Annotated in this window: 56 protein-coding genes, 2 tRNA genes, 1 riboswitch and 1 other annotated feature (2 of these 60 cut by a window edge); of the genes, 12 read left to right on the top strand and 46 right to left on the bottom strand. The window is 42.7% G+C overall.

Features of this window, described 5'->3' with window-relative positions:
- From tilS to spoIIE, 4 genes are all read right to left on the bottom strand, one after another.
- Positions 1 to 362 carry the beginning of a tRNA lysidine(34) synthetase TilS gene (gene tilS, locus LF817_RS12325; protein ID WP_253936135.1) on the bottom strand. The gene continues 1,009 nt to the left of window position 1, outside the view, so the window shows 362 of its 1,371 coding nt (coding positions 1–362); it begins with the start codon at positions 360 to 362; its stop codon lies beyond the left edge, outside the window.
- A 79-nt stretch (positions 363 to 441) separates the two neighbouring features.
- Positions 442 to 1,356 (bottom strand): serine/threonine protein kinase, encoded by a 915-nt coding sequence (locus LF817_RS12320; protein WP_253936124.1) that lies wholly within the window; start codon positions 1,354 to 1,356, stop codon positions 442 to 444.
- Positions 1,337 to 2,074, bottom strand: coding sequence for a VWA domain-containing protein (locus LF817_RS12315; protein ID WP_253936123.1), 738 nt, complete (start codon positions 2,072 to 2,074; stop codon positions 1,337 to 1,339). Before LF817_RS12315 ends, LF817_RS12320 begins: the two co-directional genes overlap by 20 nt.
- Before the next feature lie 58 nt (positions 2,075 to 2,132).
- Complete coding sequence (gene spoIIE, locus LF817_RS12310; protein ID WP_253936122.1) at positions 2,133 to 4,580, bottom strand: stage II sporulation protein E; 2,448 nt, start codon at positions 4,578 to 4,580, stop codon at positions 2,133 to 2,135.
- A 274-nt stretch (positions 4,581 to 4,854) separates the two neighbouring features.
- On the opposite strand from spoIIE, the gene LF817_RS12305 reads away from it, so the two are divergent.
- A tRNA-Met gene (locus LF817_RS12305) sits at positions 4,855 to 4,928 on the top strand.
- Between the two features lie 192 nt (positions 4,929 to 5,120).
- A tRNA-Glu gene (locus tag LF817_RS12300) sits at positions 5,121 to 5,192 on the top strand.
- A 225-nt stretch (positions 5,193 to 5,417) separates the two neighbouring features.
- On the opposite strand, the gene LF817_RS12295 is transcribed toward LF817_RS12300, so the two are convergent.
- The 26 genes from LF817_RS12295 to metG form a co-directional block, all read right to left on the bottom strand.
- Entirely contained in the window at positions 5,418 to 5,741 is a 324-nt protein-coding gene (locus LF817_RS12295) for a YnfA family protein (protein ID WP_253936121.1), read from the bottom strand.
- Between the two features lie 98 nt (positions 5,742 to 5,839).
- Positions 5,840 to 6,232 carry a S1 domain-containing RNA-binding protein gene (locus tag LF817_RS12290; RefSeq protein WP_253936120.1) on the bottom strand — a complete coding sequence of 131 codons (393 nt, stop codon included), beginning with the start codon at positions 6,230 to 6,232 and terminating at the stop codon, positions 5,840 to 5,842.
- Between the two features lie 74 nt (positions 6,233 to 6,306).
- Positions 6,307 to 6,684, bottom strand: a complete 378-nt coding sequence (locus tag LF817_RS12285) for an FtsB family cell division protein (protein ID WP_253936119.1) — start codon at positions 6,682 to 6,684, stop codon at positions 6,307 to 6,309.
- 46 nt (positions 6,685 to 6,730) lie between these two features.
- A complete protein-coding gene (gene yabQ, locus LF817_RS12280) occupies positions 6,731 to 7,321 on the bottom strand; it encodes a spore cortex biosynthesis protein YabQ (protein ID WP_253936118.1) in 591 nt (196 codons plus the stop codon).
- On the bottom strand, positions 7,318 to 7,566 hold the full coding sequence (gene yabP, locus LF817_RS12275) for a sporulation protein YabP (RefSeq protein ID WP_371925050.1): 249 nt from the start codon (positions 7,564 to 7,566) through the stop codon (positions 7,318 to 7,320). Before yabP ends, yabQ begins: the two co-directional genes overlap by 4 nt.
- Before the next feature lie 155 nt (positions 7,567 to 7,721).
- On the bottom strand, positions 7,722 to 7,982 hold the full coding sequence (locus tag LF817_RS12270; protein WP_253936116.1) for an RNA-binding S4 domain-containing protein: 261 nt from the start codon (positions 7,980 to 7,982) through the stop codon (positions 7,722 to 7,724).
- A complete protein-coding gene (gene yabN / locus LF817_RS12265) occupies positions 7,979 to 9,439 on the bottom strand; it encodes a bifunctional methyltransferase/pyrophosphohydrolase YabN (RefSeq protein ID WP_253936115.1) in 1,461 nt (486 codons plus the stop codon). The genes LF817_RS12270 and yabN overlap by 4 nt, the downstream gene beginning before the upstream one ends.
- Positions 9,436 to 11,016, bottom strand: coding sequence for a putative polysaccharide biosynthesis protein (locus LF817_RS12260; RefSeq protein WP_253936114.1), 1,581 nt, complete (start codon positions 11,014 to 11,016; stop codon positions 9,436 to 9,438). The genes yabN and LF817_RS12260 overlap by 4 nt, the downstream gene beginning before the upstream one ends.
- A gap of 84 nt (positions 11,017 to 11,100) precedes the next feature.
- Positions 11,101 to 11,637 (bottom strand): stage V sporulation protein T, encoded by a 537-nt coding sequence (gene spoVT / locus LF817_RS12255; RefSeq protein WP_289217206.1) that lies wholly within the window; start codon positions 11,635 to 11,637, stop codon positions 11,101 to 11,103.
- 222 nt (positions 11,638 to 11,859) lie between these two features.
- Positions 11,860 to 15,396: a transcription-repair coupling factor gene (mfd, locus tag LF817_RS12250; RefSeq protein ID WP_253936112.1), complete on the bottom strand. Its 3,537-nt coding sequence runs from the start codon at positions 15,394 to 15,396 to the stop codon at positions 11,860 to 11,862.
- A 49-nt stretch (positions 15,397 to 15,445) separates the two neighbouring features.
- Entirely contained in the window at positions 15,446 to 15,676 is a 231-nt protein-coding gene (fin, locus tag LF817_RS12245; protein ID WP_253936111.1) for an anti-sigma-F factor Fin, read from the bottom strand.
- Between the two features lie 68 nt (positions 15,677 to 15,744).
- Positions 15,745 to 16,308, bottom strand: coding sequence for an aminoacyl-tRNA hydrolase (gene pth, locus LF817_RS12240; protein ID WP_253936110.1), 564 nt, complete (start codon positions 16,306 to 16,308; stop codon positions 15,745 to 15,747).
- 155 nt (positions 16,309 to 16,463) lie between these two features.
- Complete coding sequence (locus tag LF817_RS12235; protein ID WP_253936109.1) at positions 16,464 to 17,135, bottom strand: 50S ribosomal protein L25/general stress protein Ctc; 672 nt, start codon at positions 17,133 to 17,135, stop codon at positions 16,464 to 16,466.
- Positions 17,136 to 17,224: 89 nt separating this feature from the next.
- Positions 17,225 to 18,178 carry a ribose-phosphate diphosphokinase gene (locus tag LF817_RS12230; protein WP_253936108.1) on the bottom strand — a complete coding sequence of 318 codons (954 nt, stop codon included), beginning with the start codon at positions 18,176 to 18,178 and terminating at the stop codon, positions 17,225 to 17,227.
- Between the two features lie 16 nt (positions 18,179 to 18,194).
- Complete coding sequence (glmU, locus tag LF817_RS12225; RefSeq protein WP_253936107.1) at positions 18,195 to 19,574, bottom strand: bifunctional UDP-N-acetylglucosamine diphosphorylase/glucosamine-1-phosphate N-acetyltransferase GlmU; 1,380 nt, start codon at positions 19,572 to 19,574, stop codon at positions 18,195 to 18,197.
- Between the two features lie 157 nt (positions 19,575 to 19,731).
- Entirely contained in the window at positions 19,732 to 20,028 is a 297-nt protein-coding gene (gene spoVG, locus LF817_RS12220; protein WP_253936106.1) for a septation regulator SpoVG, read from the bottom strand.
- Between the two features lie 186 nt (positions 20,029 to 20,214).
- Positions 20,215 to 21,036: a pur operon repressor gene (gene purR / locus LF817_RS12215; RefSeq protein ID WP_253936105.1), complete on the bottom strand. Its 822-nt coding sequence runs from the start codon at positions 21,034 to 21,036 to the stop codon at positions 20,215 to 20,217.
- A gap of 60 nt (positions 21,037 to 21,096) precedes the next feature.
- On the bottom strand, positions 21,097 to 21,963 hold the full coding sequence (gene ispE / locus LF817_RS12210) for a 4-(cytidine 5'-diphospho)-2-C-methyl-D-erythritol kinase (RefSeq protein WP_253936104.1): 867 nt from the start codon (positions 21,961 to 21,963) through the stop codon (positions 21,097 to 21,099).
- Positions 21,964 to 22,116: 153 nt separating this feature from the next.
- Positions 22,117 to 22,293, bottom strand: coding sequence for a small, acid-soluble spore protein, alpha/beta type (locus LF817_RS12205; protein WP_253936103.1), 177 nt, complete (start codon positions 22,291 to 22,293; stop codon positions 22,117 to 22,119).
- 159 nt (positions 22,294 to 22,452) lie between these two features.
- Positions 22,453 to 22,713, bottom strand: a complete 261-nt coding sequence (veg, locus tag LF817_RS12200; RefSeq protein WP_253936102.1) for a biofilm formation stimulator Veg — start codon at positions 22,711 to 22,713, stop codon at positions 22,453 to 22,455.
- Between the two features lie 195 nt (positions 22,714 to 22,908).
- Entirely contained in the window at positions 22,909 to 23,787 is an 879-nt protein-coding gene (gene yabG / locus LF817_RS12195) for a sporulation peptidase YabG (RefSeq protein WP_253936101.1), read from the bottom strand.
- A gap of 669 nt (positions 23,788 to 24,456) precedes the next feature.
- The gene (gene rsmA / locus LF817_RS12190; RefSeq protein ID WP_253936100.1) at positions 24,457 to 25,335 is read right to left on the bottom strand and encodes a 16S rRNA (adenine(1518)-N(6)/adenine(1519)-N(6))-dimethyltransferase RsmA; all 879 of its coding nucleotides are present in this window, start codon (positions 25,333 to 25,335) and stop codon (positions 24,457 to 24,459) included.
- Positions 25,325 to 25,888, bottom strand: coding sequence for a ribonuclease M5 (gene rnmV, locus LF817_RS12185; protein ID WP_253936099.1), 564 nt, complete (start codon positions 25,886 to 25,888; stop codon positions 25,325 to 25,327). Before rnmV ends, rsmA begins: the two co-directional genes overlap by 11 nt.
- Positions 25,889 to 26,080: 192 nt before the next feature.
- The gene (locus tag LF817_RS12175; protein ID WP_305882236.1) at positions 26,081 to 27,361 is read right to left on the bottom strand and encodes a G5 and 3D domain-containing protein; all 1,281 of its coding nucleotides are present in this window, start codon (positions 27,359 to 27,361) and stop codon (positions 26,081 to 26,083) included.
- 777 nt (positions 27,362 to 28,138) lie between these two features.
- Complete coding sequence (locus LF817_RS12170; protein WP_253936098.1) at positions 28,139 to 28,909, bottom strand: TatD family hydrolase; 771 nt, start codon at positions 28,907 to 28,909, stop codon at positions 28,139 to 28,141.
- 65 nt (positions 28,910 to 28,974) lie between these two features.
- Positions 28,975 to 30,936: a methionine--tRNA ligase gene (gene metG / locus LF817_RS12165; protein WP_253936097.1), complete on the bottom strand. Its 1,962-nt coding sequence runs from the start codon at positions 30,934 to 30,936 to the stop codon at positions 28,975 to 28,977.
- A gap of 412 nt (positions 30,937 to 31,348) precedes the next feature.
- Between metG and LF817_RS12160 the strand changes: the two genes are divergently transcribed.
- Positions 31,349 to 31,627 (top strand): transition state genes transcriptional regulator AbrB, encoded by a 279-nt coding sequence (locus tag LF817_RS12160; protein ID WP_253936096.1) that lies wholly within the window; start codon positions 31,349 to 31,351, stop codon positions 31,625 to 31,627.
- A 114-nt stretch (positions 31,628 to 31,741) separates the two neighbouring features.
- Here the strand turns inward: LF817_RS12160 and rsmI are convergent, their stop codons facing one another.
- The 4 genes from rsmI to LF817_RS12140 all read right to left on the bottom strand — a co-directional run bounded on the left by rsmI (position 31,742) and on the right by LF817_RS12140 (position 34,905).
- A complete protein-coding gene (rsmI, locus tag LF817_RS12155) occupies positions 31,742 to 32,617 on the bottom strand; it encodes a 16S rRNA (cytidine(1402)-2'-O)-methyltransferase (RefSeq protein WP_253936095.1) in 876 nt (291 codons plus the stop codon).
- Positions 32,586 to 32,882, bottom strand: coding sequence for a GIY-YIG nuclease family protein (locus tag LF817_RS12150; RefSeq protein WP_253936094.1), 297 nt, complete (start codon positions 32,880 to 32,882; stop codon positions 32,586 to 32,588). The genes rsmI and LF817_RS12150 overlap by 32 nt, the downstream gene beginning before the upstream one ends.
- The gene (locus tag LF817_RS12145) at positions 32,872 to 33,615 is read right to left on the bottom strand and encodes a tRNA1(Val) (adenine(37)-N6)-methyltransferase (RefSeq protein WP_253936093.1); all 744 of its coding nucleotides are present in this window, start codon (positions 33,613 to 33,615) and stop codon (positions 32,872 to 32,874) included. The genes LF817_RS12150 and LF817_RS12145 overlap by 11 nt, the downstream gene beginning before the upstream one ends.
- A gap of 163 nt (positions 33,616 to 33,778) precedes the next feature.
- Positions 33,779 to 34,905 (bottom strand): IS3 family transposase gene (locus tag LF817_RS12140; RefSeq protein ID WP_253936092.1). Its coding sequence is split into 2 segments (ribosomal slippage): positions 33,779 to 34,656 and positions 34,656 to 34,905, totalling 1,128 coding nucleotides; the frame shifts between segments, so codons are not numbered across the junction.
- A gap of 381 nt (positions 34,906 to 35,286) precedes the next feature.
- On the opposite strand from LF817_RS12140, the gene LF817_RS12135 reads away from it, so the two are divergent.
- The 4 genes from LF817_RS12135 (at position 35,287) to LF817_RS12120 (ending at position 38,943) form a co-directional block, all read left to right on the top strand.
- Positions 35,287 to 36,405 (top strand): amidohydrolase, encoded by a 1,119-nt coding sequence (locus LF817_RS12135; RefSeq protein ID WP_253936091.1) that lies wholly within the window; start codon positions 35,287 to 35,289, stop codon positions 36,403 to 36,405.
- Positions 36,406 to 36,660: 255 nt separating this feature from the next.
- Entirely contained in the window at positions 36,661 to 37,461 is an 801-nt protein-coding gene (locus LF817_RS12130; protein WP_253936090.1) for a DUF4397 domain-containing protein, read from the top strand.
- A 3-nt stretch (positions 37,462 to 37,464) separates the two neighbouring features.
- Positions 37,465 to 38,124, top strand: coding sequence for a class F sortase (locus LF817_RS12125; RefSeq protein ID WP_253936089.1), 660 nt, complete (start codon positions 37,465 to 37,467; stop codon positions 38,122 to 38,124).
- Between the two features lie 267 nt (positions 38,125 to 38,391).
- Positions 38,392 to 38,943, top strand: a complete 552-nt coding sequence (locus tag LF817_RS12120; RefSeq protein ID WP_253936088.1) for a GNAT family N-acetyltransferase — start codon at positions 38,392 to 38,394, stop codon at positions 38,941 to 38,943.
- An 18-nt stretch (positions 38,944 to 38,961) separates the two neighbouring features.
- Here the strand turns inward: LF817_RS12120 and LF817_RS20420 are convergent, their stop codons facing one another.
- Entirely contained in the window at positions 38,962 to 39,627 is a 666-nt protein-coding gene (locus LF817_RS20420; protein ID WP_253936087.1) for an RsiV family protein, read from the bottom strand.
- A gap of 176 nt (positions 39,628 to 39,803) precedes the next feature.
- Between LF817_RS20420 and LF817_RS12110 the strand changes: the two genes are divergently transcribed.
- Together LF817_RS12110 and LF817_RS12105 are read left to right on the top strand one after the other, a co-directional pair.
- Positions 39,804 to 40,622: a GNAT family N-acetyltransferase gene (locus LF817_RS12110; protein WP_253936086.1), complete on the top strand. Its 819-nt coding sequence runs from the start codon at positions 39,804 to 39,806 to the stop codon at positions 40,620 to 40,622.
- 190 nt (positions 40,623 to 40,812) lie between these two features.
- Positions 40,813 to 41,172 (top strand): Lin0512 family protein, encoded by a 360-nt coding sequence (locus tag LF817_RS12105; protein WP_253936085.1) that lies wholly within the window; start codon positions 40,813 to 40,815, stop codon positions 41,170 to 41,172.
- A gap of 41 nt (positions 41,173 to 41,213) precedes the next feature.
- On the opposite strand, the gene LF817_RS12100 is transcribed toward LF817_RS12105, so the two are convergent.
- From LF817_RS12100 to LF817_RS12075, 6 genes are all read right to left on the bottom strand, one after another.
- Complete coding sequence (locus LF817_RS12100) at positions 41,214 to 41,858, bottom strand: TraR/DksA C4-type zinc finger protein (protein ID WP_253936084.1); 645 nt, start codon at positions 41,856 to 41,858, stop codon at positions 41,214 to 41,216.
- 135 nt (positions 41,859 to 41,993) lie between these two features.
- Positions 41,994 to 43,130, bottom strand: a complete 1,137-nt coding sequence (locus tag LF817_RS12095; protein WP_253936083.1) for a bifunctional cystathionine gamma-lyase/homocysteine desulfhydrase — start codon at positions 43,128 to 43,130, stop codon at positions 41,994 to 41,996.
- Positions 43,127 to 44,053, bottom strand: a complete 927-nt coding sequence (locus tag LF817_RS12090; RefSeq protein ID WP_253936082.1) for a PLP-dependent cysteine synthase family protein — start codon at positions 44,051 to 44,053, stop codon at positions 43,127 to 43,129. Before LF817_RS12090 ends, LF817_RS12095 begins: the two co-directional genes overlap by 4 nt.
- Before the next feature lie 22 nt (positions 44,054 to 44,075).
- Entirely contained in the window at positions 44,076 to 44,534 is a 459-nt protein-coding gene (locus LF817_RS12085) for an S-ribosylhomocysteine lyase (protein ID WP_253936081.1), read from the bottom strand.
- Between the two features lie 3 nt (positions 44,535 to 44,537).
- Positions 44,538 to 45,179 (bottom strand): class I SAM-dependent DNA methyltransferase, encoded by a 642-nt coding sequence (locus tag LF817_RS12080; RefSeq protein WP_253936080.1) that lies wholly within the window; start codon positions 45,177 to 45,179, stop codon positions 44,538 to 44,540.
- A gap of 334 nt (positions 45,180 to 45,513) precedes the next feature.
- Positions 45,514 to 46,701, bottom strand: a complete 1,188-nt coding sequence (locus LF817_RS12075) for a DEAD/DEAH box helicase (RefSeq protein ID WP_253936079.1) — start codon at positions 46,699 to 46,701, stop codon at positions 45,514 to 45,516.
- 1,063 nt (positions 46,702 to 47,764) lie between these two features.
- Here LF817_RS12075 and LF817_RS12070 point away from each other — a divergent pair.
- Positions 47,765 to 48,952 carry a M14 family metallopeptidase gene (locus LF817_RS12070; RefSeq protein ID WP_253936078.1) on the top strand — a complete coding sequence of 396 codons (1,188 nt, stop codon included), beginning with the start codon at positions 47,765 to 47,767 and terminating at the stop codon, positions 48,950 to 48,952.
- Positions 48,953 to 49,167: 215 nt separating this feature from the next.
- Here LF817_RS12070 and LF817_RS12065 read toward each other — a convergent pair whose 3' ends face one another.
- From LF817_RS12065 to LF817_RS12050, 4 genes are all read right to left on the bottom strand, one after another.
- A complete protein-coding gene (locus tag LF817_RS12065; protein ID WP_253936077.1) occupies positions 49,168 to 49,527 on the bottom strand; it encodes a hypothetical protein in 360 nt (119 codons plus the stop codon).
- A 111-nt stretch (positions 49,528 to 49,638) separates the two neighbouring features.
- On the bottom strand, positions 49,639 to 50,808 hold the full coding sequence (locus tag LF817_RS12060) for an acetyl-CoA C-acyltransferase (RefSeq protein ID WP_253936076.1): 1,170 nt from the start codon (positions 50,806 to 50,808) through the stop codon (positions 49,639 to 49,641).
- A gap of 88 nt (positions 50,809 to 50,896) precedes the next feature.
- Positions 50,897 to 50,998, bottom strand: a riboswitch (SAM riboswitch).
- Positions 50,999 to 51,093: 95 nt separating this feature from the next.
- The gene (gene argH, locus LF817_RS12055; RefSeq protein WP_253936075.1) at positions 51,094 to 52,464 is read right to left on the bottom strand and encodes an argininosuccinate lyase; all 1,371 of its coding nucleotides are present in this window, start codon (positions 52,462 to 52,464) and stop codon (positions 51,094 to 51,096) included.
- Positions 52,457 to 53,695, bottom strand: a complete 1,239-nt coding sequence (locus tag LF817_RS12050) for an argininosuccinate synthase (protein ID WP_253936074.1) — start codon at positions 53,693 to 53,695, stop codon at positions 52,457 to 52,459. The genes argH and LF817_RS12050 overlap by 8 nt, the downstream gene beginning before the upstream one ends.
- 62 nt (positions 53,696 to 53,757) lie before the next feature.
- Positions 53,758 to 53,975: a binding site (T-box leader), on the bottom strand.
- A gap of 948 nt (positions 53,976 to 54,923) precedes the next feature.
- Here LF817_RS12050 and LF817_RS12045 point away from each other — a divergent pair.
- A complete protein-coding gene (locus LF817_RS12045) occupies positions 54,924 to 55,151 on the top strand; it encodes a hypothetical protein (protein WP_253936073.1) in 228 nt (75 codons plus the stop codon).
- An 895-nt stretch (positions 55,152 to 56,046) separates the two neighbouring features.
- Here the strand turns inward: LF817_RS12045 and LF817_RS12040 are convergent.
- Positions 56,047 to 56,781: a class I SAM-dependent DNA methyltransferase gene (locus tag LF817_RS12040; protein WP_253936072.1), complete on the bottom strand. Its 735-nt coding sequence runs from the start codon at positions 56,779 to 56,781 to the stop codon at positions 56,047 to 56,049.
- 215 nt (positions 56,782 to 56,996) lie between these two features.
- Between LF817_RS12040 and LF817_RS12035 the strand changes: the two genes are divergently transcribed.
- A protein-coding gene (locus LF817_RS12035) for an MDR family MFS transporter (protein ID WP_253936071.1) crosses the window boundary here: on the top strand, positions 56,997 to 57,671 show its beginning. Its footprint extends 744 nt past the window's final position; only the first 675 of its 1,419 coding nucleotides appear in the window; the start codon lies at positions 56,997 to 56,999; its stop codon lies off the right edge, out of view.

Here is a 57,671-nt window from a genome sequence, read left to right as displayed (position 1 = left end):
AATGCCAGCTTGTCAGCGTTCACTTCTTCCATCACCCCGGCAAAAAATTGATACCTCAGCTCACGGGCAGCTTCCTGTGTCCCTAAACCGTTCGCCTTCTTATACGAGGACACATCTACTGACGTCCCCTTAAATTCAATATTCCATTGATTCGCCAAGGATTCCACGTACTCCAAGTCCTGTTTCGATTCGTCTCCCCGCAGACCATGGTCGACAGAGGCGACAATCAGCCTTAGGTTATCATGACGTTTCAAATGATGAAAATAATGAAGGAGAGCAAGGGAATCAGGCCCGCCAGATACCGCAAGAACAACTGTATCATGCGTCTGGATGAGATTATGTTTTTTTATGAATGCATTCACGGCTCTCAAAAGACTGCTCTCCCCCTTCACATCTCCACTCATCGTATCACTGTAGTCATGCCAATAGCAACGTATTCACTTACAGCCACAAGTTCCAGGCGGAAATCCCGTAGAAGGCAAGCACAATGGCGCTCACACCAATCATTTCTCCCCACTCTGAAGCATCGGTCTGCACACTTTTTCGTGAAGAACGTTTGGGAGGCTGAGCCCTTTTCATCAACACTTGCCCAAGAGCTTCCTTCATTTCTGTGGCAGAATGGTACTTTCCTCTCCAGCATTCTGCGATGATTTTTTTATATTCGGACGGCAAAGGAGCCGATTTGAGTTTGTCCTGCAACGTTTTTTTAGGATCTTTTTGCGCATCGAACCGATTCGGGTAAACCGTCTCCATCATGATCATCGTAACAGCAAAAAGATCGTACAAAGGGTCGGCGCGACGGGACCCATAGCCCCAGTATCCACGGTCATAAAATTCGGTATACTCTTTGATCGCGCGTCCGATCGCCGTGACTCCTCCTACATCAATCCATTGGACTTTGGAGTCGGCGACTAACAAATTATCCGTTTTCAAATCTCCAAATACGTATCCTGAGCGATGCAGATGCTCCAAATCACTTAATAGCTGCATCGCACATATCCCGACCCACTCTTTCTTTTTCCCTTTAAGAAATACAGATAAAGGCTGACCTTCAATGAATTCCATCACATAAAAAGGATACGTCTCGTTATTGACGATCCAATCGTCAACATCAACAAAAGAAGGCCCAAGCTTCACTCCCTGGACCTTACTGAATTTCTTAAGCATATTCACTTCAAGCATAAGCCTGGAGCTTTCGGTCCCTACTTTCAGTGCATATAACACCCCATTCTTTTGACACAGATAAACAACTCCGCACGCCCCTTCTCCCAATTTTCGAACGACGTGATAGACATGGTGGCCCCATTTTCCGCGGATTGCCATACCAGCAGCTAAATTAAAATCCGGTTTCTTCATAAGGATCCACAACCCCCTGCTCGTCTCTCACTATCGCTTTCTTAGAAAACGCGTAGAGAGCTTCTTTCAATGCTGGACCCGTCGGCGTGTAGCCCCCACTAGACAGCCTCTGGAAAATTCCATGCATTGCACTTAATTCTGATGTCCATGCCACTTTTTGTGTAATTGTATGTTTTGAATCCGGAAATGAATATACACTAAACTCATTAGACCCTGTGCGCGCATTTAAACTGAGTGATAAATCCGCCAGAGCCTCTTTAACTGTAGGAAGTTTATGGTGCATACTCGCACTTGAGTCAACGAGGACAAGCACTTCCAACTGACAAGTTTCTCCTAGATCATCAACGATCTCCACTACTTCTCCTCGTTGTTCAGGCGGGAGCTCTTCGATAGTTTTTCGTTCTCCCAGAATGTGCTGAAGTTCTTGGTTAATAACACCTTGAATCGTTTGATTCATAGCTTGCTTCGTCACCATTTGTACCGTTTCTGATAGATTCTTCTGGTAGACAATCTGGCTGACTCCCCCTCCAGCATCGGCGATAGCCTCTACTTCCTTAAGTCCTTGTGGTTCCCCCCTCTGTTGATCATCAAGTACTCCGATCACATTGACAGTGACCCCCTGATTTCTAGCTAATGCCGCTACAGCTACAGGATCCTCTCCGTAGTTTGAGCAGCCATCCGTCAATAATAAGATTTGTTTTAAACGACCTGCTTTCATCGAATTTCCCTCCTCATTTCTTACGAACATTTTCGCCGAAAATGAAAAGGAATATACCTTAAGCGAGGTTTTGTTTTTTTAGAAACGGGATGGCTGACCATTCGGGCATATAATGATCGATGCGAGCCACGAGTACGGTCATGTCATCATGGATGTCACCTGATTTTGTACGGATGACTTCATCCAATAATATATCCGCCATTAATTGGGGATCATCCACATCAATTTCGCGGATTTTTCTCTTAATCCACATTTCCACGTTTTCTACGTGTCTCGGCCCTTCTAGTATACCGTCACTGACCATAATGAGGAGATCGCCGGCTTTGAGCTGTTCACTCGTTGTATCAACATCTACATCCTCGATGATGCCCATTGGCAAATTACTCGATTCCACTGAATATATTTGATCCCCTCGCTTAATGAAGCTTGGGGTACTCCCTATTTTTATAAACTTAGACGTGGCAAAGTGAAGATCTACGATAGCCAAATCTAACGTTGAAAAAATTTCATCGTTGCTCCGTAACGCCAGAATCGAATTTATCGATTGAATAGCGACGGACTCCTGAATGCCCGATTGCAGAATCTGCTTCAATAAACGCAGAGTCTCTACACTTTCCTCATGAGCACGTGCGCCGTTGCCCATTCCGTCACTGATTGCCAGGGCGTATTTCCCGCGCCCCAGTTCCATCATCGTGTAACTGTCCCCTGAAATAAATCCTCCTCCTTTGGCAGCATGAGCCACCCCGGATTCAATCGTATAATGTTTGGCCGAACCAAATGTCATGAGACAGCGTCCATTTGGATAAGGTGAAATATCCTCCATCGTCACAACAATGGTTTCTTGTAAAATATCAGATAATAGCGGTGCTATTAATTTTTCTCCTTCCCCTCTATATTGATCAATCTCGATTACTACTTCCAAATCGATATTCCCCGTATCAAGCGTATATATTTCAAGCTTGGCCACGTTTATACCAAGCCTCTCTAATGCTTCATGAATGATTCTTTCCTTTTGTTCGTGGTGTTCCCGCTCCTTCACAATCTCCTTTGCAAAATTATTCATAACTTCAGAAACACCATGGAGCTGCTGTGCGACGAAGCGACGACTTTCCTGGACTTGCTGCTTCAGCTGTTTATTCGCATGATAGAATGAAAGTTCCTGCTTCATCGTATCCACCACTTTTTGGGATTTTACGCAGTACTGATCCAGGCTATTACGCATAACTCTACCGACATCCCCCTTTTGATCAATGTCTTCCATCAAATCTGTCATTAAATTATGAGTTTCATCAAACTGGTTAATCCAGCACTTCTCCTTTCTAAAACAAGCCTGGCACGTTTTTTCGGTGACATGGCTTAGAAAATAATCCACCTCCTGCGTATTATCTTCCTCCTGTTTGCTCAAACCATTATGATGGAAACTTTTAGCCAGCGCTTCGAACACATCTGAAAATTTCCCTACACGCACCGCCGTAACGTCTCTAACCTTTTGTAAATACTTCTGCTGCTCCTGACCATGTTCATCCGTCCCAGGCACGAAGCGCGACAGCCTCTTCACCCAGCGATCCGGCGTCAAAAAGAACAGAATGATAGCAAAAAGAGATGCCGTCAATGATGCCGACATACTCCCTCCTGTGTACACCCCCATTAAAATGGTACTTACAAAAAGTCCAGCGCTCACCCCAAGTTTATTGCCCTCTCTTAATAATCCTCCCAGTAAACCGGAAAAGGCCAGCAAACTCATCTGATAAAGATGTTCAACTTGGGACAAGCTTAAAACCAGGCCGGTGACCACCCCCACCGTCGACCCGATCGCCGCTCCCGCAATATAGGCAAGTAAGACGACAAGATATCGAGCAAAAACATCCACCATGGCTACACCTTGAATTTCAAAACCGATCATCCCCGTCAAAACGGAGGCTAACAATATAATAAAACAAACAATCTCTTCATTTTTTAATGTAGGATGATAACGTTGCGGTGATAAAAGCGGTAAACTCTGCATAAATATGAGAACAAGGATAAAGGTGAGGGTCCCCTCGGCTGCGAGCAGGAAAAGCTCGTATAACTGCCAGCGATCTAAAAAAGCCAGGCTAACCGTTCTCGGAATCATACTCGCAACAGCCGCCATCACCGGCAGCCATTTCTGAGGCTGATTCAACCGGTTCAATAATCCACTTAATAGTAGAATCGAAACGGCGGCCCCCGCGATAAACCCAGCGTGCCCATAGCTATATGTGGATGCCCCCACAGCCATCATCACCGTAGCCGGAATCATCAGCGGACGTTTGAACCACCAGATCACAGCCAGGAACGCAACACCAAACGGAGCCATAGATGATAAAATCACAGCTCGTCCAAGTAATAAACTAAGAGCCATATGAAAGACACCTTTATTCGCTAAAAACGTAAACGCGTTTAAAGCCATTTTCTCTATTCCTCGATTAAACGAAATTTCTCTCCACATAGCCTGTCTGTTTGCTCGTTTCATTACAGTCCCCAACATAATCTTCATCACTCCTTTATTAGTAAACTCATTAAACCATACGAAAGCGAATCATTTTGTCAAAACAACAGAAGAAGAACAACAAAAACTTCGATCAATTTCCTACATTGTGAATCAGATTCTACAAATTCACCCCCACCCACTACGTCACTCAACCAAAATATCCAAAAATACCCTATCGAAATTAACAGAGTAACCACACAATATTTTTTATTGTTGACAGGTTTTTTTTCATAGTGTACTATAAATCTTGTGCCTAAAAGGCAAACCACATGGCGGTGTAGCTCAGCTGGCTAGAGCGTACGGTTCATACCCGTGAGGTCGGGGGTTCGATCCCCTCCGCCGCTACTATATTTAAGTGCTGAAGGGGCTTGGTCAGATACGAAACGTATAAGACAGGCGCTGCAATGTTCCTGAACTTTGGAACATGGAAGTGACAGACTTATATCGCGAGTATCTAGCCCCTGATGCCGGATATTTAAGTGCTTCATGGCTTCGACAGATGCGACACGCATAAGACAAGCCTAAAATTACATACTAGGCCCGTTGGTCAAGTGGTTAAGACACCGCCCTTTCACGGCGGTATCACGGGTTCGAATCCCGTACGGGTCACTCACAAAAAACAGGGCGGTTCCAAAAGTCTAAAAATGACTTTTGGAACCGCCCTGTTTTTTTGTATGTATTTCTTTGTTAAATCCCTGAGTTTTATATATGTTCCCTTGTCAAAAAGATTAGTTTTGTTATTTTTGCTTAAAAAAATTGGGTCTTAGGAATGGATCACTTTCCCGGCTGGCCTCCTTTCCCAACCATCCCATAGTTTTATAACGTAACGAATCCCTACCCTCGTGGACCCCAAAGCATGACAGAAACGCCCACCAAGCAAATCACAGCTCCTAGCCAGTCATAAAAATCAGGCGTTTCCCTATCTATACCCCATCCCCAAAGCACAGACAATATAATAAAAACGCCACCGTAAGCAGCATACACCCGTCCAAACGTAGGAAAGGTTTGAAATGTCGCTATGATTCCATACGCAGTTAACAGGAGAGCACCTGATATACCTAAATAAAAAGGCTTTTCATCTCGCAGCCACAGCCAAATGAGATAGCCCCCTCCAATTTCAGCTAATCCAGCTAATAAAAACAATAAAATAGACGACATCCTCAGCCTCCCGTCCTTATAAAAAAACAGACCCGCTATTTAAGCAGGTCTGTTTCTATATAAACGCGCATCTTTTACTCATTGTCCTAGACAGCAAGCTATCCTCTTTTAGCACCTCGACCTCCACGTTTGGTCTCAGTCTGCTTTTTCAGTGATGCAAGGCGGTCTTCGCTGTCCTTAAGAAAGTTGTTCATCTTCTGTTCGAATGACTCAACAGGTTTGCGAGGTTTCTTAGGCGCAGTACGACGACCATAATTTTCTTTTGCTTTTTTGATGGATAAACCAATTTTTCCATCATCTCCAACATTAATGACTTTGACCTCTACCTCGTCGCCTTGGCTTAGGTGTTCATTAATATCTTTGACATAGTTGTCGGCAACTTCACTAATGTGAACGAGACCTGTCTTGCCGTCCGGGAGCTCAACAAATGCTCCGAAATTAGTGATACCAGTTACCTTACCCTGTAGCTTGCTGCCTACTTCAATTGACATAAAAAAAATGCTCCTCCTTAGAATTCGATAAAAATATCCTTCTTACCTATTATATATATGCTTTGAAAAGGGTGTCAATACGAAGGGTCCTCATTTGGCATTTTAAATATGATTTCTCCATCTTTTGAGAAGAAATAATTCGATCGCGCAATCTGCAGCACATAATCTTCATTATTGAGCAGCTCGATCTCCTCTTTCAAATTCTTTTCTTCTTTAACTAGTGTATCCATCTCAGTCTGCAATTGTTTGTACTCTTCGACTTTTTCTGCATGTAAAGAGCGCTGTTGAAAATGGTACACGGCCATTGAACCTGCAACAATTGCAATTAAAAGGCAAAATAGCATAATCCGACGTACCAAACGTTTCTTTTTCTTCGCATGACGTTCCAGGTGTGCATCGTAATTTTTCATGTATGTAGAATCCATGCGAGTTACCGATGATTTGTCTGCCATTGGCGTTAGGCCCCCTTTTTAATCGTTTGCAGCTCAGGCAAATCCACTATTCTTTCTTGCTGTCTGTCCAATTCTTGATTATATTCTTTATTGTAACGTAAAATCCTCCTATTTTGTGTAAGAAATTTTTCGTATTTATCGGTAATAGCCTCCAAACGATACGAAAAATGAACAAAAAAGGAGACCAAACGACAATAAACACTATAAATATACCCTTATAAAGAACTCGATAAACTAAAAAAAGAACATTTTTCGATAAAACCACCACTGCCGTTAGAGGCCAAACGACAAGCACATTAAATAGTCGCTTCATAAAGCGTAATATTTGGAGGATGACGCGGATCCAAAACTCCAGCCACCTATGGTAAAGCTCTTGAAGCAGAGCACGATAAGCCGCATATCCACAAAGCAGGGCGACAGCTATATAAACTCTCATTTCCCCGTAGTTGACCTTATATAATATATAAAAAAGAAAAGCAGCCTGAGTGATCCAAAAGGCAGACTGCCAGACAAACTCAAGCCAACTTTTTTTGTTGCGTTTATAAAACAGACGCTCGAATGTATCTGCGGCCATTCCTATATATATTCCACCCGCTATCATCGAAATCATGGTCATAAATTGAGTCGTCAGCGTCATTTGAACAGCTTGCTAAACAACCCTTTAGCCTTCTCCCCGTGGTTTTCGTCCAAATACGTCATCTCAAACACACGGCCTTTAATGGACACTTCACCGTCGTCCACATTTAAATTTTTCATTTGCAGGTTTTCGCCGCGGATGACTAGATACCCCATACTCGTCTGCAGTAGAAATTCCTCACTATCGAAGCTGTCCACTTCTTTTACTCCTGTAATTTCCAGAGTTTTTCGATTCAATATTCTCATATTATGTTCAGGTTGGTTATTCTGACTATGACTGCGGCCATTTATATTCTTATCGAAACTATCCATTTTCACAGCCTCCTTCTCTAGTACAAGCTATGAAAAAAGAAGCCCGAATAGAACGAAAACCACTACTTTACCAAGCAGTGGTTTTCCAATTATTTATTAACAGGCTCTTCCTTCTTGATTTCGTACAAAGTGGCAGCCTCATCTTTTTTCACGTTTTCTCTTAACGACTTCACTTCAATAGTCAAAATCTTCTGCCCGAATTGTATTGTCAGAACATCACCCACAGCCACCTTTGTTGCTGCTTTACTCGGTGTACCATTGATGTTAATTCTTCCTTGATCCGCCACTTCTTTTGCTAACGTGCGACGCTTGATCAAACGGGATATTTTCAAGAATTTATCCAATCTCATTCTTTATTGTCCTCCTTCTCCTGTTTAGCATGGACCCATAATTGCTCCAGCTCTTCTAAAGAATAGTCAGCCAAGTCACGATCCACCTTGGAAGCCTGAGTTTCCATCGAAGAGAATCGATCTCTGAATTTCTGATTCGTTCGCTGCAGGGCAGTTTCCCCGTTAATTTTATAATGACGGGCTGCGTTGGCAATTGCAAATAACCAGTCTCCAAACTCTTTTTCCATTTCTTCTGTATCCTGATTCTTTTTCGCTTCTAAAAATTCCTGCCATTCTTCTTCGACCTTTGCTAATACTAATTCGACGTCGTCCCAGTCAAATCCTACTTTAGCTGCTTTCTTTTGTAAATCTTCAGCCTGGAGCAGTGCAGGAAAGCTGGCAGGAACCCCATCCAATAGTGAATTTGGAGCTCCTCCTTTTTCCCGTTTTTTAATGTCATCCCAGTTACTCAAGACATCATCCGAATCTTCAACGTGAACGTCACCGAAGACGTGAGGATGACGGCGGATCATTTTATCCGTAACCGACTGAATCACATCATCCACTGAGAAGAATCCGTCATCTTCCCCGATTTGACTGTGGAGCATGACTTGAAGAAGCACATCCCCAAGCTCTTCCACCATATGGTCATCATCTTTGCGATGAACAGCATCGATAAACTCATAGGCCTCTTCTATTAAGTACTTCCTAAGAGATTCATGTGTTTGTTTTTGATCCCATGGACAGCCGCCAGGACCACGCAGATCCCGGATCACTTCCCTTAGACGGAAAAATTGGTGGTTGAGCTGCCCCTTTTCAGCAGGAGGGATGTAGACACTCGTCAAGTTATTCAAGTCTACGGCACGATCCAGTTCTTCTAAAGGCACCGTCACCAGTTTCTCCTCCTTGCTCCCTGCAGCCGAGACGATCGTCACTTCATAATCAGCCGGTAAATCCTCTAACAGGACAAGCTTTACCTCCGAAGCCATCATCGCATCATATACCTGACAAAATACGAGATGGTTCCGAAGCTGCAGCTCACTTCTTTCAAACGAAGTCGCGTCTATGAATTGGAACCCTTCAATCGGATCGATGTGCAGCGAATTGAACAAATCATCCAAATAACTTTGCCCACCTTTTATCTCTACATTCACATCTTCACGGTCGAGCAATAACTGGACTGTTCGTTCGGCAAGCATAGGGTGCCCTGGCACAACGTACGTTACATCCTGATCGTTTGCAGCTGTCACAAGACCCGTGACAATTGCTTTATACACATCGTCAAACTGATCGAATGCCTCATACGTTTCATCAAAGCTCTCAAAGGTCAGTCCCTCATTTTGCAATTCCGAAATCACGGGGTGATCCAATGTCCGCGCGTATATGACACCCGATTGTGAAGTTAATTCCTTATATACACCCAAAGAAAGCTGATCAAGATCCCCAGCTCCAAGACCGTAAATTTTAATAATATTCATACATTCCTTCCTCCCGGTAATAATTTAACGAGCCAGTCTCCAAAAGGGAGCGGCTCTAGTTCCTTTTGTTGTAGTGCCCCTAAGCGGATGAGAAGAATAAGATAGATTGCCGCTCCAAGCGCTATGATAACCAGTGCATAAACGAGTAAAGCAAGCCGACCGTCTATTTCCGCTCTCAGCGCTTCGATTACGAGCAGGACAGCTGCCATGCTCCCAGCTGCTCCTATAGTTGCAAACCACGGAAGACGTGCCCACTCTTTCAGCGAAAAGTCGGTGTGAAGCAAAAGAACGTGACAAAGCACGACGAACGCGACAGCTGCAACAGATGCTGCCGCAGCACCGTACATTCCAAACTCCCCTACCCACCACACGTTTAAGAGGTATTTCATGACTACTGCCCCAATGATAACGAAGGCGGTATGCACCACCTTTTCTAATCCTTGAAGGACAGAAGACATCGTTATTGCCAGAGAGCTGAAAAAGATAACACTCATTAATATACGTAAGTATCCTGTTCCGTCTGTATTTTGAAAAAACAGCTCATTGACGAGAGGGAAAAGGGTGATAAGCCCGGCAGCTGCTCCAACAGCTATCAAAAAGCTGTACTTGACTGCTCCAAAAATATACTGGTGGACCTGGTCCGGGTTTTTGTCTTTGCGTTTCCTTGTAACAGAAGGCACAAGCGCCAGGGCAAGTGAGGATGCCAGCACTGTGCCAAGCTGGATGAGCGGCTGGCCACGGTCAAACACTCCCTTTGTTCCTTTCGCCTCCTCCGGTATGTAACCGACTTCTACTAATTGGGGGACAATCGTCAGCGAATCGACGAGCTGAATGAGGAGCAACAGCATATAGTTCAAACAGATAAACAACCCATAAAAAAAGATCGTTTTTGAAAACGAAATAGCGGGCAAAGGGGCCGTCCCTTGTTCAAATTTTGAATGTCGCCGCCATAAGACCAACAAAACAACGGAAGCCGTAATCGTGCCTAGAATTGAAGATAAAGCTCCGCCGACGCCAATTTGATATATATCTCCTATCCGGGTTACATAGAGGGCTGTACCAATGATCATGACCACTCGAACCAATTGTTCGGCCACCTGGGAAACAGCTGTAGGTTCCATTCGGCCCTGCCCCTGGAATACTCCGCGGATTAAGGAGGTGACGGGCAGCAGCAGAAATACAAAAAAAGCGGCCTGCAAAGAAGGAGTCAGTGCTTCATCCCCCATGACCCGAGCAAGATGGTGAGCCTGAGTGAATCCGAACAAAAAGATGGATCCGCAAATGCCAAGCAGCCAAGTAAAAGCTGGTATGTAAAAAGAACGAAGCGTCAGTGTAACCCCCTGGTCCTTTAACTCGGAAACGAGTTTTGAAATGGCGACCGGAAATCCATAAAGAGCAAGCATCATCGCCATGCCCAAAATCGGGTAGACTTGCTGATAAATGTAGAATCCGATGTCACCGGCGATATTTTGTAAAGGTATGCGATAGCCCGCACTTAAAACTTTACCGATCAAGCCTGATAAAGTGAGCAGGAATGCACCTTTGATTAACCGATGTGACGAGTGAGTATGATCCATAGTTTTCCCTTTCTGACTAGCATTTGAAGTGTCCCCATTATAGCACAAAATAAGCCAGGTCTCTTGGTAGACCTGGCTTACACTCTACTCCATCTGCTTCGCTAAAAAGTTAGCGGCGGTATGGACTGCTTTTTCGGAACCTTCGTCAATCGGCGAGCCTTCTTTATTAAAGACAGCTACACAGCCAATTGGATCTCCTTGAGCAATGATAGGATGTATAATATAAGAAATAACGTCCTCTTCTAAATCTCTGACAATCTCCACCGGCTGGGGATGTTTTTCAGATTGAACGGTTCTTTTGTCCAACACTTGCTCAATAATACTTCCAATTTGACGATTCATATAAGACTTCTTGGATTCACCAGCTACAGCGATAAACTCATCACGGTCGCAAATAAGTACAGGAACTTTTAAAGAATCGTGCAGAGCCTCCGCGTATTCTTTGGCGAAATCACCCAGCTCGCTGATCGGAGAATATTTCTTCAAAATTACTTCTCCTTCACGGTCTACGAAAATTTCCAACGGGTCCCCTTCTCTGATCCGTAACGTGCGGCGAATCTCTTTAGGTATGACAACCCGTCCCAAATCATCAATACGACGTACAATACCAGTTGCTTTCATTCTAACACTTCCTCCCATTCCAAGGTTCTCCATCTATCCTGATGCTGTTCAACCTACACCAAAAATTTATAAGTGATAAATATAGTATGATACACCAGAAAAAACCTATGCATAAAAATATAAACTAAAGAAAAGTAAGGAATGGGCAGGAGCTTTTAAACTAAAATCTTTACAAGTCCAATTAAAAACGCCCTCCATGCCATTATGGAGGGCGTCCGACATTTAAGCGCTTGTTGCCTCACGGGTCAACTGCGGCAAACGTTCTAAAAATTCTTCTATGACTTCATACCGTTTAACTGCAGAACTTCGATCCCAGGCAACGGTTACTTTCAATTGACTATCTTCCGTTCCAAGCTGAATCATTCGGCCGTATTCATTAGCTACTTCAAACAGCTTCGCTCCGTCAATTTGCTGACTTTGGCTCGTTTCCATAACCATGACGATCTTTTTCTTTTTCTCAGAAATCGACTCTATGCGAGCTCGTTTCGCATAATGCTTAATGGAGGAGACTCGGAATAAGTTCTCGACCTCCTCTGGATAATCGCCAAAGCGGTCGATCATTTCATCCCGGAGGTCATGAATGTCTTCCACCGATTCAATAGCCTGGAACTGTTTATACATATCGATTTTCTGCTTTTCATCGGAGATATACTCATCCGGAATATAAGCATCGATATTTAAATCAAGCTCTGGCTGGAAAGGCTGTATGGCTTCTGGCTCTTTCCCTTGGCGTTTCGCTTCGATAGCGTCCTTAAGCATCTGTGAGTACATGTCGAACCCGACCGAGTCAATGAACCCGTGCTGCTGTGCCCCTAATAAGTTGCCGGCGCCTCGGATGGATAAGTCTCGCATTGCGATCTTAAAACCGGACCCGAGTTCTGTAAATTCTTTAATGGCTTGAAGCCGCTTTTCCGCAACCTCAGTCAGCACTTTATCCTTTTGATAAGTGAAATAGGCATAAGCCACCCGGTTGGATCTCCCTACTCTACCTCGTAGCTGGTAAAGCTGGCTGAGTCCCATTCGGTCGGCATCATATACAATCAGTGTATTTACATTCGGAATATCAACACCCGTTTCAATGATCGTTGTACTCACCAGTACATCGAATTCCCCTTCTAAAAAGGAAAACATCACGTTCTCAAGCTCGGTCTCATTCATTTGGCCGTGAGCGAAAGCCACTCTCGCTTCTGGGACAAGAGCTGAAATTTCCTGGGCCATACGCTCAATATTCTCTACACGGTTGAACAAGAAAAAGACTTGTCCATCTCTCGCCATTTCTCTTTCTACCGCTTCGCGCATGAAAACAGGATTGTACTCCAGCACATACGTCTGGATAGGGAAGCGGTTCTCAGGTGGTGTTTCAATGACTGATAAGTCACGCACTCCAAGCATCGACATATGAAGAGTCCGCGGTATAGGAGTCGCAGTCAAGGTCAATACATCTACATTCGATTTCAACTGTTTAATTTTTTCTTTATGCTTCACTCCAAAGCGCTGTTCTTCATCGACTACTAACAACCCTAAGTCCTTGAATTTTATATCTTTTGATAAAATGCGGTGGGTGCCGACAACGATGTCGAGAAGACCTTTTCTTAAACGGTCCGTCGTTTCCTTCTGTTGTTTTTTCGTCCTGAAACGACTGAGCAAGCCAATATTGACACCGAAATCCTGAAATCTCTCCTGCATCGTTTCGAAATGCTGCTGCGCTAATATCGTTGTCGGAACAAGGATGGCTACCTGCTTTCCGTTTTCAACAGCTTTAAAGGCTGCACGAATCGCCACTTCTGTTTTTCCATAGCCTACATCTCCGCATAGAAGACGATCCATCGGTCGAATTCTTTGCATATCCTCTTTGATTTCATCAATACAACGAATCTGGTCTTCCGTTTCTTCATATGGGAACGCCGTTTCAAAATCACGCTGCATTTCTCCATCTTCTGAGAAAGCGTGGCCTTTGGACGCTTCTCTATCTGCATAGAGCTGAATTAAATCGTCAGCTATATCTTCAACGGAGGATTGGACGCGGCTTTTCACCTTCGTCCACTCACTGCCGCCCAGCTTATAAACTTTCGGCTCCTTGCCTTCTGAACCGACATACTTTTGAATTAAATCGATTTGATCGATCGGGACAAAAAGCTTGTCGTTGCCTGAGTACTTCACCATTAAGAAATCTTTATGGCTGTCGCCCACTTTCAGCGTCTCAATACCGATGTATTTACCAATCCCGTGGTTAGCGTGAACGACATAGTCGCCCACTTTCAGCTCTTGATAATTTTTGATACGCTCGGCATTTGTCATCTTCTGCCTGCGTTTTGGCTTCGCCGTCCGTTTTTTGAACAATTCGTTTTCTGTAAGTACAGCTAACTTGTGCATTGGCCATTCAAATCCACTGCTAATGTTCCCTTTAATAATGGTCGGGATATTGACGGGCAGTGCCGGTGATTTTTTTGCGACTACGGCTTCCATCTGATAATCCTGAAGTACAGATTGTATCTTATCCGCTCTCGAATCATCTGGAGCAAGGATGATCACACTGAATCCCTGCTTCATCCACCGATCCATCTCTGTTTTCAATAAATTCATTTGACCGTGGAATTGCTGCATTTGACGGCTGGAAATATTAACGATATTCTGCGGCTGTGTATTTGGAATGTGGCGCATAAACACGGATAAGTAAAGCTTCGTCTGCTTCATCTTCTCCCACGTATCGTGCCAATCAAACGAGATACGTAAATCTCGTACCATCTGGTTCACTTCCAGCAGACTGTTAAACCATTCGGCTTCTTCCTGATCAAGGCGGCCTGCTGTTTCTTGAATACGACTCATTTCATCAAGGACGATCAATCCATTGTCCGGCAGGTAGTCTAGTAAACTGACAGGTTCTTCATAGAAATACCCGATATATTTGTACAGTTCCTGGAAACGTTCACGGTGATGCAACTGATCGATGTCATGTTCGATATAAGTATTAAGTGTTTCCTTCGCTTCTTTCTTCGTAAGCTTTTGCAGGGAATGGCTGAGTGCCTCCTCAAGCCTGTGAGCAGCTCTTGTGAAATCTTCGTCCGTTAATAATAGTTCAGTCGCTGGGCCGACTTGTACGAAGTCAAATTTTGAATGAGATCGCTGCGATTCCGAATCGAATGAACGAATCGAGTCCACTTCGGTATCGAATAGTTCAATACGGTAAGGATATTCTGCAGTAAGAGGATACGCGTCAATAATGCCTCCTCGAACAGAGAATTCTCCAGGGCTCGACACCATATCTACTCGTTCATACCCCATGCTTACGAAACGATTGAGGTAAAGATCAACATCGATTTCTTCTCCAACACGAAAAGGGAGCATGTTGTGCTCCCAATAAGCCTTAGGCGGCATAATCCGTTTCAGTGCTGACACTGGAGCAATCAGGATCCCTGACTTCTGATTAAGCCACTGCGAGAGTGCCTCGATACGCTGACTGCGCAACTCAGGACTGGCTACCGCTATTTCTGAAGCAATCAGCTCATTGACGGGATAAAGGTGTACCTGGTCGCTGTCAGCCAGTTCTGTCATATCATCGTAAATCTGCTGAGCTTGTATAAGCTGGTGAGTAATAATGATGACAGGACGGTTTAAAGATTCTTTCAAAAGCGAAATCATCAAGCTTCTGGATGCTCCCGAAAGCCCGGCAATCATTTGTTCCTGCATCCCCGCTTCAAAACCATCAACTACCGATTTTATATCGTCTTGCGGATATAAATAATTTTTTATTCCTTGCATAACAAACTCCTCCATAACCGTGAGAGCTCTTAAAGAGGAGCCTCCAGGTTTAATGAATAAAAAAATCCAACTCATGATAGTGAGGATTTTGTTGAAGAGACCGTTCACATGAATCGCAAATCGTTCGGATATTCATATTCCCTTCACGATCATACGTAACCATCTCTTTATGGTCATCCTCGGTCAAACACTCTAAGCCAAGCTCAGAAATTTCGACCCGTTCACGATCTAATTTTCCAACTTGGCGCTGACAATGCCGGCATATATAGTGGATATTCATAGATACACTCTCCTTTATAGAAGTACATGTATCTATTGTTGCCGGCCATGGTGCTGCTTATACGATTTTCAATTCGCATTGAATTCATTCATGACTTCATTAAAAGGCCTCTCCATCCAGCTTTCGCATGCTTTCACCGATTGTGTGACCGCTTCTGATACAGGCCCCTGTTGATCTTTATCAAACGTGCCGAGCACATAATCGACCACTGACATCGGGACAGAAGCTCGTCCTACCCCTACACGAAGCCGTTTGAATTCTTTTGTTCCTAGTTGGTCAATGATGCTTCGGATGCCATTATGACCGCCATGGCCGCCTTTTTGACGAAGACGGATTTTCCCTGGAGGCAGATCCAAGTCATCGTAAATGACCAGTACGTCTTCTTCATCTATGTCATAATAATCCATGAACATACGAAGAGAATCACCGGACAGATTCATGTAAGTCTGTGGCTTTAGCAAAAGAATTTTCTCACCATTTACATGTTCTATCGTAAATAATCCCTTAAACTTCTCTTGCGACACTGTCCAATGGTTTTGTTTCGCTAATTCATCGATAATCATGAAACCTACATTGTGACGGGTCTTTTCATATTTTTTTCCGGGGTTCCCGAGCCCAACTATACACTTCATGTGAGATCTTCCTTTATCTGCGTCATTCTTGATACGTATTATTATATCAAATGTATGGTAAGAAATATGTCTTGTACTGTATGCTTTTTAGAGTTTTTACAGCCTAAAAATAGGACGTAACCGACGGCTACGCCCTATTTTCTTATTAAGAAAGATTATTTATTTTCACTTTCTTCTTTAGCTTCATCTTCTTGAGACTCATCATCTTCATCTTTGTCCTCGCCGATGACTTCTGGTTCAGCGTCGGCATTTTCAGTATCTGGCTCTTCAGGCATTTCTTCTGGTGGAGTTACAGATACGATCGTCGTATTCTCGTCTTCCGTAATCTCATAGTTGCGTCCTTCTTTAAGATCGCCAACCATGATGCTGTCTCCGATATTCAACTCGGAAATATCAACGAGAATTTCCTCTGGAATGTCAGCAGGCTTCGCACGGACAGCAAGCTCATATAATGGCTGCTGCACGACACCGTCTTCTTTAGCGCCCGGTGCTTCGCCATCTAAACGGACTGGTACTTCTACGTCCATCTCTTCAGACATGTTGACGATGTAAAAGTCCGCGTGGATCAGCTCGTCCTTTAAAGGATCTACTTGATATTCATGAAGCATGACGTCCACGGTGGATCCGCCTTTAATATCGAGTGAGATAATTGCGTTTTTACCTTCATCACGTACAGTCTTTAAAAGTTCAATACTATTTACAGCTACATTAATTGGTTCTTTATCTTTACCATATACGACACTCGGAACATTACCTTCTTGTCGCAATTCACGTGTCACTGATTGTTTTAAGTCTTTTCTTTGATTTGCTTTTAATGTAATTGCCAAAATAATCTCCTCCAGTTAATTAACCATTCATTATATTCAGGTTCCCTTTTCTAGCAGAAGTTAAACATTTTTCATTACAATAATTCATTTTAATCAAATAAAATGCTTACGGATTGACGTTCGTGAACTCTAATAATCGCTTCACTGATCAGCGGTGCTACAGATAACTGAGTGATCTTATCAATATTTTTCTCTTCACCTAACGGAATGGTGTTCGTAACAACCAGCTCTTTGATTTTCGAGTTATCAATACGTTCAAGGGCGGGTCCTGAGAGAACAGGGTGTGTACAACAAGCATACACGTTTTTAGCACCGTTTTCTACTAAGGCATTAGCCGCAAGTGTAATCGTGCCCGCTGTGTCGATAATATCATCAATCATAATAGCCGTTTTGCCTTCTATATTACCTACAATATTCATGACTTCAGCAACGTTCGGTTTAGGCCGTCGTTTGTCGATGATGGCGATTGGAGCTTTTAACCGATCAGCCATTTTTCTCGCTCTAGTTACCCCGCCATGGTCAGGTGAAACGATGACAACATCCTCGAAATTCTTGGATTTAAAATAGTCAGAGAGAATAGGTACACCTACAAGGTGATCGATCGGCATATCGAAAAACCCTTGTATTTGCGGTGCATGAAGATCCAACATAATGACTCGGGACGCTCCGGCAGTTTCAAGTAAATTAGCAATCAGTTTCGCAGTAATCGGTTCTCTCGCCCGAGCTTTACGATCCTGTCTCGCATAGCCGTAATAAGGCATGACGATATTGATCGTACGAGCAGATGCTCGTTTTAAAGCATCAATCATAATCAGCAATTCCATTAAGTGCTGATTGACGGGGGCACAAGTAGATTGAACGACATACACGTCACATCCGCGGATACTTTCATCTATGTTAATTTGAATTTCGCCATCACTGAAGCTTGTAACCGTACACTTCCCTAGTTCTGTCCCGATATTCTCAGCAATTTCTCTTGCAAGTTCAGGGTTTGAATTGAGTGAGAACACTTTTAAAGCTGAATCCTTGTATCCAGTTGCCATGGATTTGAACCCTCCGTTAGTCTTTTTTATTCGATTGGATTTTGTTTGCGTAGCCTTCTTTATTCGTTTGACGAGCCCGGGCGATAGACAGCGCCTCAGCAGGTACATCTTTGTTGATCGTCGATCCAGCTGCTACGTAAGCACCTTTTCCGACCGTTACAGGAGCTATCAAGTTAGAATTACACCCGATGAACGCATCGTCTTCGATTGTCGTCAGAAATTTATTCTTGCCATCGTAATTCACTGTAATTGTACCACAACCTACGTTCACACCGCTGCCGACATGAGCATCTCCGATGTAGCTTAAGTGGGAAGCTTTACTTCCGTCACCGAATTCAGCTTTTTTCACTTCTACAAAATTACCGATTTTCACATCATTGCCTAATGATGAATCAGGGCGGATGTGGGCAAATGGTCCAACTTGCACACGAGCGCCGATGCGGCTGTCAGTCGCCACACTTTGCTTCACATTTGTTTCAGCTCCGATATGGCAGTTTTCAATTGTGGAATGCGGACCGATGACTGCATCATTTTCAACAACCGTGCTTCCATCCAGGATTGATCCTGGATAGATCGTAACGTCCTGTCCGATCGTTACATCAGGACCGATGTACGTGTTGTCCGGATCCACGAGTGAAACTCCGTTACGCATATGTTGTTCATTAATCCGCTGCTTCATTAATTTTTCTGCTTTAGATAGAGCGACTCTGTCGTTAACCCCTAGAGATTCTGAAAAATCGGGTGTTTGATAAGCGCTGATCACTTCTCCCTGGTTCTTCAGGATTTCTATGACGTCAGGCAGGTAATATTCTCCTTGAACGTTATCATTTGAAACATTTTTTAACGATTCAAATAAATATTTATTATCGAAGCAGTACGTTCCCGTATTAATTTCTTGTACAGCCTGCTCCTCTTTAGAGGCGTCCTTTTGTTCAACGATACGCTCTACCTGACCATTGCCACCTCGGATTACACGCCCATACCCTGAAGGATCTTCAGCATGAGCCGTTAAGATCGTGGCCTTAGCTTCCGTTTCAATATGATGATCCATCATATTCTGCAAGGTCTCCTCGGTCAGTAAAGGGGTATCTCCGCATGCTACGACCGTGATCCCTTCTCGTTCAGCCAAAATGTCGTCCGCTTGCTGAACAGCATGCCCGGTTCCCAGCTGTTCTTTCTGGACCACGTAGTGACTATCTTCTCCCAGCTGATCCTGGACTTTTTCAGCTCCGAACCCTACCACGGTAATTAATTCATTCAACTCTAATTTATTTAATTGATCCACCACATGTTGAACCATTGGTTTCCCGCAAACAGGGTGCAGAACTTTATATAATTTAGACTTCATTCGAGTGCCTTGTCCTGCAGCTAATACCACAGCATATTTTTCGGTCATGACGCAACCTCCATCCTATTTATCCATTATGAATAATATCTTAAAATCCGCTTAATTTCAACAGACACCCTTTTCATGTCAACAGTATTTTGCCAACCGCAAAAAAAAAGAAGCCAGACCCCCCCTTGAAGGTCAGACTTCCTTTCGAACGCACCTATTACGATGCTCCAGCTTCTTCGTATTCGACTTCTGATTCAGCTTCACCGACATTATGGTATTCTTCAAGAACAGCATCTTGAATCTTCCCACGCGTTCCCGAATTGATCGGGTGCGCGATGTCACGGAATTCCCCGTCAGGTGTCCGTTTGCTTGGCATGGCTACAAATAAACCATTATTGCCGTCAATCACCCTAATGTCATGGACAACAAACTCCTGATCCAAGGTAATAGAAGCAATTGCTCGCATTCTTCCTTCGGTATTTACGCGTCGCAGTCTTACGTCAGTTACTTCCATTAAGTTCACCACCTTTTCCCAAAAAGAACTTAATAAAACAATTCCACAAATTCCTAGAAATTCCTGCCTGTTTTCCAAAAAAAATAAAAAATCTATTTTTTTCTAATTTACCGTGACTTTATACATATAAAAACAAGACCACTACATTAGCTAGTAGAGGCCTTATTTGCCGTTCCTTTTATTCTTTTATGATAATCGATCTAGAAAGTTTCCAGGATGCACCTCAATTTTAGACTGGCGATCATCGACATTCATGATCTGCACCAGGGAAACATGATCGTCTACGATACGATCCTCTTCTTCATCTTCCGCTTCAGCTAACACTCCAATGCCGGCTAACTCGGCATTGAATTCCTTCAGCAGACTCTTCATTCCATTAATAGTCCCGCCTGCTTTCATGAAATCATCAATGATGCAAACTCTGGACCCTTCCGATAAGGAGCGTTTCGTCAGCACCATCGTTTGAATTTTCCTTGTAGAGCCGGATACGTAATTAATACTGACAGTGGATCCTTCTGTTACTTTAGGATCACGTCGGACGATGACAACAGGCACGTTTAAATAAGATGCCACTGCATAGGCAAGCGGTATACCTTTTGTGGCTACTGTCATCACAGCATCAATTTCCTTACCTGCAAACGATGAAGCTAACAGACGCCCGATGTTCCGGATCGTATCAGGTTCACCGAGGAGATCACTCATAAACAGGTAACCTCCAGGCAGAAGACGGTCAGGATCCTCTAAACGCCCACATAATTCTTTGACGAATTGTTCACTATACTCACGGGAAAAGGTAGGAATGTACTTCACACCGCCTGCAGCTCCAGATACCGTTTCTAAATAACCGATTCCTTCATGCCGGAACATTTTGTTGATGATCCCTAAATCTTCGCTTACAGAAGATTTAGCCGCTTCATATTTATCTGATAAAAAAGGCAGAGAAATTAATTCACGAGGCCGATCTAACACATAATGCGTCATGGCAACTAGTCGTTCACTTCTTTTCATGGAAAGACACCTCAAAATCCGAATATTACTAATAAATATATCAGATTTGTACGGATTTTATCAAGTGTTTTCTCGACTTCCCAGCATTCTGACGATATAGACCTCCGGACAAAAACCTTTCAAGCTGTTATATATTCGCTGTACCCGTCCGTCCTGAGCGACTAGCGCAAAAACCGTCGGCCCGCTTCCGCTCATGAGAACGGCATCAGCTCCTGCCTGCTGCATTTTTTCTTTAATTTGATTGACTTCAGGGTGGATTCTTGTAGTTACACCTTCCAGCGTATTACCTACTTGGGCACAAATCTTCTCAAAGCTTTGTTCTTTTAATGCCGCGATCATCGACTGTGTATCCGGATGCTCCGCCTGCTTAATGTTCAGCTTTTGATAGACCGTCTGAGTGGAAACGCCGATAGCAGGCTTAGCCAGCACTACCCAGCATGGAGGTGGAGCCGGCAATTCCAATATCTGCTCACCGCGTCCTTTAGCCAGAGCGGTTCCTCCATAGACACAAAAAGAAACATCCGAACCTATTTTTGCTCCCAGTTCAGCCAGTTCATCTAAGCTTGCTCCAATCTTCCAAAGCTTATTGACTCCTCGAAGTACAGCAGCGGCATCACTGCTCCCTCCAGCAAGGCCGGCAGCTACAGGAATGTTCTTCTCAATGAAGATTCTTACGCCTTTTTTAATTTTAAAATGGTCCTTCATTAGTTTCGCCGCGCGGTAAGCAAGATTCCGTTCATCATTCGGAACGAACCTGCTTTCTGACTCCACTTTAATTTTGTCGTACGGCAATAACTTCAATTCAATGCGGTCGGCAAGATCGACAGTAGTCATCACCATTTCCACCTCATGAAATCCATCATTGCGTTTATGTAAAACATCAAGAGACAAATTAATTTTGGCCGGTGCCTTCTCTAAAACAACCACATCTACACCTCCTTTCCTCATAATCCCTCCAAGCATTGTACCATAAAAAGCATGCATATGGAGAACTTATACAGACGGGAAAGCGGTCGTTTCAGTAACTTCAAACGAAAAATCCTCCCCGCATGGTAAATCATACGGGGAGGTACACCTTACTTATTGCCGGTCTTTGAGCATCTGCTCTTCAGCCATCTGGATTGCACGCTTAACCATGTTTCCAGCCTCACGGGTTGTAATACCGCCCCAGCCGTCTTTCTGCACTTTGTCGTAAAACCCAAGTTCTTTTGCGATTTCTTCTTTAAACGAATCGGACATGATACTTCTGCGCCCCATCGCCTTCAGCTCCTTTCGCCACCACTTAGCTACGACATGCTTAGTATGAAACAGAGAGCGCATTTCATTCCGGCAACTGCAGGAAGCTTTAGTAACTTTGACCAGCGGGGGAAGCGATAAATTTTATGTAAAATAAAAAAAGCAGCAACCCTAAGGGGTCTACTGCTCCATAGCCATTGTTGATAGGTCGTCGAAACTTAATTCGACTGTCTCTGTGAGTACATCTGCATAACTATATGATACACGTTCGAAAGCATTTTCTTCTTGGTCTAATTCAACAATAAAAACAGCTGGATATGTCTCAGCAAGCACACCTGAACGTTCAATGGTCTTACGGCGTCCGCCGTTTGCCTTTAATGTTAAACGTTTGCCAATCTGTCCCTCAAGGGATTGTTTGATTTCTACTAACGTTTTAGCCACTATACTCCACCTCACTAATGATTATAATATCATCATTCTCGGTCAAAGTCAAATAAAATATTTAATTATACCAGTAGGGCAAAATCAATGTCAATATAATAACTCATAGATTAGAGGTTATTTTAGATTTTTTACTTATTCGCATTTATCAGCAGACAAAACTTGATAAGCCCCTCTATAATCAACAATTAGACGCTAATTTTCGACATCCTCGGAGTATGGCATTCCGATTCTTAATAATCCTCGCGTCTGTAAACCGCCCAGCCCCTTTTCTCCACTGATCGTATTGCGGACAACATCCCATATATTAATATGGTCCATAAACGACGTATAAGCTATCCTGGCGGCCACGTAAACTGGATCGATGGCGTGGATGTTCACTCGTGCGGGTGAGCTTGCAAAGTTGGCTCCTGCCTTAATGAGGGACTCGAAATGAGACTGGCAGGCTCCGGCGAATATAACCAATTGGTCAAAATGAGGATAGTGCTGTCTTAAATTCCTTACAGCCTCAACAAAATAGCGCGAATGACGATAGGACTCTAGATCCTTGGTGGAACCTTTCGATTTCGAGTATGCATCATGTCCGGTCAGCACTACAATTTCAGGCTGAATTTTTTGAACGAGTGCCACCACTTCGAGCGGCATGTTTTTCTCTTGAATGTATTGTCCGTGCACCTGTAAACCTAACTGTTCATACAACTGGACGCATTTTTTCAAAAACAAAGGATCACCGTCAATATGGAGTATCCTCGGTGATATTTGAAAATAATTAGATTTCTCATCCGAATCCTGGTAACTGCCTCCAGCCTCTACCTCTCGTTTCTCTTTAAGCAGTCGGTAATCCTGGCGGAATAAGCGGTATGAACAAGCCTCTTGTTTATTTATATGTGTTTTTCTTTCAAGATATTCAGAACCGGACACTTTATTTAAATCTTCCAGAGGGGCATCCGCTTCAAGACGGACGTGTTCACCGATTAATTTTACCAAGGAGCCCTCTATAGATTTAACTCGGAATAAAACGTCATGATTATATGATGTTCTTGTAACTAAGTCTCCATGTGTTAACACTAGCATCCCACCTCACAACAAGCACTACAGTAGTCTATGTGGGAATTTCTCACCTGTTACTTGTGAAGAAGCTAAAAAAATCATTGGTTCGCTTATTTTTCGAATTTGAAAATGGAAATGTGGTTGAGTGGAGGGATATACTCAGGGAATAGTTGGTCTCCTTCAATAGACAGGAGGCGTTGAGCAAGAAGATGCGGATTATGTCTTGGTAGTTAGAGCTACGGGTAGACCATTAGTGGAAGACTCTGCTTCAATACCTTTTGGCTGTTCCGTCTACTTAATTGAGTGGAAGGTGGTTTTAGGAATGGGGTCGCTTTCCGCGGGAGGGCAGTGAGCTTCCTCAGGCTGCCGCCTTCCGGTAAACAAAATAAGTGCTATCTAACTCCAGTGTCAGTGGCTTTTACGTCTGTACGATAAGTCAACAACAAATCACTACGTTCTTTGTGTTCCCTTTACATCCGAGAGCTCCTTACAGTAAGATTTTCTACACGGAACCCAAGTTAAAAGTAAAAGTGGTTTCGAGATACTTATTAGATGGTGGGGGCGGAGGGAAACGGTGAGACTCCTGTGGGATCAGCGGGACAGGTGAGACCCCGGAAAGCGAACCGTTTCCTGCAGCCCCTAAGTTCACACGATATCTCGAAACTGAGGACCCTAGGATATCAACACAGAAATTTAATACAGCTTTTGATAAAAATGATGAGCGAGTGTGGCGAACTCCTGCATGGATAAAGATTCCCCTCTGCGCTTAGGGTCTATTTCTGCCGCTTCAAGCTTCGTTCGAATCTCTTCTTTTTCCAGCGAACCTTTAAAGTGACGGGCTAAGTTATTCATCAAGGTTTTTCTGCGCTGGCCGAACGTAGCCTGCACTAAATTAAAGAAAAATTCCTCATCATCGACTTGAACGGGCGGTTGTTTCCGCATTTCCAAATGAAGTACCGAAGAATCTACATTGGGCTGAGGCATAAAGACTGTCTTTGGAACATTCATGACGACAGCAGCCTCTGTATAATATTGAACGGCGATTGATAAAGAACCATAGCTCTTAGAATTAGGCTTGGCCGCCATACGTTCAGCCACTTCCTTCTGAATCATAACCGTAATGCTGTCCACTGGAAGGCGGTCCATCAACAGCTTCATCAATATTGGAGTCGTAATATAGTATGGAAGGTTGGCAACGACACGGATCGGCTGCCCTTCCTTAAAATGTTCAGCGATGACATTTTCCACATCAGCTTGTAAAATATCCTCATTGATAATGGTGACATTGCTGTAGTCCTGGAGAGTTTCATCCAATATCGGGACAAGACGCTGATCGATTTCAAATGCCACTACACGGTCGGCATGCTGGGCTAACTGCTCAGTCAAAGCGCCGATGCCCGGCCCGATTTCAATTGCGGCCGCTTCCTCATTAATCCCTGCATGTTCTATGATGTTTCTAAGTATATTGACATCAATCAAAAAGTTCTGACCTAAGCTTTTCTTAAAAGAAAATCCGTAGGTCTCTAGTATTTCCTTTGTTCGTTTCGGTGTAGCTACCGCTTTACTTTTCATTTTCTTCCTCCTGAACGATTTGGTCCATCGCTTCTTCTAACTGCTTTTGGGTGATTTGAAACATATTCAACCGCTTGAGCAGCTGTTTGCCGTTCGTTTTGCCTATTTTCAGAGCAAGTCCCAGCTTCTCTCTGCGCTGTTTGGCCATAGCCCCTCCTATCAGCCCGTAAGACAACAATTCTTCCTTTGTAATGCTGTTATATGTCGATTCGGTCAGCTCGTATACACTGGATAAAGCTTGTTTAATGTCCTCTAGAGAGGAGTGCTCCACACCAATCCCTTTATTTCTCTTGGCTCTTGCTGATTCTTTTGGCAGAAACGCATGTTTACAGCCAGGCACATGTTCAGTAACGATGTGCCTGATGCGCTCTCCTGGAGAATCCGGATCTGTAAAAATAATCACGCCGCGTTTTTGCTGGGCATGAGAAATGCGCTTCAATACTTCTTCATCAATAGCTGAGCCGTTCGTTTCGATCGTATCTGCATCGACGGCCTGCCGGATTCTCGCTGTATCATCTCGACCTTCAACTACAATCACTTCTTTAATTCTCACACGTCTTTCCTCCACTGATTGAATTCTTCCATAGCATACCACGACTTGAATAGGCGGGACAAAAGCCATTCGTCCTTTTCCCCTTAAACCTTTGCTTTGATTTTTCATGGAAACGAGATCGGTTTCGCAGTTTTCCATTGGAATATCATAAGATCTCATCAAAAAAGCAGAGGGGCTCCCCTCCGCTTTTCTTTAATCCAGTACTTTCACTTCCACAGTCTTATTTCCAAAACTGTACGCTTCACTTTTGGAAGGGACATGGACGTCGATTTTCTTTCCTTGTATCGCTCCACCGGTATCACCTGCGATAGCATTACCGTAGCCTTCAACCCACACTTCACTCCCAAGAGGAATGATGCTTGGGTCTACAGCGATGACTTTTTTGTTCGGGTCTGCTTTTAAATTGATTCCTGTAGCCGTTTTCCCAGAGCACCCTGCACAGTCAGCTGTATATGCCGTAGCTTTCATCTTCAGTGTTTCCCCGTTCTTCTTCTCCTGACTGCCTTTTGAGGCAGTCTTCGTTTTGGAAGAGGCTGAAGCTACACCTTTCGGCTCTGATTTGGAATCTTTCTTTTTGGAGTCTGCCACAGATCTTGAACTTTTCTCAGATGGCTTCTGTTTTGATCCAATTGCAATAATTCTATCTTCACTCTCTTTGATCACATCTTCATGAACGAGTTCACGCTTTATTTCTTCACCGTTTTCAATGATGATGTCATATTCTTTGACGACTTTCCCCTCTGTTCCAGAAGAAATCACTTTCTCTTCGCCTTCAGGTAAGGATGGGTCTTTTTCTGTGATGACGGAATAACCAAGGCTTTCTTCGACTTCTTCCGTAGTCTTCTCAAGGCGGGTGATCGAGATTTGTTCGCCTTGCTTCAAGGCTTGCTCTTTATCAAGATTAAGCTTGTCCATTTTATCTAACGTTATATTTTCTTCATTCAAAAAATCTTCTACAGTAGAAGCTGTGGTCCAAACGTCTTGAACATTGCCTCCATCATCCACGGTGATTTGCACCGCTTTTTGTATATGAATATCCATATTTGATTGAATCGTCTCTGAGGATTTATGAGAAACTTTATCTTGCTCTTTTACTTGAAGGTCCTGATCCTCAAAAAATTCACCAACTGTGTTTGCTGTCGTATAGAATCTCTTCGTATTATTTCCAATAGTTACGTTTAAAGCTTGTGCCTCTATGTATGCAACATCCATACCGAATTGAAGCGGATCCTCCAACTCATGGGACATTTCATCATATGGCTGCGGGCTGATCCCAAGTTCATTCAATAGTTCTCCAAAAGTACCGGCATGCGTACGAACCACTTGGGTCCCCTCATCACTTGTAACTTTTACAGAAGCCTTTGTTGCTTCATACGTGATAAACCCGAGAAAGGTAATAGAAACGATGGATGTTATGAAAGTCCACAAAATAACAGAGCTTAGCAATGTCCTCACATTATTTATTAGTTTCATAGTTCCATCTTCCTTCCCTAACCCCATGTTTTTCTAGTAATATGACAAATCGTTTTCAGCAAGTTTATTGAAATAAAGCCCGTCCGGGAGTCCCGTCAACGTCATAAGTGGAAGGCGTTTTTAGGAATGGGCTCGCTTTCCGTGGGGAGTGCAGTGAGCTTCCTCAGGCTAACGCCTTCCGGGATCTCACCAATCACTCTCTTCCCACAGGAGTCTCGCCCATTCCTAAAACCACCTAATATAAGCTTTAATGACGGGATTAAGAACCAAATAGATATAAGCTCTCGTTTACCAACATGATTACTGCCTTTTTGAGGAAGTGTTCCATTATCACTATTTGTATTAATGAATTTTTCAATAACTAGTTCTTATGATGGTTGATTTTCAAAGCCTGTAATCCTGAAATAGTAGTTTCCGTTCGCCCAGCCGTCGTAAGGAGCTCCGGGAAATTGCGAGACTCCTGTGGGATAAGAGTGCTTGGTGAGACCCCACAGAGCGGTAGCTCGAGGAGGCTCACCGCGCTCCCACGGAAAGCGAGTGATTTCCCGGAGCTCCGAGTGCTGCCAAACATAACGGAAACAGTCTGAGCCGAATATATAAAAACAAGCAACTTATATAATATGTATAGCCATTTAAAATAAAAAAAAGGAGCCAGCTTAACGTCAGCTGACTCTTCATATTATGCACTTTTACCTATACAATTAACATAACAAGGATGTTACAGTTCCTATACATATAGACAACATTTTTGTAACATTGGTGCTAAAGTCCTCCAATTTATGAAGGAATACGGAAAAACTTGAAAGCATTCTCAGTGGTTCGTTGGCTTACTTCTTCGTAAGTCAGTCCCTTTAATTCAGCTATTTGTTCAGCCACCAGCTTCACGTAAGCAGGCTCGTTACGCTTGCCACGGTTAGGGTGCGGCGCTAGAAACGGAGAATCCGTTTCTATAAGTAAATGCTCTAAATCAATGGCCTTCGCTACTTCTTTAGGAAGCTTTGCGTTCTTGAAAGTGACAGGACCCCCTAAGGAAATCATGAAATTCATATCCACACACTCTTTAGCCGTTTCTACAGGCCCACTATAACAGTGCATGATTCCTCCTACCTCAGCAGCATTTTCTTCTTTTAAAATCTCAACGATATCGTCCGTTGCTTCCCGATTATGAATGATAATCGGCATCTTCACTTTTTTAGCCAGGCGAATTTGTTGGCGGAACACTTCTTTCTGCACGTCTGCTGGAGACTTGTCCCAGTGGTAATCAAGCCCCATTTCGCCTATAGCCACAACTTTAGGATGAGAAGACAGCTCTTCGATCCACTGGAGATCTTCTTCTGTCATGTCGATGGCATCTACAGGGTGCCAGCCGACCGCTGCATACATGTGGTCATAATCTTCAGCTATTTGAATAGCCAGAGGGATGGTTTTACGGTCAAAGCCGACGACTGTCATATATTGAACACCCGCCTCGCGAGCGCGCGCGATCGTTTCTTCTCGGTCTTCGTTGAATTGATCAGCATTCAAATGTACGTGAGTATCAAATAACATGATGAGTCCTCCTTGTAATTAACGGAAAAGGGGAAAAGCCTCATTGTGCTTTTCCCCTTTATAATTTATTTAACTTTGGAACCATTCGCAAGGGTTTGATCAATGGAGGCCAGAGCCAGTTTGCCTTGGTCATCTTCACCAGCCAAAATCATGCCTTGAGACAGTTCGCCTTTTAATTTAACAGGCTTAAGATTTGTTACACAAATCACTTTCTTCCCGGTAAGTTCCTCTTCGCCATAGTGCTCAGCGATTCCCGAAACCACCTGCCGTTTCTCTTCTCCTAAGTCGAGCTGCAGCTTCAGCAGCTTGTCTGCTTTTTTCACTTTTTCAACCTTAGTGACTTCTGCTACTCGGAAATCGAGCTTCATAAAATCATCAATCGTGACTTCTTCCGGTTGATTGTTTTTCTCTTCCGGTTTCTTCTCAGGCGCTGGAGCTGGCTTTTTCATCATATCTTTAATGATCTGCACCTCTTCCTCTGCATCGAGACGAGGGAAGATAGGGTCATCCTTTTGTACAGTCGTTCCTTCAGGAAGACCTTTAAATTCTGAAATACTACTCCAGGATTTGTACTCATCTTCTTGAGAAACCCCTAACTGTTGAAAGATTTTCTCAGGAGTACCTGTTAAAAACGGCTGAAGCATAACAGCGGTATGACGCAGTGATTCAGTCAGGTGAGCCATTACGTTACCTAAACGTTCCTTCTTAGCTTCATCTTTTGCTAATACCCACGGCTGAGTTTCATCAATATACTTGTTCGTGCGGCTGATGAATTTCCATAAGTCTGCTAAGGCAACAGAAAACTCCATGTTTTCAAGCGCCTCTTCCACAGATGTTTTTGTTTCTGCAGCCAGCGTTTCCAACTGCTTATCAAATTCATCCTCTGAAAGAGTCAGCCTAGGTATCTCTCCACCAAAATACTTGCTCACCATGGCGACCGTTCGATTCAGAAGGTTGCCTAAGTCATTCGCAAGGTCGTAGTTTGTCCGCTCCACGAAAGCTTCTGGCGTGAACACTCCATCAGAACCGAATGGGACTTCTCTTAGCAAGTAATAACGAAGTGCATCTAATCCGTAGCGATCACTTAATTGTACAGGATCCACTACGTTTCCTTTGGACTTGGACATTTTCCCGTCTTTCATCAAAATCCATCCATGCGCGAATACTTTTTTCGGCAGAGGCAGATCCAGGGCCATCAGCATGATCGGCCAATAAATCGTGTGGAAACGCACAATTTCCTTCCCGACGAGGTGAACATCCGCCGGCCAATATTTTTGATACAGTTCATCGTTTTCACTGTCGAAGCCTAAAGCTGAAATGTAATTACTAAGCGCATCGATCCATACATAAACGACATGTTTTTCATTAGATGGAACTTTTACTCCCCAATCAAATGTCGTTCTTGAAACTGCTAAGTCTTCAAGGCCCGGTTTGATAAAATTATTGATCATTTCATTTTTACGGCTTTCCGGCTGGATAAACGTTGGATTGTTTTCGTAAAATTCAAGAAGCTGATCTACATACTTGCTCATTTTAAAGAAGTAAGATTCTTCTTTCACTTTTTCAACGTCGCCACCGCAGTCCGGACAATGTCCGTCATCAAGCTGACGTTCGGTAAAGAATGATTCACACGGAGTGCAGTACCATCCCTCATATTCATCAAGGTAAATGTCACCTTTTTTTAATAGATAGTCGAATATTTTAGCGACGACTTTCTTGTGACGATCCTGGGTAGTACGAATGAAATCATCATAAGAGATATCAAGCTTATCCCATAAATCATTAATTCCAGACACAATGTCATCCACATACGCTTGAGGAGTGACGCCTGCATCCTCTGCCTTACGCTGAATCTTCTGTCCGTGCTCGTCCGTTCCGGTCAGATACATGACATCGTATCCTTGGAGACGCTTATATCGCGCCATCGCATCTCCTGCTACTGTGGTATAAGCATGTCCTATGTGCAAATTACCGCTTGGGTAATAAATGGGTGTACTAATGTAAAAGGTCTTTTTCTCTTCCGACATCATGTGCCCTCCTTGATTTCAACATTCATACAGAGTATTGTACCATTCTTTTTCTTTAATTTCTTTATAACCATTTCTAACTCTAAAATATACCGAATACTTCACTGAAATGTCAAAAAAATCATATAATCTTGACGCTGAAATTGTTTATCGGTAAGGTATAATCTGGTAAAATTCAATAGTATAACACGTTGGATAATTGAACCAATTTTGGAATGACGAATTTTGTCGAAGATTGTTCTTAAAAGTGGAAGGTCAGTCATAACCACTTCTATATACCCATATAGGTATAATGAATTTTTGTCCTTTTGGAAATTAAGTGAATTGACAGGTTTGGGAAACGTTGGTACTATTATTAGCGAGACATATGTCGATTTTTGACGAATAACTTTGATTGAGGGGAGATAAACAAATGAAATCTACAGGTATTGTACGTAAAGTTGACGAACTAGGAAGGGTAGTTATTCCAATTGAACTTCGTCGTACTCTAGGAATCAATGAAAAAGACGCGCTTGAAATCTATGTGGATGATGATCGCATCGTTCTAAAGAAATACAAGCCGAACATGACATGCCATGTAACCGGGGAAGTTTCTGATGATAATATGAAACTTGCAAATGGCAATTTGGTATTGAGCCAAGAAGGAGCGCAAATGCTTCTTAAAGAAATTCAAGGTCAAATCGACAAGTAACATAAAAAATAGAGATACCGTTACACAACTGGTTAATTAAAACACTCATAACTTTTTGACATATGTTCTAGCTAAGAAGAGCCCTTACTGTCCAGGCAGTAGGGGCTCTAATTTTTATTCTTCTACGTGGTACGCCTGGTACACATCCCGCTTTTGCATCTTTCGGTCAACCGCCGTATTTTTAATAGCCTGCTTCGATTTCAATCCTTGTTCGTTAATATAATAATCGACATGTTCGACTGTCGATAAATGGCTCCACCAGAATCGGTCCGTTTCTCGCTCTTCTTCGGTCCCTTCGACCACGATACAGAATTCCCCCCGCAGTTCCTGCTCGTCAGCCCAGGATATCAATTCTTGTAAAGAGCCCCTGATGTATTCTTCGTATTTCTTTGTCAGTTCTCTAGCTAAAGCTGCCTGCCGGTTCCCTAACTGTTCATAAGTATCAGCAAGCATGTCTTTTAAACGGTGGGGAGATTCGTAAAATATGAGGGTAGCCGTATCATTTTCTAACGTTTGAAGTTCAGCAAGCCTTTCTTTTTTCTTTCGTGGCAAAAAGCCACAAAAATAAAACTTATCCGTCGAAAGTCCTGACCCGATTAAGGCAGGAAGGGCCGCATTGGACCCGGGAAGAACGACGACAGGAATGCTTTCTTCTTGAGCTGATTTAACGAGATCCGCTCCAGGATCCGAAATCCCGGGCATACCGGCATCGCTGACGACTGCTAAACTTTCACCAGCAATTAGGCTTGATATCAGCTGCCCGCCCCGAGTATGTTTATTATGCTCGTGATAACTAATTAACGGGGTATGGATTTCAAAATGATTTAACAGCTTTTTTGTATTTCTCGTATCCTCAGCAGCTATCCGGTCGACATCATGAAGGACCGAAACTGCCCGGTACGTCATATCATCCAAATTTCCGATAGGGGTAGGCACAATATACAGTGTTCCTAAACCATCATGAGGAATATAGCTCTTTTGAATATGCATCGCGTTCGCCTCCATTATTAAGCACAATCCATTCTTCTTTTTTTACACGCGGCCATTGCTTAATCTGATACTCTTGCTGCATCGCTTCCGTCTTACTTGCAAAGGTTTGACAGTACTCTAGCGTAAATGGACCACGCCCTCTAGTGTACTTGGCCCCTTTGCCGTCCGCATGCTTTTGTAACCGGGCGTTCAAGTCATTCGTGTAGCCTGTGTACAATGAACCGTCCTTACATCGAATCATGTATACAGCATGTTTACTTTCCATATAAAATCTCCCGGAACTCGTGACTGTATTCCCCGTTTTCATTATGAGTATAAAGGGGCGGAAGGATTTTCAAGTCCGGCTTCCCATCACGGGACGCCTCAATCAATAAGACATTCGCTTCCTTCCCTTTTTTCGGATGTACAAACTGCAGACGCTTCGGCTCCAGCTGATACTTACGGAATAATGTGATGATATCCGCGAGCCGTCCAGGGCGATGTACCATAGACACCTTTCCTCCCGATTTCGTCAATCGGCTGCAGGACCTCACTACATCCTCTAAAGAACAGTGGATTTCATGGCGTGCAATAGCTAAATGCTCATTCAGATTTCTTTTATCATGAGCCGGAGTGGGAAAATAAGGGGGGTTGCACGTCACCAAATCAAAACGTCCATTTCCTAATTGAGAGGGCATGTCTTTTAAATCCCCATGAACCATATGTAATCGTTCATGTAAGTTATTCAATTCGATATTCCTAAGAGCCATATCATACAGTCTTTCTTGAATTTCGACTCCTGTTATATCCACTTTCGATCGGCGTGAGAGGAACAAGGGAATCACACCATTCCCTGTACATAAATCGAGGATCCTTCCCCTTGTCCGCGGTACGGAGGTGAACCTGGCCAACAAGACGGCATCTATGGAGAAAGCGAACACCTGATCACTCTGGATAATCCTCATATTTTCTTCTGCTAGTAAAAAATCAATCCGTTCGTCACCTTTTAACTGAACCATACGCTTGCACTTCCTTTTATAAATTGGCTTTGTTAAAGTTCCGTGTTGATATTCATATAAGCTCCCTTATGCTGAAGACTCCGTTTCGAGATGTGTGGGGTTGTTTCCGTTACGTTTAACAGCGGTTAAAGCTCCGGGAAACCACTGGATTGTCAACACAAAACTAGACAATTTCATTAAGGTGTTTCTTCTTAAATTCTATAGGACTAAGGTAGTTGAGAGTGCCATGAATGCGAATATGATTGTACCAGTGGACATAATCAAATAAAGCCAGGTTTAATTGTTCTTGAGACTCAAAGGTTTCTCCATAAACAAATTCTGTCTTAATCACCTTATAAGTAGCTTCAGCGACTGCATTATCATAAGGGCACCCTTTCATACTTAAAGAACGATCAATTTGAAAGGTTTGAAGTAAATCTTCAATGGCTTGATTCTTAAATTCACTTCCGCGATCCGTATGAAAAAGAGCTAATTCATCCAGGTTTCCATCAATCGAAGCGAAGGCTTTTTGAACTAAGGCTGCATCTTTTTGCGGGCCGGAGCTATAGCCGATAATCTCACGGTTATACAGATCCAAAATCGTACAGATATAATGCCATTTTGTATGGACGCGTACGTAAGTTAGGTCACTGACCACGACTTTACGAGCCTGGTCTTGAGTGAATTCACGGTTCAACGTATTCCCTTGTTTTGACTCATTACACGCACTCTTCATCGGTTTAAATTGAGCGATGGTGTATTTCGAGACAAGTCCCTGTTCTTTCATGATCCTCCCAATCCTTCGGCGAGAGACCTGATAACCTTTTTTATAGAGCTCGTGCTTAATTTTTCGAGTCCCGTAGTTTTGACGGCTTTCTTGAAAAATCTCCGTAATCTGACGAGTCAGATCATCCGCCTCAGAAGAGTCTTTTTCTTTCGCTTCATAATAAAATGTACTTTTAGGAAGTTGTAGGACGGCACACATTGCTGATACCGAGTAACGGTGACGGTTGTTCTGGATCACCTTTACTTTCGTCCCATGATCAGCGCCGCTTGCTTTAAAACATCAACCTCCATCATAAGACGCTGATTTTCTTTTTTCAGCCTGATATTTTCATTTTGTTCAGCTGTCCGGTTGTCTTCTTCCTTGAAAGAACCCGTATTTCTAAACTGACTAAGCCAACGATCAAAGGCGGAAGATGATAATTCGTATTCTTTTAAAATTTCTTTTCTCGGTTTTCCGTTTTCATTTAACTGCACCACTTGCTTCTTAAATTCATCAGTAAAGTTACGGCGATTCCTTGGGGTCATGTTTAGTCTCCTTGATTGAAATATTTAGTAAAGTGTAACTGACCTTAACGAAACTGTCCAAACAAGTGTAACCTTTCCAGAGACTCCCGTGGGAGAAGGATGTAGGCGAGATCCCACAGGGCTGAAAAGCCCGAGGAAGCTCGCCACTTCCCCCACAGGAAAGCGAGTAGCTTCCCAACCACCCCTGACTCTAATTACAGCCACGAACCCTGGTTATCTCGAAACTGAGTATTAAAGTATCCTGCCATATAGTTTAAGAATAATTTTTTCAATAGATAGGAAACGGAAGTCGTCAAGTAACTCTTCGTATTTTTTTGCCCTCAATTCCTGGATTCGAAGTATAATAAACTATAAAGAATATTTAAAGGGGATCGAGATACCATGTATACAGTAGTTACTAATGTAAAAATCCATCCAATTACTTCTGCTCCCATCGAACATGGGAGCGTTCATATCAAAGATCATAAAATTCACGATTTCGGTAAAGACTTGCCCACTCCACCAGACGCAGAGATTATCGACGGAGAAGGAAAAATGCTATTTCCCGGTTTTGTAGACGTGCACACCCACATAGGTTTATACGATGAAGGAACAGGATGGGCCGGAAGTGATGCGAATGAGACAATTGAAGCTACAACGCCTCATTTGCGGGCTATTGATGGAGCCCATCCGTTTGACCCGGCTTTTTATCATGCCAGAAAAGCTGGTGTCACTACCGCACACATCATGCCCGGCAGCGCCAATATCATAGGAGGAAAAACAGCAGTGATTAAAACAGTAGGTCACTCCATTGGAGGGATGCTGATTAAAGAAACAGCAGGGTTGAAAATGGCATTAGGAGAAAACCCGAAGCGTGTTCACTCTCAGTCAAAAAATGCCTCGATTACGCGTTTAGGAATCATGGGGACTTTACGAGAAACCTTCTACGCGGCTAAAAAGGGTGATCCTGAAGATTTGCGTGTACAACCGATCTTACAAGCATTGAATCGTGAAATTCCTGTACGTATTCATGCTCATCGTGCTGATGATATCGTTTCGGCCCTCAGATTCGCTGATGAGTTCGAACTTGATTTACGGATAGAACATTGTACAGAAGGTCATTTAATTGCGGATCAACTTGCAGGGAGAGGTTTACAAGTATCTGTTGGTCCTACATTTACACGCATGTCTAAAATAGAGTTGAGAAATAAAACGTGGCAGACTTATCGAATATTGCACGAACATGGTGTGCAGGTTTCTATTATGACGGATCACCCCTACACCCCTATACAATACTTAAACATTTGCGCAGCGCTGACCGTTCGAGAAGGTCTTCCTATCGATGATGCTATGAGAGGCATTACGATTACACCAGCTAAGAATTTAGGTGTCGATGACAGAGTAGGATCTATAGAAAAAGGAAAAGATGCTGATTTAGTATTATGGAGCGGCCATCCATTTGAATTCATGTCCGTCCCCCTCTGGACAATGGTCAATGGAGAAATCGTCTATACTCAATAGAACTCACTTGATAAAAGTTCGACTAATGTCGAGCTTTTTTATTTAATAACAGCGATTTCCCATGTACAGATTACAGTTAATTTTTGCCACAACACATTCAATGTGTAAAAAGGGTTTTCACTTTCTTAAAATCGTGTATATTAGAGGTATACAAAACTTACACAAAATTCAAACAACTTGTATACTTCGATATTTATTGCTTGAAGTCACCTTCAGCAATTTATATAAATTTAAAATTACAAAAGGAGTGGAAACATGTCAAAATTATTTTCTTTGCTGGCTATGTCCGTTTTAATTTTTGGTGCATTTGTCCCTGTAGCTTTAGCAGATGACCATGAGGAAATGGCTAAGGTCCGTGTACTGCATGCCTCGCCTGACGCGCCAGGAGTCGATGTTTTTGTTAATGATGAAGCTGTTGTTGAAGGTGCTGAGTTTAAAGATGCTACGGATTATTTGGAGTTACCTGCTGGAGATCATACCGTTGATATTTACGCTGCTGGAACAATGGGGGATGAAGACCCTGTCCTTTCCAGTGAAGTAAGCGTCGAAAGCGGACAAGCTTATACTGTAGCTGCCGTCAATACATTAGAAAATCTACAACTGGAAGCTTTTGAGGATTCTATGGAAGCTGAAGAAGGCATGGCCGACTTACGTGTTGGACATTTCATTCCTGACGGACCAGCTGTTGATGTTGGAGCGATTGAAGGAGATGCCATATTCTCAGGAGCCGAATTCCCGATGGTCACGGACTATGAAAGCGTGGAAGCAGGATCATACGATCTGGAGGTTCGGACGACTGAAGGAGACCAGTTGATCGACCTTTCCGGAACTGAAGTCGAAGAAGGTAACGTTTATAGCGCGTTTGCGGTAGGTACTGCTGACTCACCGGAAATTTTACTTCTTCAAGATAATCAAACGATGCCTAGTGAAATGCCAGCTACCGGTTTTGGTGGAGCATCTGAATCAGGAACGAATGCGCTTCTATATGCCAGTATTTTAGGAATCATGGCCATGAGTGCAGGCTTCATCTTTTTCCGCAAACGTCAAGAAGCTTAGAAAATGAAACCATTTTTAGCATCTATAGCTCTCGGCCTCCTCGTATTCATCATTAGTCATCAGTTATTACAGGATGAACCCTCTGAGGGGGCCAGGGTCCTTTCTAGTGAAGAGTCATCAAAAATCGAAGCGGAAAAGAACGATCCTGCAGTTGATAATATTGAAACGACAAATATCGAACCACATATTAATAACCAGCCTGCTCAAGGGGTCGTGCCTTCCTCTCTGGAAATACCTTCCATAAATGCATCTGCTTCTATTACCCCTGAAGGACTAACAAATAGCGGCGGAATGGAAGTACCTGACAATGACGTGGATGTCGGCTGGTTTGAACCAGGAACGAAACCAGGAAACAAAGGAAATGCTGTGCTGGCAGGTCATGTGGACAGCTATCAAGGTCCTGCCGTGTTTTTTGAATTGGACCAGCTGAAGGCTGGTGATGAAGTTATCCTCACCGGGACGGACGGATCTGTCCTTACGTTCACTGTAAGAGATGTGATAGCTTACCCGAGAAATGAAGCACCGATTGAAACTATATTCGGTTCCTCAGATTCTCGTTCATTGAATTTGATCACATGTACGGGCTTGTTCGATTCTGAGGCCCAAACTCATCAGGACAGGCTCGTTGTTTACACAGAATTAACCGACCACAAAGGTGCATGATCACTGTAAAATTAAATAATAAAAATTTACAAAATGCCTATTCCTTTTTACGAAAAAATCAATTAAAATTATCTTACGTTCTATTGATTGAAGTTAAAGGGAAGGCAAATGGTGCGCCACCAGCCGTTTCAGCTGGTTCTAGTGGGTTCGATTCCCACCCCGAATTTTTGTGTGTAATTGATGAAAATTCGAGGGTGGTTTGAACCTGCTGAGGTTTGTTTTCCTACGGTCAGACTACCCTCCTCTACCCATAAGGAGGGATTTTTTATGCTGAAAAAGCGTGACTTGCATGACGTTCCAGCTTTGTTTGAATTGATGATACACCCAGAAGTTTTCCCTTACATCCGCCATAAAGCGTCGACCAGTGACGAGTTTTACTTTGTGACTAAACAAACGTTAGAAGCTGAAGAACGCGGTGAGTTGATATCCCGTACGATCCTTGATGAGTGGGGGCAGCCCATAGGCACCATCAACCTATTTGATATTCAGGAGAACAAAGGGTTTTTAGCCACTTGGATTGGGCAGCCATACTTTGGCAAAGGTTATAATAAACTTGCGAAAGAAGCTTTCTTTGAAGAATTGTTTTTCCATTTAGATGTTGACGGGATCTTTATGAAAATTCGCCACTCCAACGTAAGGTCGTTGAAGGCTGCATTAAAAATCCCTTATGTAATAAACGCAAATGAGTTATACCCCGAAGTACACCAATGGATCAACGGTGAAGATGATATTTATGACCTCTACATGATTTCTAAAGAACAATATATGTTTCATTATTATGGAGATCAGTCATCCGAAGAAGAAGTATTGGAAGCATAATAATTATGCTTCCTTTTTTTATACTACTTTTGGGACTGGAACTGATTTTTTGTGAAGAGGTTTATCTTTTTCCACTAAATCGTAAGGGATTGTAATCTCTGGAGTACCAAACACTCCTGAAGCGACTTCATACTTATCAAATACTAATGTGAGCTTGTTGCCTTTAATGTAAAAAGCCGTGTCTTTACGGATACCTTGAAAACCCTGGGCGTTGAAAGTTTCAGGATCACTCCCTAATTTTTTCTTCACCTGCTCGTTGAGCTTATCCATGTGTGCCACTTCATCAAGGGTCAGAAACACGCCATCCTTTTCGTTTTCAAAGTTGATCGATTGGACAGTCGAGTGATATTGATTGCCGCGTGTAATATTCGCTGTCATGACAACAGAATAGAATTGCTCTTCTTCTACTACAATGGATTCACCATAGTACAAAACAGGGAATCCAACTGACTCTTCCCCTGCTTTTTGCGTTTGATTTATTGATTTCTCCAATACGGTTTTGATTTCTTCGTTGACTTCTTCCTCCAGATGTTTATTCTTTAACCCATCAAAATTAGGAAAATCTACATGTATTTCGTAATCCTGCCGGATGTGATCCTTATGGCGGATACTATATGCGCTGTCTGCGTAAGTAATTGTCGGCAATAATCCTAATAAACATATTAACAGTAATAACTTTTTCACAAATGTTCCCCTCCTCCGGCATTTAACATGCCTCCTTTGTAGTTTGACCACTTCCACCAAACTTATGGGAAAGAAAATATTTTTTATTTTATTGTTAGAATTTTCATAAAATCCATTGCTTTCCTTTTTCATTTTGGTAAAATTAGTACAATTTCTATTAAAAGGAGGCAATTGCAATGATACGAAGGTTGACTGAACATGATGACTCATCCTGCCAAATCCTGCTATCCAAAAAACCAGCAGAAAACTTATTCATCATAGGAGATATTGAAAATTTCGGTTACGAGCAGGATTTTCAAAAGCTTTGGGGAGACTTCACTGATGATGGACGCTTAAAGGCTATTTTGCTGAAATATCATAATAATTACATTGCATTTGCCGAGGAAGAATTTGACGCACAGGGATTCGCAAATATCATCAACACGGACCGGGAATTTAAGCAACTTTCAGGTATTGCAGCTATCACAGACCAAGTCCTTCCCTTCATCGCCCATTCTCATAAAAAGTCACGCTCCTTACACTATGCGAAATGCGAAGATAGCCGAAAGCTGGATCAAAATATAGATACATCTAAAGTTAAACTGGCTTCAACCTGTGATGTTCCTCGGTTAGTGACACTTCAAGACAAAATTGAGGAATTCGAGCAAGATGACAGCAGGGAAAGCAGTATCAGAAAAAGCCTTGAACAAAAATCAGCAAGGATCTATTTTGTTGAGAAAGATGGAGAGATGGTATCAACCGCTTCGACAACTGCAGAAAATTCAATGTCTGCCATGATTGTAGGAGTCTGTACGCACCCCGGCTATAAAAAGAAGGGATATGCCAGTGCCTGCATGAAGCAATTGTGCAATGACTTACTTGCGGAAGGGAAAATGCTTTGTTTGTTTTATGATAATCCTGAGGCTGGAACTATTTATAAGCGTCTCGGTTTTGAAGATATCGGAATGTGGACGATGCATATATACGAAGATGTACCGCAGCCTTCCTCTCTATAAAATCAGGAGCTGGCTCCCTGAGGGGAAACAGCTCCTCAAACATGTAGATGCGTTCATATTTTAACCTCCTAAGGTTACATTTAGTAAGTGAATTATATTTTATAATTCCTGCACCCTCAATGAATTTAACTTTTAATAATGTTAATTTTAGGGAATAGATCTATAAACACGATTTAGGAGGATTTATTTTATGGACAAATTGATGTTTATCCAAACAGGTATGGGAATTGATGTACACGGACAAAACATTACTCACGCATCAGTGCGAGCTACACAAAATGCCATTAACTCAAACTCTATGCCAGGAATTCGTGAAGCATTGCCTGAGGGAGACTTGAACAATATGAAGGTACGAGTGAAACTTGCTCTGCCGGCTGACCATGATTTACTTGATGAGCAGGAAGTTAGAAATGTTATCCCTTATGGTGAGGTAGAAATTGAAAAGGTCCAGGGCGGAATGCTTACAACTAGTGGCATAGTGCTGGAAGATAAAAATGATCAAAATGATCAAATGTATATAGTCAATGCTTCTGTCGAAGTAGGATATTAAAATAAAAGTCTGCCGGTGTCATAAGCCCGGCAGACTTTTATTTAAGAATCTAATTCGTCGTGCTCTTCTTTATATTTTTTATAATGGATATTATGCTCTAAATGTATATTGTCCTGTCCAGTATATCCATGGATATTCGTTGATACGAACGGTTCAAACTCTTCCGTATAACCTGAACCTTCGTCATCATCCTGAATGGAAGAATCATCATAGGTCATACTACTGTCATTAAAAGAAGCCACTTGCTGATAAGCACTTCTCTCCACATTATCCTCTAAATCGATTTCCTCTAAAACCTCTTCTTCAACACCGCGATCTTCTGGTACGTGACGGGGTGCAGCGTATTCCTTTAAAGTCTTTGCAGTCGGTACAGCTTCCAGCCGCTCTTTAGGAATTTGTTTACCCGACACTTCACAAATACCATACGTTCCGCGCTCTAAACGCTTTAACGCAGAATTGATATCTTCAAGCTCCTGCTCTGTGTGATCAAGTAAAGCCATGTCTTTCTCTCTTTCAAACAATTCTGTTCCCGAGTCGGCCGGGTGATTATCATATTGTGATAATTCCCCGGATACTATGTCACTGGCGAAACCCTGCTTAACTCCATAAGAATTATTATCAATCAGCTTCTGCTCAATTTCACGTTTTCTTTCTTCCAGCTGAGCCTTTAAATGAGCGTAGTCCATCGCATTTCCCTCCTATTACTTTGTTCTAATTTTAGTTTGGCTATGATGAATGGATATATTCATAAGGGATACGGAACTCGTCACAGCTGGCCATATTCATAAAAAAAGACAGCCTATGGCTGCCTTTTTTCAAACTTATTTACGCAATGCTTCTAAAAAATCCTCTTTTAAATCCTCTATGTCCTCAAGACCGATGGACACACGTACTAATCCATCTGTAATCCCTAGCTCTCCTCTTCGATCAACAGGAATCGAAGCATGGGTCATCATGGCAGGAACTGAAATCAAACTTTCCACGGCCCCAAGACTCTCAGCAAGTGTAAAATACTTAACGTTACGAAGAACTTGATCCGCTTTTTCACCGCTGCCTACGTCGAAAGAAATCATTCCTCCGTTCCCACGTGCCTGATTTGCATGAACATCATGACCTTTATGGCCTTTAAGGCCTGGGTAATAGATGTTGCTCACTTCAGGCAGTCCCTGTAAAAACTCTACAAATTCTTTCGTATTATTCTCGATTTCCTCCATGCGGATACCTAGCGTCTTAATTCCTCGCATCAATAACCAGGAATCCTGTGGTCCCAGGATTCCGCCCGATGAGTTCAATACAAAATGAACATCTTCCGCAAGCTGCTCGGAGTTCACAACAACAAGTCCCGCCACGACATCACTGTGACCACCTAAATATTTAGTCGCACTATGCAGGACAATATCAGCTCCAAAATCAATCGGGTTCTGCCAGTAAGGCGTACTGAATGTATTGTCGACAATGAATGTCAGGTTTTTCTCTTTAGCAAGTGCGGAGACTTTATTCATGTCCGTTATTTTTAATAAAGGGTTGGTAGGTGTCTCAACATAAATCGCTTTGGTTCGGTCCGTAAGAGCTGCTTCGATATTCTCCACGTCACTTGTATCGACAAAGCTCGCCTCAAGACCAAAGCGATTAATGACTTTGGAAACCAGGCGGTATGTTCCCCCGTATACGTCATCTGTAAATATGACATGATCCCCATGATTAAATGTCATGAGAACGGCTGTAATGGCTGCCATCCCTGAACCGAAAGCAAACCCCGCGCGGCCGCCTTCAAGCTCTTTTATTAGTTCTTCTAAAGCAAACCGAGTCGGATTTCCCGTACGGGAGTATTCATACCCAGAGTGCTTTCCGACACCTTCTTGCTTGTAAGTACTCACTTGATAGATAGGGACAGAAACCGCTCCTGTCTTCTCATCTCCAGTAATACCGCCATGAATCAATTGAGTTTTTTTCCTCATTCATTCCACTCCTCATAAATCCCTTGACTTAAGTACCGTTCACTACTATCTGGAAAAACAGTGACTATTTTCGTTCCAGGTTCAGCTTGCTCCGCTTCTCGCAAAGCCGCTTCAAACGCAGCTCCAGATGAACTCGCTACCAGTAGTCCTTCGTTTAATGCGAGCTCCTTTAAACGTTGAAAAGCTACAGCATCTGTAACTGTATGAATGGCATCAAAGTATTTCTCATCCATGTAAAACGGTAAAAACTCCATGCCGATTCCTTCAGTCCGGTGCGGCCCTGATTCCCCTCCATTTAAAATGGAGCCTTCAGGTTCCACTATTACTGTTTTCACCGCAGGGTTTTTTTCTTTTAAGAAGCGAGCCGTGCCCATGAACGTTCCTCCAGTTCCGGCTCCAGCTACAAATATATCAACTTCACCGTTTAGATCTTCATAGATTTCAGGACCCAGCGTCTCGTAATACGTATCAGGGTTTGCGATATTGTTAAACTGCTCGGGACTGAATGCATCAGGAATTTCTTCACAGAGCTCATTCGCTTTCTTTATGGCTCCAAGCATTCCTTTTGAAGTTGGAGTATGAATGACCTCTGCACCAAGAGCCTTCATAAGCGACTGCTTTTCCTGGCTGAATTTTTCCGGTATGACAAAAGTGACTTTAAAACCTTTTCCGATGGCCGCAAGAGCTATTCCAATACCAGTGTTCCCGGCCGTAGGTTCAATTATGTGACCGCCAGCTTTCAATAAACCGCGTTCCTGAGCATCCTCAATCAGTTTTAAACCCAGCCGGTCTTTAACACTGCCGCCTGGGTTCATGAATTCAAGCTTCGCAAAAATCCGCACTTGATTTGGAATCGCTGAATGAGTAAGTTCAATCATCGGGGTTTGACCGACTAAAGATTGAACATTTTTCACGTATCCCATAAATTTTCCTCGCCTTCTAAAATTAAAAGACTTCTGTCCATTCATCTCGTTTATCAAGCAGCTCTTTCGCTAACTCCTGCGCACCTTCTAAGCTGTGGCTGGCAGCAAACCCGCACTGAACTTCATTGCAGGCAGGAACTTCGTCAGCTTCAAGTACATCTTTAAGTGTGTTTTCTACTACTTGTAGTACATTATCGTAACTATCATCATTCAGGATGGCTAAATAGAATCCTGTCTGGCACCCCATTGGGCCGATATCAATAATACGATCGTGGTGATCACGACTTTTTTCAGCCATCAGATGCTCAAGGGAATGAAGCGCAGGCATATTCATGTGTTCTTTGTTAGGCTGCTTTACACGAATATCATATTTATAAATTTTATCGCCGTGCTGACCTTCCGTTACACCTACTAGTCTCACATAAGGGGCCTTTACTTTCGTATGGTCAAGATTAAAACTTTCTACGTTCATTTTTGGCATACATCATTCTCCTTTTTTAGCTTGAATCAACCAAGCAAATTTGTTGAGTTGTTTAAAAGATACCTCAAAACCCAGCTGGAGAAACATTTGTTCTAGATCCTCTAAATAAGGATAGTACTCCTCGCTTAAATCCTGAGCTAAATTAAGAAAGCCCTTTTGTTCAGCATCCTTAATTAATTGTTGTTTATATACTTCATCTTTGAAAAGAGTATCTATAAAAATGACTTCTCCATCTGTATCCAGTTTATCATAATATTTTTTTAAGGCTAATCGTTTTTCCTGTTCATTTAAATGGTGGAAAGCAAATGAACTGATGATCGATCGTACGGGCATCTCCAGTTCAGGAAAATTAATAAAATCTCCTGCATAAACTGCCGCTTCCGGACATTTCACATTAGCAATCCTTCTCATTTCCTCAGAAGGTTCAATGCCGACGACTACTTTGTTTTGAGCAACAGTTTTCTGTGTCAAATTCGCTGTACCTACTCCGAATTCAAGTACAGGTGATATGGAAAGGTCCGCTAATTCTTGAAGCATTGCATCATACCCTTCAAATACTTCCTTATATTCAGGGTCACTTCCAGAAACCGTATCATCATAAGAGCTCGCCCATTGATTAAATAGGTCGACAAACTCAACTCCCATTTTACTCATCCCCTCATTGTAAATAATTCCTATCTGTAAACTCGGAATTACATTGTTACTATATCATATTTCTTAACCTTGCTCAATGTTCATGAATTTCCAATACTTACATTAAATTTAAACCACAAGATCCAAGTTGAAAATGGCGAGGCTCATGCTGGAAAGGTTGGACGTGCTGAACCCTGCATAGCGTTAACTGCTCTCCCCCCTGCGAAAGTCAGATATTTCTAATCTTCCTAGTAACACATACGTATAAAAGAATAGAAAAAACGTCCAGGGGTCTTCCCTGGACGCTTTCACATACTATAGTGTTTTATACTCAGGTCGCTTTCCGCTACCTTTTTCTTTTTCTATTTCCAGGTTTTGATCTCTTCGGTGGTCGTTCTTCCTCACGATTTCTCTTCCCGGAAGCCAGCTTGTCCAACGACCGGCGATTGAGCTTTTCACCAATCCCTTTTTCAATTACATGTAAAGCCTGTTTATCTTTAGGGGCGGCAAAAGTGATCGCTAACCCTTTACCTCCGGCGCGGCCTGTCCGGCCAATTCGGTGAATATAGCTTTCCGCATCCTGTGGGATATCGTAGTTGAATACGTGAGTAATCCCCTCAACGTCAAGTCCGCGAGCCGCGACATCTGTCGCTACCAGATATTGAATTTTAGCATCACGAAAACTTTGCATGACCTTTTCACGCTTCGCTTGAGACAGGTCGCCGTGTAGTTCGTCCACTTCAAAACCATGACTCTTCAAGGCTCCGTGCAGCTTCATCGCTCTTCTCTTCGTGCGGCAGAAGATGACAGCCAGAAATGGTCTATGCTCGTTCATGATTTGGATTAACGTATCCTGCTTCGCCCGGTCAGTCGTTTCATAGACAAGCTGTTTAATTTCAGTTAATGTCACAGCTTCAGCTTTCACACTGATTTTCTCCGGTTTTTTCAAATATTTATTAGATAAGTTTTTCACTTGATCCGAAATGGTGGCAGAAAAAGCACTGGTCTGACGATCTGGTGGCGTTTGAGATAGTATGTCTGCGACATCGGGCAGGAATCCTGCCTCAAGCATTTGATCGGCTTCATCTAAAACGACATGCTCCACCTGCTCTAGTGAGATTGTATCTCTTCGCAGATGATCTAAGAGTCTGCCAGGCGTGGCAACGACGATATGAGTTTGTCCTTCTAATTTCTTCGCTTGTTTTGCAACGTCCTGACCGCCATACACAGCTAACACCCCTGCATCATCGGGGCGCAGCTTTTCAACTTCATTTGTAATCTGCAAAGCCAGCTCACGCGTAGGCGTCACAATCAAACCTTGCACTACAGGCTTGTTCGTATCGATTTTTTGCAGCAGCGGAAGTAGAAACGCAAGCGTCTTTCCTGTGCCCGTCTGAGCTTTAGCCATAACGTCTTTTCCTTCAATCAAAAGAGGGATCGTCTGCTCCTGAACAGGGGTCGGCGTGGCAATCCCTTGCTTTTTTAATTTTATTTGTAAGCTTTCAATAATACCTAAATCACTAAATGTTTTCATAGCCTTCACTTCTTTCTAAAAATACGTATATCCTCTTATTGTAACTGAACGATGATGTTATGAACATTTTTATTTTTTAAAAACCATATAATAAGATAGCTATGTTAAAGGTTGCTGTTGATATTGATAAGTGAGTGATTCAACAATATGGCAGGATAGCGGAAGACTCGGTTTCGAGACATTTGGTGAGTGGATCAGGGCGGCGGGGAATGGCTCGCTTTCCGTGGGAGCGCGGTGAGCTTCCTCGGACGTCCCGTCCTGCGGGATCTCACCAAGCACTCTCTTCCCACAGGAGTCTCCCCATTCCCCGCCGCCCCTCACTATATATGCTCTTCTCGGAATCCTCTTAACAAGAAAACTTTTAATAAAGAGAGAGCTTAACACTCCAGTGCAACGGTTAAAATGTTTTATTTAAAAACTCCACAAGTATAATTTAGTTTACTTGCCTTCCTGAGCAAGGTGGATGAGAAAATGATGACATTCCAATCCTTTCCCAACTCAACACATAGCGACGAGGAGCCTTCCTTCACTTCTGCGCGGTAAGGAATCATCGAGTCCCTCAGTTCTTCTTGTTTCCTTTATTTCTGCCAGCCCATTCCATACGCCGGTGACCTTTTACAAAGGAAAACTCGAAAGCTTTCCAACCACACCATCCGATAGAGGTTTGAAACGAACCCTTTTATCAAGAAAGAAGGTCTTCTATATGCCTGTCGTGTGAGAAGATAGCGCTTTACATCAAGGTTTATAAAATAGGACACTTGTCATGATAATCAGCAAATGTTTGCTTTTTCTTGAAGCGATTTCGAGATACTTATTGGGCAGAGGGGCGGAGGGAAACGGGGAGACTCCTGGGGGAAGAGCGGGACAGGTGAGACCCCGGAGAGCGAAGCTCGAGGAGGCTCAGCGCCCGCCCCCCGGAAAGCGATCCGTTTCCCGGAGCTCCTAGTTTCTCATTGTGTCTCGAAACTGAGTGTTCCACTAAAGAGAGATTATATGAATATCAACACGGGACTTTAACAAAGTCAATAAGATGGAAATCTGATCGTGAGGAGGTCGGCAATTCGTGGAGATTCAGATACGTAGAGGTGACACCCTCTGGTCTATATCCAATACATTCAACGTTCCCCTCCCCCTTATCATTCACTCAAATCCAACTGCCAATCCTAACACATTATCAATTGGCCAAACGATACAAATACCTGGCTATCGTATAACGACATATACGATAAAGTCGGGGGATTCATTTTATAAAATTGCTACGAAAGAAAGAATTTCTGTAGACAGTTTAATGTTGGTGAACCCTGGCATGGTGCCAACTGCCCTTCAAATAGGTCAGCAGATAAGAATACCACGAAGAGTCACTACGACAATTATTGACCCAAGGCAAAATTACGACTCTGGCATCCTTGCTTCAGACTTAGAAGCATTAGCCACGTTATATCCATTTATGAGGCAGAGGACCATCGGCAATAGTGTAATGGGAAAAGACCTTATAGAACTACAAATTGGAAACGGGGAAAGAATTGTTCACTGGAATGGAGCTTTTCATGCCAATGAATGGATCACTACCCCTGTCATTATGGAATTTGTAAATTCTTATTTATTGGCTCTTACTAACAATGAAACGATTCGTGGAAGAGCTATGCTGCCATTTTATGATCAAGTCACATTGTCCGTTGTCCCAATGGTAGATCCTGATGGTGTAGACCTCGTACTTAACGGACCACCTGAAGGTAATTTCGGAGAAGAAGCACTGGCTATCAATGGGGGAAGCCCCGATTTCAGTGGTTGGAAAGCGAACATTCGCGGGGTTGACTTAAATAATCAATTCCCTGCCAAATGGGAAGTAGAAGCAGAGCGCAAACCTAAATCCCCCGCCCCCCGTGATTTTCCGGGCTACGCTCCCCTGACAGAACCTGAAAGCATTGCCATGGCAGAATTAGCAGGCGAACTTTCTTTTGATAAGATGCTCGCTTTCCATACTCAAGGTGAGGTGATCTTTTGGGGTTTCGAAAATTTAGAACCCCCTCGTTCCCGTACGATTGTCAATGAATTTTCCAGAGTGAGCGGATACGAACCCATCCGGTATGTAGACAGTTTTGCAGGTTATAAAGATTGGTTCATTCAAGATTTCCGCGAACCAGGTTTCACTGTGGAGCTTGGGCAAGGTATCAATCCCTTACCCATCGGGCAGTTCGATGAAATTTACCAGAAAACCCTGGGAATTTTTTTAGCAAGTATGTATATGTAGCGATGGAGCACTAACGAACTAACTGGCTCCAACCATTTCAAAAAGTGTTACTGCACCGTCACGGGCTGTGGAGCAAATTCTCGACAGCCTTTTTTTATTTAGCGGAATGAAATACCGTGACACCGATGAAGATCGCGGGAACAAGAAAAAAGCTTATAGAAAAACCGGAGTTTCCCTACAAGCTTCAGCAGTGTCTAAAAGCACTATAAATAACTTTAAATTTTATCTTGGTCCATATGACCGTCGTGATTTTTCAGGATAGAAAGAGCTTCCTGATACTCGTCATCTTTAACATCAAAATGAAGTAAATAGGTCAAATGCTCAACATCTGTCGGGGTATCTTCTCTAGAGGTGTTCTTATCAGATTTCAAAAAATCACCGAAACCCGCAACTCCTCCGGCAGCTACTCCCCCACTTGATTGGCTTTGATTCAATACAGGAACGACTCCAGTTAAACGCGACTGTTCAGGAATAGGTTCTACCATTTCGTTTTGCGTAGATAGCTTTTGTAATTCAGCTTTTGCACTTTCGCCATCATTTTCCGTACGAAAGAATGCTTCAATATGCTTAGTCATTACTTCAATCCTCTCCTAAAAAAGTTAGTGTAAGGTTTCATACCTCTAATAGTACGTATTCCCAAAAACACCATAACTATAACTTATTAGGAAAATACAGACAGCCTCCTATTACTTCCATTCCGAAGGCACTTCTACTAAAACAGCGAATCCTTGGCCGCCTCCACCGCATAGAGATGCGATGCCTCGTCCTCCGCCACGTCGTTTTAATTCATGCACCACCGTTAACACAAGCCTGAAACCAGTCCCTCCGAGAGGGTGTCCAAGAGCGATGGCACCACCGTTGACATTCACTTTGCCAGGATCAAGCTCTAACTCTTTCATGCTTGCAATGGCAACACTCGCAAAAGCTTCATTTATCTCATAAAGGTCAATATCATCTTTACCCAGCCCATTCCGCCTTAACAGCTTAGAAATAGCATCTGACGGTTTCGTGTGAAGACTAGAATCCGGGCCCGCTGTTTCTGACCACCCGATGATACGAGCAAGTGGTGTCTTTCCAATTTGCTTGGCATACTCTTCAGAAGCCACCACACCTACACTGGCCCCATCGGACATTTGAGAAGCATTCCCTGCCGTGACCGTTCCATTTTTACGAAAAGCCGGTCTCAATGTGCTCAGCTTTTCATAGCTGGAATTTGGGCGTATGCCTTCATCTTCAGAAATTTTCTCTTTTCCCGCTTGCACACTGATAATTTCTCCCTCAAAATTTCCTTTTTGCTGAGCATCAGCTGCCTTCAGATGAGAGTTCAGAGCAAATTCATCTTGTTCTTCACGTGTGACCTCATATTTTTCATTTTGTTGATCCGTCAGCTCTCCCATAGACGAATCCGTCAAGGAACACCATAGGCCGTCATTTATTAATGAGTCCGTAAATTCAATAGGTCCCGCTCCTGAACCATTTCTGAGGGTACTTACGTGGGGAGCATTCGTCATAGAGTCAAAGCCGCCTGCAACATATATCTCACCTTCACCTAAGTGGATCCTCCTGGTGGCATCAGCTACAGAAGCCAGTCCCCCTAAACATACATTGTTAATGGTAATCGCGGGGACGGACCATGAGATGTCAGATTGCACAGCAACAGCACGAGCGGGGTTCTGCCCCTGCCCTGCTTGAAGAACTTGAGCTAGAATCACTCCATCCGCTTCTTTCGTTTCCGGAACCCGCTGCGCCAATTCTTTCACTGCCTGGACACCCAAATCCTTTGCACTTAATTTAGTTAATGCGCCCTTCCATTTACCAAAAGGCGTTCTGACACCATCTAAAATAACAACACTCATCAAACGTACCTCCTCTTAATGAACAAAAACTTTCATTCCACACAAAAGCCTCTTTCAACATGAAAGAGGCAGAAGATTATGCTTCACCTTCTCATCTATCGGATCAAAATCCGTTGGAAGTAGCACCGTGTCTAAAGACCGGTTGCCGGGCGTCAAAGGGCCAATTCCCTCAGCCTGCTCTAAATAAGAGTAGTAAATACAAAGTATGAAGTTATTAGTCATGATACAAACCAAGAATTGGAAAGTCAACAATATTTAGATTATTCCCCAAAAAGACCCACATCATTATAAATGTTTTTTAGCGAGCACAAGCTGTTCCTTAACCTGTTCAAAACCAGTGCCGCCCTCGCTTGAGCGAGCAGCCACCACATTGTCTGGGGCTAACTTTTCGTAAATATCATTTTCAAACAAATCCGAGAACTTTTTGTATTCTTCCAACGTTAAGTCAAGCAAATATTTTTTATTCTCGATGGCGTAAAGTACTACCTGTCCAATCACCTCATGCGCTTGACGGAATGGAAGGCCCTTTACGGCTAAATAATCAGCGATATCCGTCGCATTGGAATAATCTTCATTTACCGCCTGACGCATATTGTCAGATTTGACTTCCATAGATGCAAGCATCGGAGCCAGCAGTGATAACGCACCATCAAGTGTTTCCACTGTATCAAACATTCCTTCTTTATCTTCCTGCATATCTTTGTTATAAGCAAGCGGAAGACCTTTCAGCAACGTTAGCAGCCCTATCAGGTTTCCATAAATACGGCCCGTTTTCCCGCGAAGCAGCTCAGGCACATCCGGATTTTTCTTCTGAGGCATAATGCTGGAACCCGTACAAAACGCATCATCCAGCTCCACAAAATTGAATTCCTGGCTTCCCCAAAGAATCAATTCTTCAGAAAGTCTTGAAATATGGGTGATTAAAATAGAAGAAATCGACAAAAATTCCAAAATGAAATCCCGATCGCTGACTGCGTCTAATGAGTTTGGATAAACGTTCTCAAATCCGAGCGACTCAGCTGCCATTTTTCTATCGACTGGATATGGCGTTCCTGCAAGAGCCGCCGCCCCTAGTGGGGACCAATCGATTCGTTTAATACTATCCTGCAGACGCTCCTTATCACGCTCGAACATCCAGAAGTAGGCTAATAAATGGTGCGCGAAGGAAACAGGCTGGGCGCGCTGCAAGTGGGTATACCCAGGGATGATCGTATCCACATGCTGTTCCGCCTGATCTGCAAGGGACTTCTGCACTGATTCAAGCAGATTGATTAGATGCTTCGTCTTTTCTTTCAAATATAAATGCATATCAGTAGCCACTTGATCATTACGGCTTCTTCCCGTATGAAGCTTGCCTCCAACAGGACCAATTTCATCAATAAGGAGCTTTTCGATATTCATGTGAATATCTTCATGAGCTACCGAAAATTCAACTTCCTCATTTTCGATTTTCTTTTGTATAGTCTGCAGGCCTTCTTTGATTTGAGCAGCTTCCTCTTCCGCGATGATGCCGCACTTGCCAAGCATTTCTACGTGAGCCTGGCTGCCCTGTATATCTTGTAATGCTAATTTAACGTCAAAACCGATCGAAGAGGTATACTCTTCGACCAGTTTATCCGTCGGTTTTGTAAATCTTCCACCCCAAAGCTTACTCATTCATACTCACCGGCACTTTCTTTGCTTTAATTGCTTCTGCCTTATGGACATCAGCGTTTACCTTTGTCGGCAGCCCCCATAGTTTAATGAATCCTACGGCTGCATTGTGGTCAAAGGCATCGTCTTTAGAATACGTAGAAAGCTCTTCATTGTAAAGACTGACAGGGGATTTTTTGCCAGTAACGTTGTAGTGACCTTTGAAAAGCTTCACTTTGACCGTACCAGTCACAACATCCTGTGTCTCTTCAATAAAAGCCTGCAGCGCTGGCTGCAATGGTGAATACCATAAGCCGTCGTAAATCATCTTGGACATTTGCTGTTCCACATTGACTTTATATTGAGAAACTTCTCTCGTTAGTGTCAGGAATTCAAGTTCTTTATGCGCGTTAATCAGAATCATCGCTGCAGGATTTTCATAAACTTCTCTTGATTTGATGCCTACTAGACGATTTTCCGTATGATCAATACGGCCGACTCCATGCAACCCGCCTAAATCATTTAATTTCTCAATAAGAGCAACAAGATCCATCGGCTTTCCATTAAGAGCGATCGGCACGCCTTTTTCAAATTCCAGTTCAATAGTATCTGGAGTATCTGGTGTTTTTTCTATCGGATTCGTCCATGCATATGCAGCTTCCGGTGCTTCCATCCAAGGATCTTCCAGAACACCTGCTTCACAAGCACGCCCCCAAATATTCGCATCAATAGAGAAAGGATTCTCAAGATTTACAGGAATCGGAATTCCTTTTTCCTCTGCATATTTGATCTGCTCATCACGTGTCATACCCCATTCTCTTACAGGTGCGATGACCTCCAAGTCAGGATTTAACGCCTGGATTGAAACCTCGAATCTTACCTGGTCATTCCCTTTCCCAGTACATCCGTGCGCCACTGCCACTGCGCCTTCCTGTTCAGCTACGTCGACAAGAAGTTTTGAAATTAAAGGACGAGACAATGCTGAGGATAAAGGATATTTACCTTCATAAAGTGCGTTCGCTTTTAAAGCTGGCATAAGATAATCTTTAGCAAGCATCTCTTTTGCATCTACCATGATCGCCTTAATAGCTCCGACATCCAGCGCTTTCTGGCGAATGGTCTCAAGATCCTTCCCTTCGCCCACATCAAGTCCAAGAGCAATTACATCATACCCGTATTTCTCTTGAATCCATTTCACCGAAATCGATGTGTCCAGTCCGCCTGAATATGCTAATACTACTTTTGGTTTTGTCATAGTAAATGCCTCCTTGTGTAATTTCCGTATATTTTCCACTAAAAAAGTCCGTCTCTTACCATGTAAGAGACGGACTTTATAACCTTTGTCCGCGGTACCACTCTAATTGTCTATGAAAATAGACCAACTCGATGCTGTTAACGGGGGCTCCCGGCTTCGGCTACTTAATTCACCAAAACTTCTCTGAAGTGCGGTTCAATGCGTTTTGAATACCAGGCTTCCACCACTCCCGGCTCGCTTACATTCTCTTCACATTTACTCTCTTCGTCTTCGAATCTGTTTTTTGTTGTTACTGTATTTTTATTACTAATTGTTTATAATTATACATAGATATTTTTAGAAGTCAACGGGTAGCAATTATTTTTTTGAAAGATTATGTTTTCAAAGAATTTAAGCGGTTATAAAGGTATTTCAGTCCTTGGAGGGAGTAACCCTTGAAGCTTTTTTTCTGACCTTTGCTCATTCCAGCGAGGAAGATTTATACGTGTATATACGGTCGGTACTTAAAAAAAGGAAACGGAAATGAATCCTAACGAGGGTACGATTACTATCGAAATTACTATTGTGTATAGCCAATTTATAACAAATTACTTCATAGTTTGAAGAAGTATTGGTATTAAAACAACCAAAGGCTCATTCTTTTTTCGACCGAACCTTTTAAAATGTGCAATTCAAGTTGTTCAACTAAAGCTCCCTATAGTGGAAGACTCAGTTTCGAGACCTAATGAGAATCCAGGGGCTCCGGGAAACGGATCGCTTTCCCGGAGCCCCTTTGCCATATAAGTTTCTCGAAACAGCTTCAAGAAAAGATGAACATTGATGTTCGTATGGTGGATGTCTAATATGCTGCCATGTTAAAAAACTTGCTGTAGAGCGCTATATTCTCACCGGACAGTCCTATAGAAGACGCTGCTTCTTGGTAAAATTTTTTTTCATTTACTTTGCATGGGGTGGTTGAGAAGCTGCTTGAATTCTTAAGTAAAAAAGCGCTAAAGCTTGATAGCACTCCAGTGGTCTATGCCAATTTTTCAGGTAGCTTACTTATTTAATTTCTCTTAATGTTGGTCCATGAGAACTAATTTCTAAGTTCCGTCTCTCACATTTAAATGAGGTGGTTTTAGGAATGGGCGAGACTCCTAGCTTTGAAAGCGGAAGCGCTTTGGTCAGCGGCGTATGGACTGGACTGAGCTGGCGGAGATAAAGGAAACACGAAGAACGGAGTGATTCGATGTTGACTTATCGTACAGAAGTGAAGGAAGTCTCAGTAGCCGCTAAGCGCTGGAGCTGGATAACCCCCCATAATGTTTATGAACTCATTCACGCTCTATACTATTCAGGTGTAAGAGGTGGGAAGAGAGTGATTGGTGAGATCCCGGAAGGCGAAGCTGAGGAAGCTCACTGCACTCCCACGGAAAGCGAGTCCATTCCTAAAACCACCTTCCTCTCATCACGATGACGGAACAGCAAAGAACCCACAGGAAAGCGAGTAGCTTCCCAACAACCCCTGACTCTTAATAGGGTAACGAACCCTGGTCATCTCTAAACTGAGTCTTAAAGTATCCTGCCAGTTTGTTTAACATCATTTTTCCACAGTCTCTATTTCCAATATTAAAGGATACAAAAAGTTATGTAACCTTCCCATTTACTGGAGGTTATAAACTTAGTACAAAATGTTTTAAAAACTATGATCCTTTCTGTTCTTGATAATGGCAGCGCACCATCCTTCATCTTTTAAAGAAAATCGCCATATATTCCCACTTACACCATTCAAGTCGCGTTTCTTTCAAAATACTCCAATATCCATTTCATCGGACGGTATAAAGACAAAAAGGCTTACGCAAACTCGATTTCTTCAGAAGATTGTAGATATTTTTGTTGTTTATTTTTTTTGAAATGACGGTATACCCTACTATACGAGTTAATAAATCCATCATGGAGGAGATTAAAAATGAAAATCAAAGTAAGCAATTGGAGGATGTTATCTAAGCAGGAACAGTTGTATATTTTACGTAAGATCAGTCAGCAGCCTCAGCTTTTAGCCGCCCGTTAATGAAGTGCAGTAAATCTTCGAAGAAAGTAAGTCATCTATCATCTTTTTAGCCAGGCACTTATTAATGGAAGATGGTTTAGAAAAAGCGATTATCAAGAAATTCTAAATTCCTTAATCATTCTTGTAATACGCAAATCCAATTTTCAACAACTCAGTCATTAACATCCCTTTTTCTATCAGGCTATTAACCTGCAAAATCCATCTTCCCTGCAATTAACCGGTTTCCTCTACTATATCTCTCCCTGCCGCCAGTTCTACATATCCGTCCGCCCTGGTCAATCAAGTCATTACCTGCTATTTACTATGCTATTGAACAGGAAAATATTAAAAATAGTGGTACTCTCATTCGTCTTTTATATTCTTCTAAGGTATCAAAGTAGATCGCTTCAGGCGCCCCCTCTCTGACATCGATTATTTTAAAACCAGTTTGATAAAGCATTTGGAAGTAATCTTCAAAAGGTCTATGAAATTTAATGACTTTTTTGCCAATCCATATTTTTTCCCTTTTCCCTCTAAGAAAATAATCATCCACCACCCAGTCTGTGCGCTGGGTATTTTCGTTTGCACTTTTCTCGGAAGCTGTCAACGTAGGATGCTGGACACTGAACACGAACACCCCATCTTTTTTCATTGCACGTTTTATTTCATTGAAAAGAAGAGGCAGTGTTTCTATGTAATGCAAAACCATCCTTGAAACGATGATGTCGTATTTCCTTCCATCAGACCTCCACTCTTCCAATCTTTTATTTTCGAGGATGCTACTCGTCCCGTTCAGGTTATTTGATGCTTCTTTGATCATATTCAATGAACCATCTATCCCTCTGAACGTTTGACAGCCTCGTTCTATTAATTCGATTCCAAAGCGGCCGTCACCGCATCCCAAATCCAATATGTGCTTGTTCTTAATATCTTTTATCAATTCAAAAATGATCGGTTTCTCTATTGCATTATTCGGACTTTCTTTACGATTCCTTCGTCTTAAATAGTTTTGAAAGAAATTATTATTTTCATATACAGCTGGTCCATAGAACTCCATACTACCCCTCCTTATTAACCTCTTATTTATATAAACATTCGTTTCAGTGCTTTACGATTCCTGCCCTCAAGTACCTAATCTATGAACCTATGATTTTTCTAATCAACATAGTTGTATCCTGCTTATGGTAGGCGTATAATTTTTCATTAGGTCTCTAACTAAATTCATTAGTAAGTAAATTTAATAGATTAATACATAGAAAAGGAGGACTGTTCATGTCACAGGACTACAATAAAGTATTAATAGCAGGGCTGCTTATTGCCGGGTCATTTATCACTATTCTGAACCAGACGTTAATGATTACAGCCATCCCTCCTATTATGGAAGAAATGAATATATCTGCGAATACAGGTCAATGGCTGACCACTGTTTTCATGCTTGTTAATGGAATTATGATTCCTATCAGTGCCTTTTTAATAGAGAGGTTTACCACCCGTCAGTTATTTATGACGGCCATGAGTATTTTTGCAGTAGGTACCGTCATTGGTGGAATTGCTCCTAACTTCGAAATTTTACTGTTGGGAAGAGTTATTCAATCTGCTGGAGCAGGGGTCATGCTCCCGTTGATGCAAACTGTATTCCTTTTGATTTTCCCTGTTCATAAACGTGGGGCGGCAATGGGTTATATTGGACTTGTTATTTCCTTTGCACCAGCGATCGGACCTGCTCTATCCGGCTGGGTGACAGCCAATTACACGTGGCGATACCTCTTCTGGTTCATATTGCCGCTTGCTATTATCATCATCATCGTGGCTTATTATATTTTGAAAAATGTTACTGAACTGAAACGGCCAAAAGTGGATATCCTCTCGATTATTTTATCTTCGATCGGCTTTGGAAGTCTTCTTTACGGTTTTACAAGCGCCGGCAATAATGGGTGGGGAAGTCCA

The organism is Halobacillus sp. A1 (assembly GCF_024189295.1).
Lineage (GTDB): Bacteria > Bacillota > Bacilli > Bacillales > Halobacillaceae > Halobacillus_A.
This window is presented reverse-complemented; position numbering and strand designations above follow the sequence as displayed.

Excerpts from the sequence above, each read along its gene's own strand:
- LF817_RS12135 (WP_253936091.1), top strand. The coding sequence starts at position 35,287 with ATGTATACAGTAGTTACTAATGTAAAAATCCATCCAATTACTTCTGCT.
- LF817_RS12230 (WP_253936108.1), bottom strand. The coding sequence starts at position 18,178 with ATGGCAACTGGATACAAGGATTCAGCTTTAAAAGTGTTCTCACTCAAT.
- LF817_RS12205 (WP_253936103.1), bottom strand. The coding sequence starts at position 22,293 with ATGGGGCGCAGAAGTATCATGTCCGATTCGTTTAAAGAAGAAATCGCA.
- LF817_RS12080 (WP_253936080.1), bottom strand. The coding sequence starts at position 45,179 with ATGGGAGTTGAGTTTGTCGACCTATTTAATCAATGGGCGAGCTCTTAT.
- LF817_RS12160 (WP_253936096.1), top strand. The coding sequence starts at position 31,349 with ATGAAATCTACAGGTATTGTACGTAAAGTTGACGAACTAGGAAGGGTA.
- LF817_RS12100 (WP_253936084.1), bottom strand. The coding sequence starts at position 41,858 with ATGGACTACGCTCATTTAAAGGCTCAGCTGGAAGAAAGAAAACGTGAA.
- LF817_RS12145 (WP_253936093.1), bottom strand. The coding sequence starts at position 33,615 with ATGGTTCAGTTAAAAGGTGACGAACGGATTGATTTTTTACTAGCAGAA.
- glmU (WP_253936107.1), bottom strand. The coding sequence starts at position 19,574 with ATGACCGAAAAATATGCTGTGGTATTAGCTGCAGGACAAGGCACTCGA.
- LF817_RS12060 (WP_253936076.1), bottom strand. The coding sequence starts at position 50,808 with ATGAGTGTTGTTATTTTAGATGGTGTCAGAACGCCTTTTGGTAAATGG.
- yabQ (WP_253936118.1), bottom strand. The coding sequence starts at position 7,321 with ATGACGCTGACGACTCAATTTATGACCATGATTTCGATGATAGCGGGT.
- LF817_RS12285 (WP_253936119.1), bottom strand. The coding sequence starts at position 6,684 with ATGGCAGACAAATCATCGGTAACTCGCATGGATTCTACATACATGAAA.
- LF817_RS12040 (WP_253936072.1), bottom strand. The coding sequence starts at position 56,781 with ATGGAGTTCTATGGACCAGCTGTATATGAAAATAATAATTTCTTTCAA.
- yabG (WP_253936101.1), bottom strand. The coding sequence starts at position 23,787 with ATGCTAGTGTTAACACATGGAGACTTAGTTACAAGAACATCATATAAT.
- mfd (WP_253936112.1), bottom strand. The coding sequence starts at position 15,396 with ATGCAAGGAATAAAAAATTATTTATATCCGCAAGACGATATAAAATCG.
- spoVG (WP_253936106.1), bottom strand. The coding sequence starts at position 20,028 with ATGGAAGTAACTGACGTAAGACTGCGACGCGTAAATACCGAAGGAAGA.
- LF817_RS12170 (WP_253936098.1), bottom strand. The coding sequence starts at position 28,909 with ATGTTATTTGATACTCACGTACATTTGAATGCTGATCAATTCAACGAA.
- fin (WP_253936111.1), bottom strand. The coding sequence starts at position 15,676 with ATGAATATCCACTATATATGCCGGCATTGTCAGCGCCAAGTTGGAAAA.
- spoIIE (WP_253936122.1), bottom strand. The coding sequence starts at position 4,580 with ATGTTGGGGACTGTAATGAAACGAGCAAACAGACAGGCTATGTGGAGA.
- LF817_RS12125 (WP_253936089.1), top strand. The coding sequence starts at position 37,465 with ATGAAACCATTTTTAGCATCTATAGCTCTCGGCCTCCTCGTATTCATC.
- LF817_RS12065 (WP_253936077.1), bottom strand. The coding sequence starts at position 49,527 with ATGACTAAGCATATTGAAGCATTCTTTCGTACGGAAAATGATGGCGAA.
- metG (WP_253936097.1), bottom strand. The coding sequence starts at position 30,936 with ATGTCGGAAGAGAAAAAGACCTTTTACATTAGTACACCCATTTATTAC.
- LF817_RS12045 (WP_253936073.1), top strand. The coding sequence starts at position 54,924 with ATGTTGACTTATCGTACAGAAGTGAAGGAAGTCTCAGTAGCCGCTAAG.
- LF817_RS12085 (WP_253936081.1), bottom strand. The coding sequence starts at position 44,534 with ATGCCAAAAATGAACGTAGAAAGTTTTAATCTTGACCATACGAAAGTA.
- LF817_RS12295 (WP_253936121.1), bottom strand. The coding sequence starts at position 5,741 with ATGTCGTCTATTTTATTGTTTTTATTAGCTGGATTAGCTGAAATTGGA.
- LF817_RS12095 (WP_253936083.1), bottom strand. The coding sequence starts at position 43,130 with ATGAGGAAAAAAACTCAATTGATTCATGGCGGTATTACTGGAGATGAG.
- LF817_RS12110 (WP_253936086.1), top strand. The coding sequence starts at position 39,804 with ATGATACGAAGGTTGACTGAACATGATGACTCATCCTGCCAAATCCTG.
- LF817_RS12050 (WP_253936074.1), bottom strand. The coding sequence starts at position 53,695 with ATGACAAAACCAAAAGTAGTATTAGCATATTCAGGCGGACTGGACACA.
- LF817_RS12320 (WP_253936124.1), bottom strand. The coding sequence starts at position 1,356 with ATGAAGAAACCGGATTTTAATTTAGCTGCTGGTATGGCAATCCGCGGA.
- LF817_RS12150 (WP_253936094.1), bottom strand. The coding sequence starts at position 32,882 with ATGGAAAGTAAACATGCTGTATACATGATTCGATGTAAGGACGGTTCA.
- LF817_RS12260 (WP_253936114.1), bottom strand. The coding sequence starts at position 11,016 with ATGGATCATACTCACTCGTCACATCGGTTAATCAAAGGTGCATTCCTG.
- pth (WP_253936110.1), bottom strand. The coding sequence starts at position 16,308 with ATGAAGTGTATAGTTGGGCTCGGGAACCCCGGAAAAAAATATGAAAAG.
- rsmA (WP_253936100.1), bottom strand. The coding sequence starts at position 25,335 with ATGAAAAGTAAAGCGGTAGCTACACCGAAACGAACAAAGGAAATACTA.
- LF817_RS12290 (WP_253936120.1), bottom strand. The coding sequence starts at position 6,232 with ATGTCAATTGAAGTAGGCAGCAAGCTACAGGGTAAGGTAACTGGTATC.
- yabP (WP_371925050.1), bottom strand. The coding sequence starts at position 7,566 with ATGAGAATATTGAATCGAAAAACTCTGGAAATTACAGGAGTAAAAGAA.
- spoVT (WP_289217206.1), bottom strand. The coding sequence starts at position 11,637 with ATGAAAGCAACTGGTATTGTACGTCGTATTGATGATTTGGGACGGGTT.
- LF817_RS12090 (WP_253936082.1), bottom strand. The coding sequence starts at position 44,053 with ATGGGATACGTGAAAAATGTTCAATCTTTAGTCGGTCAAACCCCGATG.
- LF817_RS12105 (WP_253936085.1), top strand. The coding sequence starts at position 40,813 with ATGGACAAATTGATGTTTATCCAAACAGGTATGGGAATTGATGTACAC.
- LF817_RS12175 (WP_305882236.1), bottom strand. The coding sequence starts at position 27,361 with ATGAAACTAATAAATAATGTGAGGACATTGCTAAGCTCTGTTATTTTG.
- LF817_RS12075 (WP_253936079.1), bottom strand. The coding sequence starts at position 46,701 with ATGAAAACATTTAGTGATTTAGGTATTATTGAAAGCTTACAAATAAAA.
- LF817_RS12270 (WP_253936116.1), bottom strand. The coding sequence starts at position 7,982 with ATGAGATTGGATAAATTCTTGAAAATATCCCGTTTGATCAAGCGTCGC.
- LF817_RS12120 (WP_253936088.1), top strand. The coding sequence starts at position 38,392 with ATGCTGAAAAAGCGTGACTTGCATGACGTTCCAGCTTTGTTTGAATTG.
- LF817_RS12130 (WP_253936090.1), top strand. The coding sequence starts at position 36,661 with ATGTCAAAATTATTTTCTTTGCTGGCTATGTCCGTTTTAATTTTTGGT.
- argH (WP_253936075.1), bottom strand. The coding sequence starts at position 52,464 with ATGAGTAAGCTTTGGGGTGGAAGATTTACAAAACCGACGGATAAACTG.
- purR (WP_253936105.1), bottom strand. The coding sequence starts at position 21,036 with ATGAAAAGAAGTGAACGACTAGTTGCCATGACGCATTATGTGTTAGAT.
- yabN (WP_253936115.1), bottom strand. The coding sequence starts at position 9,439 with ATGAATATTATTAAAATTTACGGTCTTGGAGCTGGGGATCTTGATCAG.
- LF817_RS12315 (WP_253936123.1), bottom strand. The coding sequence starts at position 2,074 with ATGAAAGCAGGTCGTTTAAAACAAATCTTATTATTGACGGATGGCTGC.
- rsmI (WP_253936095.1), bottom strand. The coding sequence starts at position 32,617 with ATGCATATTCAAAAGAGCTATATTCCTCATGATGGTTTAGGAACACTG.